Here is a 42,488-nt window from a genome sequence, read left to right as displayed (position 1 = left end):
GGGACATTGTGGCGTCGCCGCCACAGTGCGACAGCCTCGGTCGGAAATTCAGCGAAGTACTCTTGCCTGCGGGCGTTTCGCGGCATAGCTTGCGCGCCCTCGATACAACCCCAGCCAGGGAGACGTTGATGCTTTCCATCATGTTCAACGCCATCGCTCCCGTCGGCTGCGAATCGGACCTCGCCCGCTTCAGGCATTAGGTCCGGGCGCGGCCGCCGCCGAGGGCGCCGCCTGCTTCTTCCGCTTTTCTGACCATTCACGTTCGTCGGACGTTGCCGGTTCACCCGGCCGGTCGAACGACTTTTTCGGGGGCCATCGCCTTTTCGCGGGCGTGGCATCGAGCAATGACTTCTCGGAGATCCGAGCGAGGGAAAGACCCGCTCATCCGGACGATCCGGTTCGTCGCCGGCCGCTGGCGGCTGCAATGGCGCCTGGCCTCGGTGATGGCGGCCGGCATGATGCTGATCGCGGCGGCCGAGCTCGCTGTGCCGCTCTTCGCCGGGCACATGATCGACGCCTTGGCCGACGTCGCGCGGACGCGCGATGCTGCCGTGCTGGACGCCCTCAAGGCATTCCTCGCTATTGTCGGGCTCGGCGCGGCCCTCGTGGCGCTGCGCTACGGGCTGTTCAGGGGCATCATACGCTTCACCTTGCGCATGATGAGCGAGGTGGCGCACGAGACCTTCTGGCGCGTCCAGCGCTTTTCCACCGATTGGCATGCCAACAGCTTCGCCGGGGCCACGGTGCGCAAGCTCACGCGCGGCGTGTGGGCGTTCGACCTGCTGAACGACACTGTGCTGGTGGCGCTGTGGCCGTCTCTGGTCGTGCTCCTTGGCGCGACGATCCTGTTCGGTTGGCATTGGCCATCGATGGGATTGGCCGTCGGCATCGGCAGCGTCCTCTATGTGCTGGTGACGGTGAAGCTGTCGCTCGACTACGTCACGCCCGCGACGCGCCGCTCCAACGCCTGGGATAGCCTCCTGGGCGGCGCGCTGGCCGATGCGGTGAGCTGCAACCCCGTGGTCAAGGCGTTCGGCGCAGAAGCCCGCGAGGACGCGCGCCTTGGCCGCGTCCTGGCGCGCTGGCGCTCCCGCACTTGGGTGACCTGGAACAGGCACACCCTCACCGGCATCCTGCAGCAGGCCATCCTGATGGTGCTGCGCGTCGTCGTGATCGGGCTCGCCCTGTTGTTCTGGTGGCAGGGTGCGGCGACGCTGGGTGACGTCACCTTCGTGCTCACGGCCTATGGCGTGATCAACGGCTACCTGCGCGACATCGGCCACCACGTGCACAACGTGCAGAGGTCGACCAGCGACCTGGAGGAGCTGGTCGACTTCCATGAGCAGCCGCTCGGTGTGGAAGACCGGCCCGGCGCGGGCGAGCTCGCGATCACGCGTGGCGACATCGAGTTTGACCAGGTGCGCTTTCGCTATCCGGCGCTCGACCGGCAGGTCTATGACGGGTTCTCCGTCCGCATTCCAGCCAGCCAGCGCGTCGGCCTGGTCGGACGGTCGGGCTCGGGCAAGACGACCTTCGTCAAGCTGGTGCAGCGGCTGTACGACCTCGATGGTGGACAGATCACGATCGACGGTCAGGACATCGCCAACGTCCGCCAAGAGAGCCTGCGCCGGCAGGTGGCGATCGTGCAGCAGGAGCCGGTGCTGTTCCATCGCTCGCTCGCCGACAACATCGCCTATGGCCGGCCCGACGCCACCATGGCCGAGATCGAGGCGGCGGCGCGGCTTGCCCATGCGGACGTGTTCGTCGAACGGCTGCCGCAGCGCTACGCCACCCTGGTCGGCGAGCGCGGCGTCAAGCTCTCGGGCGGCGAGCGCCAGCGGGTGGCGATCGCGCGCGCCTTCCTGGCCAATGCGCCGATCCTGATCCTGGACGAGGCAACCTCGAGCCTGGACAGCGAGTCGGAGGCGTTGATCCAGGACGCCATGCATACGCTGATGCAGGGCCGGACGACGCTCGTGATCGCCCACCGCCTGTCCACGGTGCGCGAGCTCGACGGTATCCTGGTTTTCAACCACGGTCGCGTCGTCGAGGACGGCAACCATGCCGCCCTGATGCGGATCAAGGGCGGCATCTACCGCCGCCTGGTCGAGCGTCAGGCCGAAGGCCACGCGGAGGACAGTGGCGACGATCTCGCGGCAGCGTAATCGGGCACTCACCGCGCAATAAAATATCACGGCGGACCATTGGACGATGGTCCGCCGTGGTATTATGAATAATGTATAAGCCGGTGGGGCCGGCAGCAACGAGGGAACAGTCCGTTTCCATGAGCGAAGCGCGCCTGGTGGTCGCCCCGATCGATAGTCGGGAGACATTCAAGGACAAGGCCTATGCGGCCTTGCGGAACGTCATCACGTCCTCAGGCATCTATCGTTCGCGTACGGACATCCGCCTCGATGAGCGCCAGCTCGCGCAGGATTTCGGGATCTCGCGCACGCCGGTACGCGAGGCGATGGCGCAGCTCGAGCGCGAGGGCTTCGTCCGCTCCGTCCCGCGCCGCGGCGTCTATGTCGTGCGCAAGACCAAGGGCGAGGTGATCGAGCTGATCCAGGCCTGGGCCGCGCTGGAAAGCATGGCGGCGCGCCTGATCACCGAGCACGCCAGCGACGAGGACATTGCCGGGTTGCGGCGAATGTTCACGACCTTCGAAGGCGACAAGCTGCACGCCAAGCTCGACGACTATTCCGAGGTCAACATCAACTTTCACCAAAGCATCATCGAGCTCAGCGGCAACAAGGCGCTGATCCGGCTGGCGGAGAACCTGTTCACCCACATGCGCATGATCCGCGGCGCCACGATCGGCGAAGATGACCGCGTCGACCGCTCGATCCGCGATCACATGAATATCATCCAGGCACTAGAGGCGCGCGACACCGAGCGCGCCGAGGACCTGGTGCGCCAGCATGCGCTCGGTCTCGCCGAGCATGTCGCAAAGCACGCCGATTATCTGGACTGAGAGAGGAATTCGGGAGGAACGCATGGCCGAAGCAGCACTCAAGGAAACAGTAGACGAGACCCAGGACCTGACGGACGGCTTCAGCCTCGTCATCGATGCCATGAAGCTGAACGGCATCGACACGATCTATGGTGTGCCGGGGATTCCCATCACCGACCTCGGCCGCCTGGCGCAGGCCGCCGGCATCCGCGTGCTGTCGTTCCGTCACGAGCAGAACGCGGGCTACGCCGCGGCGATCGCAGGCTTCCTGACCAAGAAGCCCGGCGTCTGCCTCACCGTCTCCGCGCCCGGCTTCCTCAACGGCCTGACGGCGCTCGCCCATGCCACCACCAACTGCTTCCCCATGATCCTGGTCTCGGGTTCGTCGGAGCGCGAGATCGTCGACCTGCAGCAGGGCGACTACGAGGAGATGGACCAGCTCGCCATCGCCAAGCCCTTGTGCAAGGCGGCCTATCGCGTGCTGCACGCGCAGGACATCGGCATCGGCCTCGCGCGCGCCATTCGCGCCGCGGTGTCCGGCCGTCCGGGTGGCGTCTATCTGGACTTGCCCGCCAAGCTCTTCGCCCAGGTCATCAATGCCGATGTCGGCGCCAAGTCGCTGGTCAAGGTGGTCGATGCCGCGCCGGCGCAGTTCCCGGGCCCGGCCGCGGTCAAGCGCGCCCTCGATGTGCTGAAGGCCGCCAAGCGGCCGCTGATCATCCTGGGCAAGGGGGCCGCCTACGCCCAAGCCGACGACGCGATCAAGGCGCTGGTGGAGAAGAGCGGCGTGCCCTTCCTGCCGATGAGCATGGCCAAGGGCCTGTTGTCGGACATGCATCCGCAGTGCGCCGGTGCGGCCCGCTCGACGGTGCTGAAGGACTCGGACGTCGTCATGCTGATCGGCGCCAGGCTCAACTGGCTGCTCTCACACGGCAAGGGCAGGACCTGGGGCGACGCGCCCAAGAAGTTCATCCACGTCGACATCGAGCCGCGCGAAATGGACAGCAACGTCGAAATCGCCGCCCCCGTGGTCGGCGATATTGGCTCCTGCGTCGAGGCCCTGCTCGACGGCATGGGTGGCAGCTGGCCGAAGGCGCCCGCCGACTGGACCGGCACGGTCACGGCCAAGCGCGACGAGAACATCGCCAAGATGGCGCCGCGCTTCATGAACAACAAATCGCCGATGGACTATCACGGCGCGCTGGGTGCGCTGCGCACCATCATCAAGGAGCGGCCGGACACGATCCTGGTCAACGAGGGCGCCAACACCCTCGATCTCGCCCGCGGCGCGATCGACATGTACAAGCCGCGCAAGCGGCTCGATGTCGGCACCTGGGGCGTCATGGGTGTCGGCATGGGCTCGGCCATCGCCGCCGCCGTCGAGACCGGCCATCCCGTGCTGGCGGTCGAAGGCGACAGCGCTTTCGGTTTCTGCGGCATGGAGATCGAGACGATCTGCCGATACAAGCTGCCGGTCTGCGTCGTGGTCTTCAACAACGACGGCATCTATCGCGGCGACGGTGTGAACACCGGCGGCGGCTCGGACCCGGCGACGACGGCTTTCGTGAAGGGCGCGCGCTACGACAAGATGGCCGAGGCCTTCGGCGGCGTCGGCGTGAACGCCACCACGCCCGACGACCTGCGGCGCGCGGTCAACGAGGCGCTCGACTCAGGCAAGCCGACATTGATCAACGCCGTCATCGACCCGGCAGCCGGCGCCGAGAGCGGCCGCATCGGCAACCTCAATCCGCAAAGCAAGCTGCGCAAGAAGTAGGTCTTCGCGGCATCAACGACATTCAAGCGACCGGAGAAAGACATGGCTAAGAAGAAGGACAAGAAGGCGAAGAGCAAGGACAAGGCTTCCAAGAAAGCCAAGGCGGCCAAGAAGCCGGTGCTCAAGGTCGTCGCCAAGAAGGCGAACGGCAACGGCCTGCCGAAGGTTTCGAAGAAGGCCTGGGGCGAGGACGGCAAGGCGCTCGACGGCGTGAAGATCCTCGACTTCACCCACGTCCAGTCCGGACCGACCTGCACGCAGCTGCTGGCCTGGTTCGGCGCCGACGTGATCAAGGTCGAGCGGCCGGGCACGGGCGACATCACGCGCGGCCAGCTCGTCGACGTGCCGGGCGCCGACAGCCTCTATTTCACCATGCTCAACCACAACAAGCGCTCCATCACGCTCGATTCCAAGAGCAAGGAGGGCATGAAGGTTCTGGAGCGCCTGGTGAAGACCTGTGACGTGCTGGTCGAGAACTTCGCACCGGGCGCGCTCGACCGCATGGGGCTGACCTGGGAGCACATCCATGCGCTGAACCCGCGCATGATCGTGGCCTCGGTGAAGGGCTTCGGCCCCGGACCCTATGAGGACTGCAAGGTCTACGAGAACGTGGCGCAGTGCGCCGGCGGCGCGGCCTCGACCACGGGCTTCCATGACGGCATCCCGCTGGTCACCGGCGCGCAGATCGGCGATTCCGGCACCGGCCTGCACCTGGCGCTGGGCATCGTGAGCGCCCTCTACCAGCGCAAGCGCACCGGCCGCGGCCAGCGCGTGCTGGCTTCGATGCAGGATGGCGTGCTGAATCTCTGCCGCGTCAAGCTGCGCGACCAGCAGCGCCTCGCCCACGGCCCGCTCAAGGAATACACGCAGTACGGCCAGGGCATCCCGTTCGGCGATGCTGTGCCGCGCGCCGGCAACGACTCCGGCGGCGGCCAGCCGGGCGTCATCCTGAAGTGCAAGGGCTGGGAGACCGATCCCAACGCCTACATCTACTTCATCACCCAGGCGCCGGTCTGGGAGAAGATCTGCGACCTGATCGGCCAGCCCGACTGGAAGACCCATCCGGACTACGCCAAGCCGCCGGCCCGCCTGCCCCGTCTGAAGGAGATCTTCGAGCGCATCGAGCAGTGGACCATGACCAAGAGCAAGTTCGACGTCATGAACGAGTGCAACGCGCTCGACATTCCCGTCGGTCCGATCCTGTCGATGAAGGAGCTGGCCGAGGAGCCGTCGCTGCGCCACACCGGCACCATCGTCGAGGTCGACCATCCGAAACGCGGCAAGTACCTGTCGGTCGGCAATCCGATCAAGCTCTCCGACTCGATCTCCGAAGTGAAGCGTTCGCCTCTCCTGGGCGAACACACCGACGAGATCCTGACCAAGGTGCTGAAGTTCACGCCGCGCGAGATCGCCGAGATCAAGGCATCGGGCGCGACGGGCGAGGCACCGAAGGCCCAAGCGGCGGAGTAGAACATCATGCGCATCGTGGTCCATGGCCAGCAGGCCTTCGGCAAGGCCGTGCTGGAAGCGCTGCTGAAGCGCGGCGAAAACATCGTCGGCGTTTATGTGGCGCCGGAGAAGCCCGGCCAGAAGGCCGATCCGCTGAAGGAGGCGGCGCTGGCGGCCAAGCTGCCGGTGTTCCAACCCGCCTCCTACCGCAAGCCCGAGGTATGGGAAGAGTTCAAGGCGCTGAAGCCCGACCTGCAGGTCATGGCTTTCGTGACCCTGTTCGTGCCCGAGGAGTTCTTGAACATCCCGACGCACGGCTCGATCCAGTACCACCCGTCGCTGCTGCCGGCCTACCGCGGCGCCAGCGCGATCAACTGGCCGATCATCCTGGGTGAGAAGGAAACCGGCCTCTCGATCTTCTGGCCCGACAACGGTCTCGATACCGGTGACGTGCTGCTGCAGAAGACGACGCCGATCAGTCCGAAGGACACGCTGGGCACGGTCTACTTCGACCGCCTGTTCCCGATGGGCGTCGACGCCATGCTGGAATCGGTCGACCTGGTGAAGGCGGGCAAAGCGCCGCGCATCAAGCAGGACGAGTCGAAGGCCACCTACGAAGGCCGTGCCACGGCCGATATCGCCCGCATCGACTGGGGCAAATCGTGGCGCCAGATCGATCCGCTGATCCGCGGCTGCAATCCCGCGCCCGGCGCCTGGACGACGATCGACGGCAAGAACCTGCAGATCTTCGACATCCAGCCCCTGCCGGCACGCGATCCCAAGGGGATCGGCGGCAAGTATGGCGAGATCGTCGACGTCTCGGCTGACGGCTTCACCGTCGTCGTGCCTGACGGCCGCATCAAGGTCCTGCGCGTGAAGCCTGCCGACGGCCCGAAAGTCGCGGCCGGCGAATGGGCGGCGGCCGCCAAGCTCGCTGTTGGCGCGCGACTGGTCTGAGCTTGGAGCAAACGAACTTCCTCACCCTGGGGAGCGCCCGCAGGGCGCGTCTCGAAGGGTGGGCAACAAAAAGACTGGCTCCACCCTTCGAGACGCCACGCTTCGCGTGGCTCCTCAGGGTGAGGTTGTTTTCGTAATCGAGAGGAAACGTCCGATGCCTGCGTCTCAGCACACCAATCCAAAGACCGACATCCAGATCGCCCAGGAAGCCATCAAACGGCCGATCATGGAGCTGGCCAAAGAGAAACTGGGCATCGCGCCGGAGAACCTCGATCCCTACGGCCACTATAAGGCCAAGGTCTCGATGGACTACGTCAAGTCGCTGAAGGACAAGCCCAACGGCAAGCTGATCCTGGTATCGGCGATCTCGCCGACGCCGGCCGGCGAAGGCAAGACCACGACCACGGTGGGCCTGACCGACGCGCTGAACCATATCGGCAAGAAGGCCATGCTCTGCCTGCGCGAGCCGTCGCTCGGACCGTCCTTCGGCATGAAGGGCGGCGCGGCCGGCGGCGGCTACGCCCAGGTCGTGCCCATGGAGGACATCAACCTTCACTTCACCGGCGACTTCCACGCCATCGGCGCCGCACACAACCTGCTGTCGGCGCTGATCGACAATCACATCTACTGGGGCAACGCCCTCGGCATCGACGGCCGCCGCGTCGCCTGGCGTCGCGCCATCGACATGAACGACCGCAGCCTGCGCCAGATGGTGTCGTCGCTGGGCGGAGTCGCCAACGGCTTCCCGCGCGAGGACGGTTTCGACATCACCGTGGCTTCCGAGGTCATGGCGATCTTCTGCCTGGCCAAGGACCTCGAGGACCTGAAGACGCGGCTGGGCAACATCATCGTGGCCTACACGCGCGACCGTAAGCCGGTGCGCGCCGCCGACCTCAAGGCGCATGGGCCGATGGCGGTGCTGCTGAAGGATGCGCTTGCGCCCAACCTGGTGCAGACGCTCGAGGGCACGCCCGCCTTCATCCATGGCGGCCCGTTCGCCAACATCGCCCACGGCTGCAACTCGGTGCTCGCCACGACGACGGCGCTGAAGCTCGCCGACTACGTGGTCACCGAAGCAGGCTTCGGCGCCGATCTGGGCGGTGAGAAGTTCATCGACATCAAGTGCCGCAAGACCGGGCTCAAGCCCGATGCGGTGGTGCTGGTGGCGACCATCCGCGCGCTCAAGATGCATGGTGGCGTGAAGAAGGAAGACCTCAAGACCGAGAACCTGAAGGCGCTCGAAGTGGGCATGTCCAACCTGCAGCGCCATGTCGAGAATGTCCAAAAATTCGGGCTGGTGCCGGTGGTGTCGATCAACCGCTTCAGCGCCGACACCGACGCCGAGATCGCCCTGGTGAAGTCGGCCTGCGCCAAGCTCGGCGTCGAGGCGGTGATGGCCGATCACTGGGCCGAGGGTGGCAAGGGCGCCGCCGATGTGGCCCGTGCCGTGGTCAAGGCGGTCGACAGTGGCAAGAGCAACATGAAGCTGCTCTATCCCGACGACATGCCGCTGGTCGAAAAGATCCGCACCATTGCCAAGGAGATCTATCGCGCCCGCGACATTGCCATCGCCAAGCCGGTGCAGGACCAGCTCGCCTCGTTCGAGGCCATGGGCTTCGGCAAAGTGCCGGTGTGCATCGCCAAGACGCAGTACAGCTTCTCGACCAACCCCGATTCCAAGGCGGCGCCGAACGACCATGTGGTGACGGTGCGCGAAGTTCGCCTGTCGGCTGGGGCGGAGTTCGTGGTGGCGGTGTGCGGCGACATCATGACCATGCCCGGCCTGCCCAAGGTCCCGGCTGCCAACAGCATCGATATCGGCCCTGACGGCAAGATTGTCGGCCTGTTCTAAGGACCTCCTCCCCACGCGCAGCACTCATGCTCCTCTCCCCCGCTAGGGGGAGAGGTTGGGAGAGGGGGTTGCACGAGCTGTCGCAGCCCCCTCTCCTATCCTCTCCCCCTAGCGGGGGAGAGGAACGTGAGTCGTGTCCGCAAGGTTTCGCCTTTCCGGAATTCGCTTTAGGGTCTCTCCAGCAAGAAAGAGGAGACCCCGATGAACGTGATGGCCAAGCGGGACGCGCCGGTGCGTCCCGACCTCAACAATCCCGAGCTCAACAACCTCGCCATGTCGAAGGAGGCCCAGCCCCTGTTCGACGCGGTGATGAAGCATATCGAGGAGAACGTCGCGCCGATCTCGGACAAGTTCTTCGAGCTGGGCGAAGGCCGCAAGGATAACTGGAGCTGGGCGCCCGGGCAGCTCGAGCTGCTCGAGGGCGCCAAGAACAAGGCCAAGAAGTCTGGCCTGTGGAACTTCTTCCTGCCCGGCTCGGAGATCGGCCGCGGCCTCACCAACCTCGACTACGCCTACATCGCCGCCGAGCTCGGCAAGCAGCCGCTCGCGTCGGAGTCTCTGAACTGCTCGGCGCCGGACACCGGCAACATGGAAGTGCTGGAGAAGGTCGGCACGCCGGAGCAGAAGGAGAAGTGGCTGAAGCCGCTGCTCAACGGCGAGATCCGCTCGGCCTATGCGATGACCGAGCCGAACGTCGCCTCGTCGGATGCCAAGAACGTCGCCACCCGCGCCGAGCTCGACGGCGACGACTGGGTCATCAACGGCGAGAAGTACTACATCTCCGGTGCCGGCGATCCGCGCTGCAAGATCATGATCACCATGGTCAAGACCAGCCCCGACGCCTCACCGCAGTTCCAGCAGTCGCAGATCCTGGTGCCCATCGACACGCCCGGCGTGAAGATCCTGGGGCCGATGTGCGTCTTCGGCCACGATCACGCGCCGCGTGGCCACATGCATATCAAGTTCGAGAATGTCCGGGTGCCCAAGGAAAACATCCTGCTGGGCGAAGGCCGCGGCTTCGAGATCTCGCAAGTCCGCCTCGGACCGGGCCGTATCCACCACTGCATGCGCTCGATCGGCGCCGCCGAGAAGGCGCTCGACCTGATGGTCAAGCGCGGCTCGACGCGCCAGGCGTTCGGCAAGAACCTGATCGCGCTCGGCAAGAACCTCGAGACCGTGTCGCGCGCCCGCATCGAGATCGAGGCCATGCGGCTGATGGTTCTGAAGGCCGCCAGGGCGATGGACGTGCTGGGCAACCGCGAGGCCCGCGTGTGGGTCAGCATGGTGAAGGCCATGGTGCCGGAGCGGGTGTGCCAGATCATCGACCAGGCCATCCAGATCCACGGCGCCACCGGCATCTCGCAATGGACGCCGCTGGCCGAGATGTACGCCCAGCAGCGCACCCTGCGCTTGGCCGACGGCCCGGACGAGGTCCATCACATGGTGGTGGGCCGGGCCGAGCTCAGCCGGCACTGATCTCTTGCCGGAGCGCGGACCTCCAGGTCCGCTCATCTTATCGTTGAAGCGATTACTTGAGCGGACCTGGAGGTCCGCGCTCCGGCATGACTATGCCTTCTCGTCGGCCAGGATGCGCTCGTAGGCCGGCAGGGTCAGGAACTCCTCGAAGACCGGCTGCTCGACCAGGTCGATCATGAGCTGGGCCGCATCCTCGTAGCGGCCCTTGGCGTAGGCGTCCTCGCCCATCGCCGCCTTCACCTTGTCGTTCTCCTCGCGCACGATCTCGCGCACGAACTCCTTCGTGACCGGCCGGCCGTCCTGCAGGGTCTGGCCATGGCGCACCCACTGCCAGACCTGCGCGCGGCTGATCTCGGCGGTGGCGGCATCCTCCATCAAGTTGAACAGCGGCACGCAGCCGATGCCGCGCAGCCACGCCTCGACGTAGCCGATACCGACGGCCACGTTCTGGCGCAGGCCGGCCTCGGTCTTGGTACCCTCGGGCGCGACGATCAGGTCGGCCGCGCTGACGTGCACGTCCTGCCGCTTGCGGGCGATCTGGTTGGCGCCCTTCATCACCGCGTCGAACTCCGCCTTGGCGATCTCCACCAGGCCGGGATGGGCGACCCAGGTGCCGTCGTGACCATCGCTCGCTTCGCGCTTCTTGTCGGCGCGCACGCGCTCCATCGCCGCCTCATTGGCCGCAGGATCGTTCTTGATCGGGATCTGAGCGGCCATGCCGCCCATGGCATGGACCTCGCGGCGATGGCAGGTCTTGATCAGGAGCTGGCTGTAGCAGCGCAGGAAATGCGCCGTCATGGTGACCTGGGCGCGATCAGGCAGAACCGACCACTCCTGCTCGCGGAACTTCTTGATGAAGCTGAAGATGTAGTCCCAGCGGCCGCAATTGAGGCCGGCCGAGTGATCGCGCAGCTCCCACAGGATCTCGTCCATCTCAAAGGTCGCGAGGATGGTCTCGATCAGCACCGTGGCCTTGATCGTCTTCTGCGGGATGCCGAGCGCATCCTGGGCATGGACGAACACGTCGTTCCACAGCCGCGCCTCGAGATGGCTCTCCATCTTGGGCAGATAGAAGTACGGGCCGGTGCCCTGCGCCACGAGCTCCGCCGCGTTGTGGAAGAAGTACAGGCCGAAATCGAACAGCGAGCCCGACATCGGCACGCCGTCGACGGTCATGTGCTTTTCCGGCAGGTGCCAGCCGCGCGGCCGCACGAAGAGCACGGCGGTCTTCTCATTCAGCCGGTATTCGCGTCCCGACTGCGGATCGACATAGTCGATCTCGCGATGCACGGCGCTCGCCAGGTTGAACTGCCCGTCGACCATGTTGGTCCAAGTAGGCGTGCTGGCATCCTCGAAATCGGCCATGAAGACGTTGGCGCCGCAGTTCAGGGCATTGATGATCATCTTGCGATCGACCGGCCCGGTGATCTCGACGCGGCGGTCGAGGATGTCCTGCGGCAGGGGTGCCACGGTCCAGTCACTCTCCCGGATCTGCGCCGTCTCGAGTAGGAAATCCGGCTTCTCCCCGGCATCCAGCCGCTGCTGGCGTTCGGCCCGGGCGGCCAGCAGTTCCTCCCGGCGTGGATTGAAGCGGCGCTGCAGGTCGGCGACGAAGGCCACTGCCTCCTTGGTGAGCACTTTCTCGAAATCGGGGTTGATGACGCCGTCGATCGAAACGCCTTCGGGAAGATCCAACGCCACTATATGCACTCCCTCAAAATCGCTAATTTGCTCGCAGGGGAGCGCGATATAGGGCCTTGAGAGCACTTGGGGCAAGGCGCTACGACAACGCATGGATGCTGCTTTCGTCGTTGAATGGCTCAATCTGGTGCTGCGCTGGGCCCACATGATCGTGGGCATCGCCTGGATCGGCGCTTCCTTCTATTTCATCTGGTTGGACAACCATCTTCATCCGCCGCTCGATCCGGCCGACGCCGCCAAGGGCATCGGCGGTGAGGTCTGGGCGGTCCATGGCGGCGGCTTCTACACCGCCAAGAAGTTCACGCTGGCGCCAGAGAAGCTTCCGCCCGAGCTGCACTGGTTCAAGTGGGAGGCCTACACCACCCTGATCACGGGCTTCTTCCTGCTGTGCCTGGTCTACTACTACGGCGCGGAAGTGGCGCTGATCGACCCGTCGGTGATGCCGCTCACCAAAGTCGAGGCGATCGCCATCGGCCTCGGCTTCCTGGTGCTGGGCTGGCTGGTCTATGACGGGCTCTGCCGCTCGGCCTTCGGCGAGGACGATGCCCTCCTGGGCGGCCTGCTCATCATCTATTGCGCCGTGTCGGCCTGGGCGCTCTGCCACCTGTTCTCCGGTCGCGGCGCCTACCTCCATTTCGGCGCGATGCTCGGCACCATCATGGTGCTGAACGTCTACTTCGTGATCATCCCCGGCCAGCGCGAGCTGGTGAAGGCCAAGGAAGAAGGCCGCACACCCGATCCGAAGTACGGGCTGATGGGCCGCCAGCGCTCGGTCCACAACACCTATTTCACGCTGCCTGTGCTGTTCACCATGATCAGCAACCACTACGCCGGGCTGTACGGGCATCCGTGGAACTGGGTCCTGCTGCTCCTGATCTCGGCATCTGGCGCCCTCGTGCGGGTGTGGTTCGTGCAGCGCCACAAGGGCAACCAGAACCCTCTGGTGCTGGCGGCAGGACTGGTCATGCTGGCGATCACCGCCATCGTCTCCCTGCCCCGACCCGAGGCCGACATCGGCCCACCCGCGTCCTTTGCCGAGGTCCAGCCGATCTTCAAGGAACGCTGCCAATCCTGCCACGCCACCAAGCCCACGCAGGAAGGCTTCGCCGCGCCGCCCAAGGGCGTCCTCCTCGAAACGCCCGAGGAAATCCGGGCCCGGGCGGCGATGATCAACCAGCAGGTCTGGGTGACCCGGGTCATGCCGCCTGGCAACCTGACCCATATTACCGATGCCGAGCGACGCCTGATTGCGCGCTGGTTCAAGGGCGGCGCACAATAGCGCCATGATGGCCCGCCCGGGACAGATGCCATGGCGCCGCTTGCTGACGGCGGCGCTGGCGGCGATCGCGATCTTTCTCTACTGGACGCATGTCAGCGAACGCGGCCAGCGCGATGTCGTGCGCAGTGCCGCCGCCACCGAAACGGCGCAGCTCGAGGGGCGCGGCTTCGGGCCAACCATTGGCTTCGCCGACCAGCGCCGGCTCGACGAGCATTTCGAGAAGCACGGTGCCGAGTTCGGCCGCATCACCAAGCAGGACTATCTGCGCCAGGCCCAGCTCCTGCGCGATACCAAGGTCGGCGGACCGGTGCTCGAAGCCGTTCGACGCGACGGCGTCGTCACACGCTACGACCAGCAGACAGGTGCCTTCATCGCCTTCAATCCCAACGGCGTCATCCGTACCTTCTTCAAGCCCAACGACGGCGAGCGCTACTGGCGGCGCCAGGCGGAGCGTGGGGAATGAAACCACCGCCACCGCCCGGCCCGCCCGACGTGGCCGACCTGCGCGAGCTTGTCGACCAGTGGGCCGAATTCACCACCGACCTGGCCAAGGGTTACAGCTTCGACCTCGACAACTGGCTGAACGACGTCGACGTGCGCGAGCTGATCCTCGAGGCGCTGCCGATGTTCAGCAGCGAGGAGCTGGGCGAGCACGCGCTCAAGCTCGAGCAGGCCGACAAGGCGTTCCTGGCGGCGACCCGCGACTTCAAGAAGTGCGTCTGGGGCAAGGGCACGGCCCGGAAGGAGAAATGGACGCCGCAGAGGAACTGGTGGTACTTCCGCACGCCACTCAGCTCCAACGGCCAGCTCGAGGACGAACTGGCGACTATTCGCTGAACAGAGCCTGATGAACCAGCCGAAAATCCTTGTCGAGACGGCGCCGCCCGTCACCACGATCATCATCAATCGACCGCAGGCGAAGAACGCCCTCGACAATGAGGCGGCCCACGCCCTGGCCGCGGCACTGAAAGCCTTCGAGGCCGACACCGAGGCACGCGTTGCCGTGCTGACGGGAACGGGCGGCGCCTTCTGCGCCGGAGCCGACCTCAAGGAGCTGGGCTCGGGCACCGACTACTTTCCATGGGCCGGCAGCGATGACGGCCCCTTGCGCGCGCCGCTTGCCAAGCCGGTCATCGCCGCCATCGAGGGCCATGCCTGCGCCGGCGGGCTGGGCGTGGCGTTGTTCTGCGACATCCGCATCGTCGATGACACGGCGACCTTCGGCGTGTTCTCGCGTCGCTGGGGCGTGCCGATGAGCGACGGCACGACCGTGCGCCTACCGCGCATCGTCGGCCAGGGCCGCGCGCTCGACATGCTGCTGACCGGTCGCGCCGTCGGCGCCGACGAGGCGATCGCCATCGGGCTCGCCACCCGCAAGGTGGCGCGGGGCACGACGCGGATGGAGGCCGAAGCGCTCGCCCGCCAGATCGCGGGCTTCCCGCCGATTGCCATGACTTCGGACCGGCAATCGGCCTATGAGAGCTTCGATCGCGACCAGGCTTCCGCGGTGCGGCGGGAAATGGAGTTGTCGCTGGCGGCGCGGCGGCAGGAATCGCAGAAAGGCGCAGCGCGCTTCGCCGAAGGTGAAGGTCGCCACGGCAAATTCGAGAGGCAGTGAATGCGGGCGTTGGTTTGCGAAGCTTATGGGCCGATCGATAGTCTCAAGATTGCCGACGTGCCGGTGCCGGAGCCCAAGGCAGGCGAGGTGTTGCTGCGAGTCGGCGCGGCCGGCGTGAGCTTCGCCGCCATGCTGGGTGTCCAAGGCAAGCACCAGAACAAGCCGCCCCTGCCCTACGTTCCCGGCAACGAGATGGCCGGCCATATCGTCACGCTGGGTCCAGGCGTCACCGACCTCTCGGTCGGCCAACGTGTCGCCACTGGCGTGAGCCAGGGCGCCTTTGCCGAATACGCCGTGGCGACGGCGGCGAATGTCGTGCCGATCCCGGAGACCATGCCCTACGCGCAGGCAACCAATTTCCCGACGCTGTACCCGACGGCCTACGGCGCGCTGAAATGGAAGGCCGACATGCAGCCAGGCGAAGTATTGCTGGTGCATGGCGCAGGCGGCGGCTCGGGCCTGACAGCGATCGAGGTCGGCAAGGCGATGGGCGCCGTCGTCATCGCCTCGGCCGGCGGCGCCGACAAGCTCGCCGCCGCGAAGGAAGCCGGCGCCGATCATTTGATCGACTATCGTTCGGAAGATCTTCGCAGCCGCGTGCTGGAGCTGACCGGTGGTCGCGGCGCCGACGTCATCTACGATCCCGTCGGCGGATCGGCTTTCGACGTCTCGCTGCGCTGCGTCGCGCCGGAGGGCCGCTTGATCCCGATGGGTTTCGCCAGCGGCACCATTCCGCAAATTCCGGCCAACATCCTGCTGGTCAAGAATGTGACGGTGATCGGCTTCTACTACGGCTACTACACGGGCTGGGGCGGCCGCGGCGAGCCAACCGAGAAGGACATGGCTTCGTTGGCGAAGCGCCGGGCCATGGTTACGGCGGCGCAGACCGAGCTGATGCGCTGGTTCACCGAGGACAAGCTCAGGGCCACGGTCGCCGGCACTTTCGACCTCGCCGACTGGGTCCAGGGCTTCAAGCTGATCGAGGAGCGCACGGTTGTGGGCAAGGCCGTTCTTGTCCCCTAACGGGAGGCTTGTCTGTCAGTGGCCTTCCGGCATAGTTCGCAGGCATGCCGGTACAGTGGACCGTATCTCACCCGACGCGCCTGGTGATCGCGGTCGCCAAGGGTAGCCTCCGCCTTCTGGATATCGAGCACTACCTCGATGGCGTCATGACGGCGAATGCCTTGGCGTATCGCAAGATCTTCGACATGACGCTGGCGACGCCCAACCTCAGCGATGACGACTTGATGGCGCTGGGCGCGCGTATCCGCGCCTACATACCGCTGGGCAAGATCGGCCCATTGGCCATCGTCGCCACGACCCAGAAGAGCTACGAGCAGGCCCGCATGTTCGTCGCTCTTGCCGAGGCCGACCGGCCGATCAAGATCTTCCGCGAGCTCCACCTGGCGCGGCAGTGGCTGGACTCGCAGCCGGATAGCCCTCCGAAGCCCGGCGGTTGATCTCAGGTTCGACGCAGTACACTGCCGAAAATCGCAGCGCTGAAGCCCAGCAGGGCGACGCCCGAAGCCGTCTGCACCGCCGACCGGAAACGCCGGGCGCCGAGCCGTGATTGCACCGCGGCGGCGGAAAGGGCGTAACCGAAATGGACAGCGCCAACGACAACGATGAGCGTGGCGAACAGGGCCACAAATTGCGACAGCAGCGGCTGGTCGTGATGCAGGAAGTTGGGAAAGAGCGCGGCCAGAAAGAACACCGAGCCGAGGTTCGTCGCGCTGACGAAGAACGCCTGGAGATAGCGCCGAACCGGGCCGGCAGACTCCGCCGGTTGGCCATCGACGACCGCGCCGCCACGCGACCGCCAGGCATTGCGCAACGCTTTAATGCCAAGATAGGCGAGATAGGCTGCCCCGATGGCCTGTAGCCCATCGTAGGCGGCCGGGACGCTCATCAGCACCGCGCTGACCCCGAGCGCCGCCGCCACGGCCACCAGGAAGAGCAAGGAGATGTTGCCGAGGATGGTCGGCACGATGCGCGGCAGCCCGAAGCTCAGGGTGTGATTGACGACCAGGATGACCTTGGGGCCGGGCGACACAGAGGCCAGCGCGATCACGCCGGCAAACACGATGAGCTCGTTCAAGCGGACAACACCTTCGGGAACATTTCGCATTCAAGCCTGTCGCCGGGTTTGAGCCCGTGCCCTTCCAGCGGCGGCGAGATCTGGCCGACGCGCGCGGCGTAACGCGCATCGTCGCCACACCAGCGCGTGGCCCAGGCGCGGCGCCGGCGCGAGGTCGAAAGGTTGCCTGACGCGCCGTGCAGCGTGAGCGCATGGAAGGCGATGACGTCGCCTGGTTCCATGTCCCAGGCGAGGAATTCGTGTTGCTCGCGCTCGGCGTCGAGGTCGGGCAGCGGCTCGAAGCGCGGATCGGCGACCGCCAGGTCGACACCGCCCTGCCGGAAGAACTTCGGCTGGAACCATCGGCCCCAGCGGTGCGAACCCTTCACGTATTCGACGCAGGTCGCGCGATCGACCGGATCGAGTGGCAGCCAAAGGGAGACAATCTGCTCGCCGTCGATCGGATAGTACGGCTGGTCGTGATGCCAGGGCGTGCGCTCGCGCGTGCCCGGCTCCTTCACCAGAAGGTGATCGTGATAGTAGACGACCTCGCGCGAGCCCATGAGGCGCGCCGCGATCTCGCGCGCCGGCGAGCGATAGACGAAGTCGCGGGCGGCCGGATGGCGTTGCCAGAGCTGGAAGTCGACGAAGAACAGGCCCGGCGCGCCTTGCGGCGTGTTGCGCCGGACCATGGGGCCGGGGCTCGCCATGTCGGCATCGATCGCCTCGCGCAGGCGCTCGATCCAGTCGAGCGGGAAAGCACCGCGCAGGCAGACAGCGCCGCGGCGCGGTAGCGCACGACCTCCTCGTCGGTCGGCAAGCCCACCATCAGATATGCCCGAAGCTGCCGCCGCGGCCCTTGCCGTCGGCGAAGCGCGCGGCGCCGGAACGAGCCTCGGCCTGCAGGGCCGGCACGCCGCGCCGCGCTTCGTTGACCAGCGACGGGCCGACCTCCAGCGCCCATTGCTCGTAGGACGACAGGCGATCGGAGCGCATGCAGGTCTGGGGGAAGCGGGCGAGCTGCTGTGCAAGCGCGATCGCCTCGGGCAAGGCCTGGCCTTCCGGCACCAGGCGATTGGCCAGGCCCCAATCGAACGCCTCGCGCGCACCGACCTCGCGACCGGTCAGGATCATGTCGAGGGCGCGGCTGTGGCCGATCAGGCGCGGCAGGCGCACTGTGCCGCCGTCGACCAGCGGCACGCCCCAGCGCCGGCAGAAGACTCCGAACTTCGCGCTGTCGGAGGCTACGCGCATGTCGCACCACAGCGCCAACTCGAGGCCGCCCGCCACGGCATAGCCCTCGACCGCAGCGATCACCGGCTTGGAGAGCAAATGCCGCGTCGGACCCATCGGCCCCGGACCTTCGACATTGCGCAGCGCGCTTGCTGACGCCTCGTCCGGATTGCGGCCCGCCGCCACCTTGAGATCGTAGCCGGCACAGAAGGTGCCGCCGCGGCCAGTCAGGATCGCCACCGACTGGCTCGCATCGGCATCGAAGGCGAGGAAGGCGTCGCGCAACAGCACCGCGGTCTCCGGATCGACGGCATTGCGCGCTTCCTTGAAGCGGTCGATGGCGACGATCGTGATCGCCCCTTGCTTGTCGACAGCGACCTTGGCCATGCGCGCCTCCCGCTGTTAGCGCCCCTGCATCATGCGCAGCGGCGTGTAGACCAGGACCGTTTCGCCCGTCTGTTTCTTCACGGCGTTCGTGGTGCGCACCAACGCGCGCATCGGATCCTTGGAAGTCGGCCGGATCTCGGTGAGCTCGATCTCGACATGGATCGTGTCGCCGACATAAGTCGGCCCCTTAATGTCGAAGCCCATCGACAGGAAGGCGAGCCCCGTGCCCTGCAGGGTCGTCGGGATCACCAGCCCCTCGGCCATGGAATAGACCAGGGCGCCTGGCACGGGATGGCCGCCGCGCATCGGCGCGTGCTCCTTCACGTACTCCTTGTTGGTGAACAACTCCTCGGAAAAGCCGCAAAGAGTGACGAAATTCAGCAGATCAGCTTCGAATAAGGTCCGACCATAGGTGACGAAGCAGTCGCCGATCTTGAGCTCGCGCCAGTTCCAGCCCTCGCCGAGCTGCTTCATGGTCGTGGCCGTCAATGGGCGTGGGCGTCGGGCTTGGCGCCCTCGGCCAGCACATAGAGCCTGCTGCAATAGGGGCACTCCACCCGCCCCTCTTCGCCCAGGTTGAGGTAAACTTTAGGATGGCCCAGGGCACCGCCCCCGCCATCGCAGGCGACACGGTCAGTATCAACAGTGATGACTTCAAACGGCTCGGTCACAATCTCACTCCTTTCGCGGCTGGCGATGATAGCGGCCATGGCGGCCCTGGTCATGCTTTCCGCCTGCGCCCCCACCGTTCGGCCCACAATTTCGGGCAACGGACAGTCGGGAAACGGATCGGCCCATGCACCTACCCTCACGTCCGACCGTTATGTCGCAGCCGACGGCACGTCGCTACCGGTCGCCGTCTGGCCGGCCGCCGCCGACAAGTCCGAGGGAGGCAAGCCGAAGGCGGTGATTCTGGGACTGCACGGCTTCGGCGACTATCGCAAGGCGTGGGACGAGCCGGCCGAGATCTGGGCCAAGGATGGCATCACCACCTATTCCTACGACCAGCGCGGCTTCGGCGGCAGTCCGACGCGCGGCCGGTGGCCCGGCACCGAGGCCCTGGTCGACGATGCCAAGACGATGGTTTCGCTGCTGCGCGCCCGGTATCCCGGCGTGCCGATCTATCTCGCCGGCGAAAGCATGGGCGGCGCGGTGGCGCTGGTCGCGGAGGACCAGGGCGCGCAAATCGACGGGCTGATCCTGCTCGCCACGGCGCTACGCTCGCGCGATACCTTCGGCCCGGTGGCGACCGCCGGCCTGTGGTTCTTTGCCCACACCATCCCGTGGCTTCCTTCGGGCCCGACCTCGATCGACTACAAGCCGACCGACAATCCCAAGACGTTGGAGAAGCTGCGCAACGATCCGCAGATGCTGCGCCAGGCACGGCTCGACATGGGCTACGGCTTGGTCGACTTGATGGATGCCGCGCGCGAGTCGGCGACGCGCGTGCATGTGCCCTATCTGATGCTGCACGGCCTCGGCGATCGCATCATTCCGCAGCAGCCGGTGAAGGCGGCCATCGAAGTCATGCCGCGCCGACCCGATTCCAAGCTCGCCTTCTACAAGGAGGGCTACCACCTGCTGCTGCGCGACAAGGAGGGCAAGACGGTGGCGGCCGACGTTGCCGTCTGGATCGCCAATCATGACGCCGCGCTGCCCTCGGGCGCCGAAGCGGAGCGCTCTCAGCCCGAACTGGCAGCGTTGTGGGGCTCCAAGCGCCGCTAGGCGCCGGCGCAGCGCACCACGACCGTGCCCCTGCCGCGCACGGCGCTGGCATCGCCTCGGGTCGGCATGTTGTCCATGTTGAGGACGGTGTAGTTGCCCTTGCACATGGCCAGCGCGCGGTTCTGGCAACCACCCGGCATGCCGCAAGTGATCTGGATCGCCTGCTTGCCGTCAGTCCAGGTGACCATCGTGGCATTGGTGTCGGAGCTGGGATCTGGGCCGGGCACTGTCTTGGGATCGGTGCAAGCGACGGCAAGAACAGCCATGCCGAGGACAACAATCGACCGAGCCGTCACGCGCAAGACCATGTTCTCTCCCCCCTTATTTGCCGGTGGCCGACCGGGCACATGACAGTACCTCGCACCAGGGCGCTCGTATAGGGTCGACGTTTTGGAGAACTCGATGCGATTGGCTTGTGTCGCTTCTTTGATCCTGAATCGCGGCATCAAGCGCCAGGGCACAGCCGACCAACGAGCAGCTGGCGGCGCGCTGCGCCGAGCTCGGCGCCATCTTTGACAGGTACGGCACGCGGCGAAGCGAAGGCTCCGGTGGTCCCGACATGATCCGGCTGGGCGCCGGCATCGATTGCCAGAAGGGGCGCTATGCCCAGGGCATCAAGGCGCTCGAGGACCTGCTCAGTCGCAACCGCCTCTCCTATCCGCCGGCGCAGTACTGATCACTCAGCTCCCGACCACGCCCATGCTTTCGATCTCGACCACCAGGCCGGGCACGGCGAGCGCGCTCACCGCCACCAGGGTCGAGGTCACGACCGATCCCTTGAGCGCCTTGCCCAGCGCCTTCGACACCGCGCCCATGTCGCGGATTTCGGTGACGAAGATGGTCATCTGGGTGAGATCGCTGAGCTTGCAGCCGGCCTTCTTCAGCGCCGCCTCGATCTTGGCGACCGTGATCGTGGTCTGCTCGGCGGCGTCCTTGCCCTGCACCCGGCCCTTGAATCGAGCGAGGTCGTGCCCGATACGAAGACCAGTGGACCGCTGCGGATCGCGCGGACATAGAAGGGGACGACTTCCGTTCCGTCGGGAAAGAGTTTCTTCGCCATGGTTTGCTCGCCTATCGTGGGCGCGCAATCTAGGCGGCCAGCCGGTGCCGCGTAAAGGAGACCCATGTCGCTCGACCGCTATCGCACCGCCATCGTCACCGGCGCCAGCCGCGGCATCGGCGCCGCGATCGTCCGGCAACTGCGCATCGGCGGGTTGGATGTCTGGGCCGTCGCGCGTTCGGCCGACGATCTCAGCGAGCTGGCACGCGAAACCGGCTGCCGGCCGTTGGCGCTCGACATCAGTCATCGCGATGCCGTGCTGAGCGCCATGAGCGGCCTCGACGCCGACATCCTGGTCAACAACGCGTCCGCCTTGGTGCGCGGCGGCTTGTCGTGGGAGACCGCACCCGATGCGATCGATCAGCTCATGGCCGTCAACATCAAGGGCACGCTGAACTGCCTGGCCGCCACGGTGCCCGGCATGAAGGCGCGCGGCCGCGGCCATATCGTCAATCTGGGTTCTATCGCAGCGGTGTCACCCATTCCCGGCATGCCGGTCTATGCCATGACCAAGGCCGCGATCCGCAGCCTCGGCCAGACGCTTCGGATCGACCTGCACGGCACGGGCGTGCGCGTGAGCGAGATCTCGCCGGGCCGGGTCGAGACCGGCGCCCATCTCGCCCTGGTGGAGGACCGCGAAGAAGGCCGCCGCCGCTTCTATGACGCCTTCGACTGCCTGCAGCCCGACGATATCGCCGAGGCCGTCATGTTCGTGCTGGGCGCGCCGCAGCGCATGGACGTGAGCTACATGGAGATCGTGCCCACCGACCAATCCTATGGCGGCTCGCAGTTTCATCCGCGAGCGCGCTGAGCCCGACCGTTTAGGAGTCGGCGGTGAAACCTATCTCTTTCACGATAGGGCCCCAACGGTCGTAGCTCTGCTTCAGGAGCGCGGCCAGCTGATCGGGCGTCGACGACGTCGCCTCCAGGCCCATGACCGCGAGGCCGTCGATCACATCCTTCTGCTCGAGCGCGGTCCGCAACGCCGTGTTGGCGCGCTGCACCACCGGCGTGGGCGTGCCGCCTGGCGCGAAGAAGCCGAACCATTCGGAGAACACCAGGTCCTTGTAGCCCTGCTCGGCGAAGGTCGGCACTTTGGGCGCGAAGCGGCTGCGCTGGGCGCCCGATACGCCGAGGAAACGCGCCTTGCCGGCGTTGACCTGCTGGATGAACTCGCCGACCGGCCCGGACACGGCCTGGATCTGGCCCGCCACCATATCCTGCACGGCGGGCGCCGAGCCGCGATAGGCGACATGCTTCAGCTCGACGCCGCCCGCCTTGCCGAGCAGCACGCCGATGAAGTGCGGCACCGCGCCGGCGCCCGGCGAGCCGTAGTTGGCCTTCTCGGGATTGGCCTTGCACCAGGCGAGGAAGCCCGGGATGTCCTTGATGCTGTCCGGCACGGCCGGGCCGACGCAGAAGCCGAAATCGAAGGTGCAGCCCAGGGTCACCGCGGTGACGTCCGTGAAGGCGTTGTAGGCAAGGTTCTTGTAGATGTGCGGGTAGATCATCAGCATCGAGGCCGGCGTCTGCAGGAGGACGCTGCCGTCGGTCGGCGCTCCCTTCATGGACTGCACGGCGATCTGGCCGCCGGCGCCCGGCTTGTTCTCGACCAGCGCGCTCTTGGTGAAGGCAGTGCCGCGCAGGTTCTCGGCGACGCGCCGGCAGAGCGTGTCGGACGTGCCGCCCGGCGGGAAGCCGGTGACGATCTTGACGGCGTCGAGCGGCTGGACGGGCTGCGCCTCGCTGCGTCCCGGCAGGCCGAGCGCAGCGAGCAGGGCGCCGGCACTGGAAGCGCCGACGAGGCGGCGGCGGTTGATAGTCATGAACGTTGCCCCCGATGGATCGTATCGGCGCGAACTTTCGCCCAATTGCCCCCACTCCGACAAGAAGGGACCGACAAGAAGGTCAAGGGTGCCAGGCGATGTTGTCCAAAAGTCGGCGGCTGATGGCGTAGTGCCAAAACGGACCGGGATGGCCATCGAACCCGATGATATCGTCCTGGACGACGGAGTCGAATTCGCTGCGCACGGCGCCGATGACCTGGACCTTCGGACTGACCTTGCGGCGCACCGGGTTATCGGGCGAGCCGGCGAAGTGCAGCAGGTAGACCTTGGCCGGCGACCGGGCGGCGATCTGGTTGACCAGGGCTGCCGTCACGTCGGTCATCTCCTGTTGCGACGGATCGGGACGGCGGCAGTAGTCGCCGAGCATGGCGCAGCGCTGGTCGATATAGCCGATCGCCAGGCCGCCGCCAGAGGCCAGCGTCGCCTTGGGCAGCTGGAACGGCGGGATTGGCTGGTTGATGCGCTCCAGCCAACGCTCGATCTCGAGCAGGCGCGACGGCGCCTCGACGTGGCGCACGTCGAAGTAGTCGGCATAGCCCAGGATGACGATGTCGTCGGGGCCGATCTCCTTCAGGCGTTCAAAGGTGAGCCAGGCCTGCGTCAGCGAATAGCCGCCCAGCGCCACCAGGCGCACGTTCCAGTCGGGCAGTGCCTCGTAGAGTCGGGCGGCGAAGGTGAGCTCGTCGGGCACGCCGTTGCCGAACACCCAGCTGTCGCCGAAGACATAGACGGTGGGCTTGCCCGGCCGCGGCGCGCCGACCCAGCGCGTGCCGTCGGGGTTGATCGTCACCTTGTTGCGGAAGTACTCCCACTCGCCGGTGGAGCCGTTCCGGCGGGCATAGGAATGGGTATAGACGCCGGGCGCGGCGCTGTAGCCCAGCAGCGGATCGGCGCGGAAGAAGGGCGATGGCGAGCTCTGCTCCAGTACCATCTCGGGCTCGCTCAAGCCCAGCAGCCGGCTGAACCGCCGCGCCAGGTTGACGACGGACAGGTAGCTCGGATCGTCGGTCTCGAACTTCTGCTGGTCGGTGGCGCGGTAGTAGACCAGCATCATCCACGACGCGGCGCCTTCGAGGACCACCAGCGCGATCAGCACGGTGACTGCGGAATAGAGGACAGCCCGGAACCGCGAGCGCGTTCTCATCGATCGTCGGGATCCGCCATGGCCATGCGAAACTTTACGGAACCGGCGGTTGCCGGTCCACGGTGCCGGGCGGCCACGCATTGCGCCGCCGCGGCCCCTCCGGTATGTTCCGCGCGCCGGACCCGTAGCTCAGCTGGATAGAGCGCTGCCCTCCGAAGGCAGAGGTCGTGAGTTCGAATCTCGCCGGGTCCGCCATTCATCGAGGCTTGTGGCCGTCCGCGAATGCTTCGTGAGCACCCCGCGTAGAAACGAGAGCCAATCGCGGCATGAACATCATCCGGAAGTTCCTGAAGCGTGAAGCGCCACCAAACGACTCGTCCCAAGAGCACCGCATCGATGTGCGGCCGCTTGCGCCCATCGCTACCCCGAAGGGACACGTTTCCGACATAGCCGCCGTGATGGCGTCGCCCGAATACGCGGAGGTACTCGCATACTTCTCGCTCTACCCCGGTCGCTCGTTGATGAGCGATCATTCGCGCAGTGTACTGTACAGCCTCGCGCGCCTGATGCGGCCGCAACTCATTGCGGAGATCGGCACCCTCCATGCCGGCACGACCGAGGTCTTTGCCCGTGCGCTGTGGCAGAACGGCGGCGGCGTCGTGCACACGGCCGATCCGTACGGCGGCGAGCGATGCCCGGCGATCATCGCGCAATGGCCGGAAGAGCTGCAACGTCATGCGCAGTTCCACGCGAAGAGCTCGATGGATTTCTTCTCCAGGATGGTCCTGGAAAGCAAGACCTTCGACCTGCTGTTGATCGACGGCAATCACGACTACGAGTACGCGCTTTTCGATTTGCAGATGGCGGCGCGCCTCGTGAGGCCCGGCGGCATCGTGGTCATGGACAATGCGGAGCAGTCGGGACCATTCAAGGCCGCGCGGCTGTTCCTTGCCGCCAATCCGGCCTGGCGCGAAATCGGCAGCGCCATGGCGGACTACCATCCGTTCAAGCCTTTCGAACGAGAGCGCGCCTCGTTGCCCGATACTTCGTTCGTGCTCTTGCACGCGCCCGACCATCTGTCGATCGGCGACGGCCCTCACTCCTGGGGCCAGGCATGGATCGATACACCTCAGTTGAATGGCCTGCGGTTTGAAGTCGTCCAACCGTGCAAGGGAGTCCTGCTGTACCAGATCTATCTCCGAGGTTTTGCCAACGCGAATCGGTGGGTCAAGGAAGAGCGGATCGAGGGCAGCGTGCGGATCGACCTGGCCGGCGAAGCTTCGATCGATCATCTCCTGGGGCGCAGACTGTCCGTCGTGTCGCCACCGGAGTTTGACGATCAGCTCTTCACGCTTGAGCTCGACCTTTCATGGCAGGCGGATTCCGGTTCGCCGCCGCTCGCCTTGGCAAGATTGCCAGTGCCGATCTGAGCGCCCAACGCGATAGTACCGCGGCTATCACGCGAAACCTGCAGAGAGCCCCCTGGCCGCCAGCAGCGCTGTCTTGGCGACGAAGGCCTGGGCCCGGGTGTCGCCTGAGCACCTGGTCTGCACAACGACGGGTGCCCCATCGCCACGTCGGCGAACATAGATCGCGGGGTCCTGCAGCTGCTCGGGCGCGTCGGTCCAGGCCATGGCCCGTATCTCGAAGCTGTAGCGATCCGAGCGAGTGCCGTAGCCAGTCGTGAAGTGAGGCGACAGCTTGGTATGCAACGTCAGATCGCCGGCGCGGTAGGTTGGCGTCCAGGCGCCGGCCACACGCTCGGCGACGTAATCGGCCCCAATGTCTCCGTGCGGCAGCGTCGGCAGCATCTCGCTCGGTGGCGGCACGATGAAGCCGAGCCCTGACGTTCGAAGCGGCACGACGTCGTGCAGCGGCACCCAGATCGAGAACGGGATGTCGGGCGAGACCACCTTGCAATCCTGGTGGGCGCCGATGGGCAGTTCCTTGTCGATCGCATGCCGCGCCGCACACGATGCCAAAAGCAATACGACGTCGGTCGAGCCGCAGACCGTCTCGACCACTTTCCAAGCCCACGAACGCAACAGCAGGGCGATCACAGCCGCCGCCGGTGTATCATCCCGATCGCGCACGATCCAGGGCCGATGCCAGCTGCCTTCTTCGCGCTCGCCCGTCGCCCATTCCGTGCTTGGTCCTTCGTCGCCGGTGGGATCTGGCGCAACACGCTTGCCGAGTCTCCTGGCAAATCGCTCAAAGGACCGGCGGCATGACCGCAGTTCCTTTGGCGGTAGTGCCCCGCGCAGCATCACGACGCCGGACTTGTTGAGGGCATCGATGATCGTCGGGAATGGCGTATGGCCGGTGAAGGACAGTCCGTGACGATCCTCGAGGATCGCCGGATGGCCTTTGATCAACTCACGACAAGACAGCATACAGCGACAGTAGGTTATCGGCCTTCGCCTCGGCAAGCCGCGCGTGGCAGCCACCGGGCTTGGGCATCGGTACGCAACAGAGTACCATCCGGGGGTCGAACAGCCTGCAGGTACCGTGTGTCCGCCGACACTACCGTTACCACTAGGAATCGCTGGGCCCTGGCCGTCATTGTGAATCTGGCCGCGGCCGTCGTTGCCGTTCTCTGCTTCGCTGCCTGGCAGCAAATCCAGGCGCCCCAAAGACCGACCGATATCCACGGGCGCTTCTACCAGTTGGCGGACGATGTCGGTTACATCCCGCGGGCCAACACTCGAATGACGCGTTCCGAGGTCGAGCGCCTCACCTTCGCACATGACGTCATCTACACCACTGGACCCGACCACTTTCGCGTCACCCCAGGGGCAGCTACAAGCCCGGACCGATGCGTCCTGGTGTTTGGCGACTCGTTCTCGTTTGGGGATGGTGTCGCCGACGATGAAACCTTCGCAGCACAGATCGTGAGGCAGAGTCAGGGTCGGGTAGCGGCATACAACTTCGCGGTATCGGGATGGGGGCCACAGCAATTCTTGGCGGGCCTGCAGTCTGGCCGTTTTCAGCGGTCGATTCAGTGCACGCCGACGGATGCAGTTTTCCTGATGATCCCCTCTCTGATCTGGCGCTCCGCCGGCGTCACGAATCCATGGGACACAAACGGGCCGCGCTATCGGCTCGGCGCCGACGGTCGCCCAGTGCGAGATGGCAGGCTTGGCGATCCCGATCCCTACAACTGGCGGCGATGGTTCGGCTTGCCGCCGGTCGGGAAACAAGAGGCCTTGCAGCTCGCGACCGCCGTGATTGGCGAGGCCATGGCCGAGTTGAAGAGACTCTACTCTGGCATTAGAACGCATTTCATCCTCTACCGAGTTGCCTCATGGAGCGATGTCGACCTCACCGTCGACGACTTGGTGAGCTTTGAATTCGAGCTGAATAAAGTGGGTGTGATGCCGCTGCCGCTTGAGGCTGTCATCCCACGCTACCGTTTTGCGATGGATGACTACATTTTGAGCCCCACCGACCATCACCCAAATGCACGAGCCCATCGGTTGATCGCTGAATTCCTCCTTCGACAGATCAAGGCGGCGGACTAAGGCACTCCCCTGCAAGCCCGTGCCTGGTCCCGCAGCCGGCCATAGTCCGGCATCATCACGCCGCGCACCATGCCGTCACGAGGCAGCGTCGATAGCTCGTCGGCGGCGCGCCGCTGCTGTTCGATCGAATACTCGACCTCGCGCGGGCAGGCGTTAGAAACTGCCGTCGCGCAGCCGGCGGTCGACGTCGTCAGAAGTACGAGGGCCATGAGCGTCCGCATCGGTGATGCTCCGTTGAGTTGAAATGGTCTTGCCGAGCTGGTCGACGCGCTCGGCATTCCCGCCGGCGGATCGGCCTTCGAGGTAGATCCCGCCGGCGATCGCAAGTGCTGCCGCGAGCACGCCGGCGATCAGCCAGAGCCGGTGCGTCATGTCGACAGCACCTCGCCCCGCCGTCGCTTCTGGAGGTAGCGCCAAAGCATGTAGATGCCGGCCGCCAGGGCGACCACCGACAGCGCCGTCCCCCCGAGCGCCATCACACTCTTCAGCGACGCGCCGGTCGTGGCGATCGAGTTCAGCACCGGCGTGAGCTGATCGGCCACCGAGCCGACGCCGGCGGCGACCGTCACGCCACCGGCGATGACAGTCCTGCTGCTGGCGGCAGACGTCGGTGGGGCCACGACCTGCGGCATGTCCTTCTCGGTCGAGGTTTCAGGGGTCAGGTAGAATGCCGTTTCGGCAGCGCGGCGGCGCGTCAGGCCGGGCATCTCTTGCAGCCGGCCATTTACCATCGCCTTGTTCCACATGCCGAAGGCGCGTGCGGCGCCCGGGTAATCGCCCTGGCGGTGCAGTCGGAGCACCGTCGACCCTTTGAAGCCGGTGATACCGACATTGAAGGCAAGCGAGACCATGGCGTCGAACTCACACTGGGTCGCCTCGCAGGCGCCGAGAGCGTCGTCGACCGCTCTCCCGTAGCCGACCAGATCGGCCTCCAAGAGATTGTCGGCGTGCGCCCTGGTGATCCTGTCGCCAGGCTGGACGCCGTCGGTATGGCCATAGCCGATCGTCCACTTGCCCGCCGGACAGAGATAGGCCGTCAGCGACAGGCCCTCGAACTGCTGGATGAGGGCGCGGCCCTCCGCACTGACTTCGCGTGTCATCATCGACCTCCTGTTGGCGTTAGCTGCCACAGCTGCAGCTGCAGCTCTTTTCCGGGATCAGCACGGCGGCGCGCGCGTTGTCGGGCAGCGTCAAGCTCTTTACCGTCGACAGCGACGTGATTTGCTCCGTGCCGACGTAGCGGTCATTGCCGAGAGTGGTTGGTACGTTGCCCATGGGATGCTCCCTGTCAGATGCGAATCAGGTAGTTGAGGATCATGGTCGGCTGGACGACGTTGCCCGTACCGGTCAGCGTGTTGCCGCCGTTCGACGTGATCGGATTTGTCGCGATGGTGCCAGCAACCGAGCTGCCAATGGCGGCCACTGTGGCGTCTGCGCCGCCCTGAACGTTGATGCCGACCGACGTAACGCTGCCCGCGAATGTGCCGCCGACACTGCCGCTGCTCACGGTCACGGGACCGCTGACGGAAAGTGGGGCCGTCTGTGCGCCGCCAGCGCCGCCGAGCGTCGTGCTGGCCATGGTGTTGAGGCGCGCGGCGCTCGATCCGCCCATGTCGTCCTTGCCGGCCACGACGCGGCCGCGCAGATCGGGCAACCTGAAGTCGGTCCCGGCCTCGCCACCGGTGTTGTAGGTCGTGCCGAGCAGGGCAAAGAGCCCGGCGTAGGTCGTCCGGCTGACGACCTGGCCAAAGCAGAACAGCGCTCCCGCCGGCGCCGCCGAGCCAGCGAAGGGCACGACCTCGCCCGTCCGGTTCCGCAAGTCCAGCAGCCGATAGGTGGCGCTGGTGGCGTGGTAGGCGACGCGCCAGATCTCGTCGACGTCGATCAGGCCTGGAGGCGCGGCCCGCCATGCTCCAGCGGCATGATAGTAGATCGGGATCGGGTTCAGGCTGTTGACGTTGAGCGTCGCGCCCACACCGTTGGCGACGTTGAACTGCACCAGGTGCGCCATCCCGTCGACCAGGGCGCCCGGCGCGACGCCATAGGTGAGCGTGTAGGCCGTCGCTGACCCACCTGTGGTCTTGGGAGCGCCCCAGTTCCGTCGGCGCTTCAGGGCGCCCATGATGGCGCGCAGCACGTTGTTCACGCCACTCGGCGCCATGCCCTCGGGCGCGCCGTCCGGGGCCGCCGTGGTGTTGGAATTGTCATCCTCGTTCCAGTTGCTGGCGTCGATGTCCATGCCTAGGCTCCCGTCACGCGCAATTCACACATCGTCGCCACGTTCGTCGGCGTCTTGCTGGTCGGCTTCGCCCAGGAATCCAGCCATCAGAGCAGCCCTCCGGGCGGCGTTGCCTTGCGGTAGTCGATCATCAGGTAGCCCGAGGGATGACGAGCGACGGCCTCGGGCCGCATCTGCGCGACCTCTTGCGCCATCGGGCCGATGCGCGGCTGGTCATCGCCCTTGTAGCGATAGAGGTAGAGCGGCAGCCCTTCGTCGGTCTGGCCGACGCGGCCCTCGATATCCTTTGCGCGCGCGTCGGAGATTCCGAGCATCGGCAGGAACTGCGCGATGGTGCCGAGACCCGACATGATCGGGCCGGCGACGCTGCCGAAGCCTCCGCCGCCACCACCGCCACTGCCCCAGCCCATGGTCGTGCCGGAGCTGATGTTCTGCCCGCCCGGGAACATGCCGAGGGAGCGCTGCGCCATGCCGGTCAGGAAATCGGGCTGCGCGAAGAAGTTGGCCCGAGCAGCGTCAAGGCGCTGCTGATCGTTGGCCGTGTCGCTGGCACCGACGTTCTGGAGCATGCCGAGCCAGCTCTGCGCCTGCCCGGTCTTCTGCTGCAGGACGCCGGGCAGCGCCGAGGCCGCCTGCGACTGCAGACCACGCTCCACGCCATACACGTCGCCAGCAGTCTTCGCGGCAGCATCGGCCTGGGCCTGGGCGATGCCCGTCGTGTACCTGTTGAGCATGTTGTCGACATGCAGGCCGCCGCCGGTCCGGCTTGCCCCGGCGAAAGTCGCATTGAGCGCCGGAGCGATGATGTCGCGGAACTGCTCGTTCTGCGGCCGGTTCATGGCGTCGAGCTTGCGCGCCATGATGTCGTTGCTCTTGTCGAAGAAATCCCCGCGCGCGGCGCTGCGGAGGTAGCTGAGTGTCGGATCGTACTGGTCGTCCAGGCCGTTGAGCTGGTTGTTGCCCCACTGCCAAGTGGACATCCGCGCCGAATCCTGAGCCGCCGACGGATTGGCGACCTGGTACTGTGGCGCGGTCTGGTTGCCCCCGTACCAGCTGCGCAACTGATCGAGGAAGCCGAGCAGGTCGCCCTGGATGTACGGGTGCGGCTCGGATTTGCTCTGGGAGCTGGTGCTTTGTACCTGCAGCATCAATGTCTCCTATGTCGCGATGACGTAGTTGAGGATCAGCGTCGGCTGCGTGTTGTTGTGCGCGCCGCCGCCGCCGGCGTTCTGGATTGAGATGCCGGTGGTGGCGCCGTTGCTGCCAGCGACGTTGAGGTTGTTTCCGTCACCCCACGAGGCTCGCCCCGTGAAGATGGCCGTGGGATTGCCGGCGGGCGTCGTATGCGCGTGGCCAGGGTCGGTAACGCCGTGGTTGTGCGACGGCATCTCGCCACTGGCGAGCGTATGGGTTGCCGCGCCGCCGGCGCCACCGAGCGTCGTCCGGTTGGCGACGCCACCGGTGAGGCGGCCCGCATCGCTGCCACCCATGTCGTCTTTGCCAGCAGCCACGCGGCCGCGAAGGTCGGGCAGGTTGAACGTCGTCGAGCCGTTGCCCGGTCCGTAGGCCGTGCCGATCGCCAGGAAGAGATCGGCGTAGGTCGTGCGCGAAACAGCCTGGCCGTTGCAGAGCAGCCATCCATCGGGCGCCGCCGCGCCGGCATACGGCATGAGGCAGCCCGGCGGCACGCTCAGCAGAGAGTTGTAGTCGCGGATCAGCACGTTCACCCGCTCGGTGATCGAGCGCGTGTCAGCGGTCACGGGCAGCGCGGGCAGGCTCATCCTCCTACGCCTCCTTCGGAGGCTTCGGAGGACAAGTCCTGCGAAGCTGCGCAGCAGCGAAGCAGGATCATTGCCCACCCGCCGACCGGACATCGAGATCATCGATGCCCTGCATGTTCGACCAGGACGGAACCGTCGCCGAGCCCGCCGCCATCGTCGCCTTGACGCGGAAATAGCGGCCGCTGCCGTAAACTGGAGCGAGGCCGGCAGGCGTGAGGCCTACCGCGGAGCCGTAGACGACCGCCTGCTGCTGTTGCGTCTCGCGAGCGCCAAGCTGGATCTGCGGGCTGCCGCCATCGATCAGCGGCCGACAGCCGCGCACGACCGACCTAATGCCGTTGCCGGGATTGAATTCCCCCGTCTCCACGGTGGCGGCGAGCGTTGCGCCCGAAAACGACCCGCTCTTGTGCGCAATGTCGAATATGAACAGCAGCAGCGACAGCGAGCCGGACCAATAGGAGCTGTCCAGCGGGTACGGCAGCCCTTCCAAGGTGCCGTCACCGAAGGCGTCCAGCTGCTCGAGCGTGTAGCCCTGCTGGCTCACTCCGCCGAACACGATCTCGCAATCGACGGCCGCGCGCGTCCAGCGCTCGGTCCGCCAGTTGTAGATCAGAAGCCGATTCGGCTTGCCGTTGACGCTTGTGTTCGACGGATAGGCGAAGACATAAAGGCCTCGCACCGGGTCGATCGCCGACGAGGCGCGAAAGTGGTTGATCTCGTCGAATTCCGCCCAGAATGTCTTGTCGACCTTGCCGCGGCCGATCGGCGTGATCGTCTGCCCGGCCTTCACCATGTAGAAGCCGGACTTGTGCAGGAAGAACGCCATGTCGAGCAGGCCGGCAACGCTGGCGGGGATGCTGCAGCCGAGGTCGTTGGCGATCTTGTCGAGACGGAAGATCACCGGCGGCCCTTCATAGGTCATCCGGCGCACGCTGGTTTCCTGGAAGACCAGGCCGTACTCGCCGCCGACCAGGCCGGTGACGTTGCCGCCGTCAGGCAGGTCCTGGAAGTCGGCCTGCGTGGCAAGCGAGGTGCCCCAGTTCTCGGCGTTGTTGAAGCCCGACCACTGCACGCGCTGCGGCGTCGAGCCGATCTTGCCCATCAGCACGAAGTCGCGAACCGTGGTGATGAAGGTGCCGACCGGCGGACTGCCGCCCAGCGCCATCCAGTTCGTCCCGACGCCGAGATCGAACTTCTGCGGCGCGTCGATGCCGTTCACGGCGATGGCGAGGCTGCCGAACTGTGCGAAGCGCCAAGCGCCATCGCCGGCCAACGTGTAGACGCCTCCAACGGTGCGGCTGACGTCGCTCCAGGCCGCATTCGAAAGCAAGTAGAGCTTGGTCCCGTCGCCGGCGAACATCTTCACGGGGCCACCGGTGCCGCGGAACCAGGCGGCACCCTGCGCACGGGCGCCGAGGGCGTTCGACGACACGGCCACCGGCGCATTCAATGGCACGTAGCCCTCTTCCGCCGACACGACGTTCAGCGCCTCACGCGCCCACTGGCTGAGCGCCGGCATGTCGGGGCGCCATTCGGCGAAGGGGATCACCGTCATGGCGTCATCCCCGCGCGGACGCGAATGACCGGCACCGACGACGCCGAGATCCGCTGAGTGCGTGCATTCAGGCCGGCCACGCTGGCGTTGTAGAGCTGCAGGTAGCGGGCGGCCTCGGCCTCGCCCTGGGTGAAGATCGCGGCTTCGACCAGGCAGCCTTGGAGATAGACGTCGGGATAGTTCGTCAGGATGTCGTTGACGGTCGAGCCCGACGGCGTCGAGAGCTTGCGGTAGTACCGCAGCGTCGCGGTGCCGCTCGACGGCGCGTCGAGGAAGCGAAAATTCGTGCCCGAGATCGCGATCAGCTTCGTGCCGCCCAGACTTTGCGTGCCGTAGCCGTCCAGCGTGCGCTGGCTCACCTGCTGCAGCGGTCCTTCGGGGCTGTTGCTCTTGGCACTGATCAGCTCGAGGAAGCCCGGTGGCTGGGCGACCGTGCCCGCGGACAGGGCGAACGCCGTGTCGGCAGTCTCCATTTCGGGAATGCGCAGCGGGTCGGAGCGCATCGGATTGCCCGGCTCGTCGACCGCGTGGCCGTAGTACATCCGGCGCTCGCAGTTCAGCAGGAAGTCGTCAAAGCGGCCGGCCAGCAGCACGTCGCCGGTGCGCGCCAGCCAGGCCAGCATGCCTTCCTTCAGGCCGCCATATGTCGTGATCTGCGCCGGCATTAGATCGTCCCCTCGTCAGTACGCAGCCAGCGCCAGTCCGCATCGTTCAGAAGCGCATCGACCTTGTCCTGGTGGTCGAGGTTCCAGTAGTCGACGCCAAGCTCGTTGCGCCACTTGGCAATCACGATCAGCGGGATGCGCGCTACCAGGCGCACGTCACGAGCCGCGTTGTACGGATCGCAGTAGGTACGGGCCTCGCGGTTCAGGTCGAGCAGGCCTGCGACGTGCTGGCTCGCCTTCTGCGCCCAGTTGCCCTCGCCATCTTCGAGCCACCAGTGAGCAAGGCCGGTGACCGGATCGAACCCAAGAAGGCGCTGAGTCACTGCACGCCCTCCCCGACCGCCGGCGTCGTGATCTCGGCCTGGTCGCGATCGGCCAGGAAGCGGGCAAGGTCGGCGGGCGCCTTGAGATGGGTCCGCCGCAAAACCTTAGAGGTTGAAACGTTAGGTGCCGTCCAGCCGGCTACAACATTTCCCTCGGCGTCGAGCGGCAGGTAGACGTGGTCCACCGTGATGACGATGCCCACCATCACGGGTCCCGTCATCGCGGTGGACGCTTTGCGCTTGTTGGACGGCACAGTCATGGCAGCGTGTCCGCTCACGTCAGGTCCGCGACGATGCCGTTGCCGGCCTCGTTGCGGCTTTCGAGGGTGACCTCGCCGATGATGTGGAACTTGCGGGCGTCGCCGGTCTTGGCGAGTTCCTCCTTCTTCCACTTGCGCAGCCACAGCAGGCGCCACAGCGAGGGATCGATGACCTCGATCTCGCGGCCGCGCACGAAGCGGCTGGCCATGGCATTGAAGGTGCCGAAATCCGAGACGTAGCGATCGACGGCGCCGATCACGGTCGCGGCCTTGCCCTTCGGCTCCTGGTACTGGGTGGCGATGCCGGTGAAGGCCGAGAAGGCCTGCTTCTGGGTAGCGCCCATCAGCAGGATGGTGGGCTTGCCGCCGGCGGTCCACGCCGCGCGGATAACGGTCTTCAGCAATGTCTCGGTCGAAGCCCGCTGCGTGCCATCGGTCGGCGCCACGGTGTTGCCCGCGGAGAAGCCGCCCGAGGCGCCGCCAGCGCCGCGCGAGACGTTGGTGGTGATCCAGCTCTCGAAACCGCCAAGCTTGCGCGTCACCGCGCCCGACTGGGCGATGGACGCCTGATTCTGGCAGGCGATGGCCTCGAGATCCATCTTGGCGCGCCGGCCGGCCAGGGCGGTCTGGTAACTGATCTCGCTGTCGCGGCCGGCCTTCTTCACCGCCTCCTGCGTGTTGGAGATGGTGAAGGGCTTCTTCAGGATCTGCGTGCGGTTGCCCACGCGCGCCGTCGGCGCGATGGCCGCCGCGGTCGTATCGTCGCCTTCGAGGTTGGAGTTGTTCGTGTCGGCGTTGCCGAGCGCGTCCAACTGCCATTCCTCGTAGGTGGCATCGGCATCACCCGAGCCGATCGTGCTAATGAACGGCGTCTCGTCCTTGTTCAGGATGGTGATGATGTTGTGCAGCGATTCGCGGTTGCCCACGGCGCTGTTGGTGATGAAGGTGTTGGTGGGTGCCGGCATGCGCCGCGCTCCTCCTTCGGGTTGGAATGGTGCGGTCTCCTAGAGGCCGCTCAATCGGATGAGCTCGGCCGCATCGGCGATCGAGGTTCCTCCGCTCTGCCTGAACCGCTCGCCGGCTTGTCGAATCGCCTCGCCGGTCCGGTTGTCGGGCGTTGAGCCCGGTCCGGGAGCGATGCGCGTCGGTGTCGTCTTCGCGGGATTCCTCCCTCCTCCGCCGCTGTCGCGGCTACGGAGGGCAAGTTGTGCCTTTTCGAAGCGCATGGCGCTCAGGGCCAGCTCGATGATGGGCGCCTCGTAGATGGCGGCGATGCGGTTGGCCGGGATGCCCTTGGCAAACAGGAAGCGGCTCAGCGCGTCGTAGGTCTGCCGGGCCCTCTCGGGACCAAAGAACTCGGGAAGGCGTTCGGCGAGCTTGGCGTGCTCGCCCTGCCGGGCCGCCATCAGCTCCTGCTCTGCCCTCTCCTGTGCGGCCGCGATGTCGGCCTTGCTCCGCCGATCAGCCTCGGCCAGTAGAGCCTCCTCTTCCTGGCGCTGGCCGATCAGCCGCTGCACTTCTGCCGGATCCTTCTCTGCCAGCGCCTTCCAGTCGATGCCGGCCCACTTGTCAGCGAAGGCCTTCTTGAAGGCGGGTCCGTTCTGATGCCACCAGGCAGCCGCCTGCTCGACCATGCCGGTCGCAGCCCGCGCCGCCTGCGCCGCCTCCTGGCGCGCCCGCGCCGCCTCCTGGGATTTCTGATGACCATGGGCAGCGCGCTGCCGCTCGTACTTGCCCAGCACGGCACGAACACGCTCCGGCACCTCAGCCCACAGCGGCCTGTCCTCGGCGCTCCAGAAGTCGGGCGGCCCATCGGAAGATTCCGCTTCGGGGCCGGCGATGGGCACGTCCTCTTCGGTCCGGTCGATCTGGTCGTCGGTTGGCAATGCCTCGGATGCGCTCGGCTCGACGGGAGTGGCCGGATCGTCAGCCGCGCCGGCCATCAAGGCCACGGCTTCCGGAATGTCGACGGTCTCCAGCGAGAGGCTGGTTTCAGTCTCTGCGGCCATAGAGGCTCTCCTTCAAGAGATCGCGCCGCTCCTTGAGGCGCGCATTCGCCTCGTGCTCCTCGACCAGGGCGGCAAGCCCGGCCTTGAGCTCGGTGGCAACGCGGGCGCGGTTGTAGGCAATCTCGCGCGTCGTCATGTCGTCGGGATCGCTGGTCAGGACCCGGCGCATCTCGGCATTGACGAAGTCGTCGAACAGCCAGCCGGCATCGGCCAGCAGCTCGCGGGCGCGTTGAATGCGATCAGCTGATTGCGCCGAAGCGCGCTCGGTATCGTGGCAAAGGAAGGGGCCGTTCGAGGCCATCGTGCCGATCCCTCATGGTGAGTGTCGGCAGGGATAGGCCACAATTTCCGGCGAAGAAGTCAACGACAATGTTCGCGGAAAGCGCGAGTGTTCTGAATGCCTAAGCAGAAACCGCGAGAACTCGCGCTTCGGGACGAAGATAAACCCCGAGAGTCAGGGCATCGTAGCGATTGAAGAAGGTCTCAAAGAGGAAGCGATGTTGGTCACCATTGTCATCAGTCAAAATCAGTTCGGTCCCACCGAGCGGGCCTCCGCTCTGGCTGCCGCAATAGCCAACGACCGCTTCGAAAAGCGCGACTTCGGACATGCGCGCAAATCGCGCAGCAAAAGCCGGTGACTGGATGAAATGCCGGCAAGGTTTGGCAGGGTCGTAGTTCGAGCCTCTCCGTGTGATGTGCGGGTGTCCGGTGATCAGCCCGACGATCGGCCGCTCACCACCTGCAAACTCTATGAAGCGATAGAGCGTTGTCGACAAAGTATTCCCGAAGGTGCCATGTAGCTGTTGGATAGAGGCAATCGTGAGTTCGAGGCTGCGAGCTTCCGCCACAAAGCGCTCACGCAAGAAGAGCAAGCGTGCTGCTGCAAAATTTGCTTCGGCCTCGACTTGCTCGTGGCAGTCGGGCGAGACGGTATGGGCGTTGTCGCCCAACATCATGTCTTCATGCCAAGGAATAAGGCTATGACCAATCTCGTGCGCTTCATTCCAACGGTGTTTCTTGGTCGGCAAAGCCGCGTCAAGGAGGATGCGCTTGCGATCTGGCAGGTAAAGCGCTTTGAGTGAGAACTTGCGGATCGCATCAATGATGAGCGTTGGCCGATGGTACAATTGAATGGTTGCGACCCTGATCCTGCTGATGGCCTCGCGCGCTAGACTGGGATCGTCGGCCGCGTAGAAAGCGCGATCGAGCTTTAGCAACTGACGAACATCGTCTAGCCGCAAGGGGGGCTCGGGACTACCGAGCCCCCGCAAAACGCGTTCGACGCGTTGGTCGATGTCCTGGGCGGTCTTAGGGGAAAGAAGGTAGTTCTTTGCCATGGACCGCCTCGTCTTTACTTCTGCTCGCTCAGCACGGCGACGAATGCTTCAAGAGCTGCACTTTCTTCCGGCGTGAGTGCTGACACAGATTCGGAGCGGGCCGCGAAGCGCACCGCCTCCTCTAGTAGATGCGAGTCTCTAGGCACAGTTAGCCCTGCCACTTGCTGCAGCTTGGTCTGCGGAACCCGGAAATAGTTCGCGAGCTGATAAACCGTTCGCAACTTCGGTTTGTGGCGAGTATCGTCCTCTATCTCGACGAGTTCACCGATCTCAATGTCAGCGTCTTCGGCGAGCTTCTCGAGTGTCAAGCCACGACGTCGCCGCATCAGGTGGACGAAACGTCCAAAGGCGATGTTCGACTCTTCCGCAGCTTCTGTGACGGGCGATGCCGCGCCATCAAAGACTGGATCGACCGCGAACAGGCCAGCACCAATCTCAGCGTCAGCTTCGCGCTGCGCCATCCTGAGGCACCACTCCTTCGTAATCTCGATCTTCATGGCTGATTTCCTTTTGCGATGAAGGCCTCCGCTTGCTCGGGTGTCATCTCGAAGTAGCGCAGACCCTCGTAGTTAGGATCGACGCCCAAATCCGTCATTCCGCAGGTGTTGGCATAAAAGCTATTGGCCTGCGGGAGTGAATGTAGGCCTATTCGTCCCTTGAACTCCTCTTCCTGACTGAGAGCGATCGCGGCCCGGATGAGAACGCTTCCGATGCCGCGAAAGCGCGGCGGACTGACCAGCTCCGGTCGATTCCAAGGCGCGTTCGCGACGAACTCTACATAGACCAGATGCTGGCCTTTTTGGCTCTCAATACGACAACGCTTCGTTGTCGTATCGACGATCATCATTCCTTGTGTGACGTTCTCGCAGACCACGCTGAATCCCGGATGAGCAAGCACGCCCTGCAAGACTTGGACCTTCCGGCGCCAGTTCCATTGGCGGCTTTGAGGCCATAGCCGACGCTCTACTCCCGCTCGGTGCAGGCGCTGGATCGCGTTGAACAATTCCGGCAGCCATTCGGCTTCCCAATCGGCAAGCTGGCGTTCTGTAACGGCATCCCACAGTTCCGCAGCCGCTGCTTCGCCACGCTGAACATCGAAAAGGTAAACCGGGCTGACAGTGACGGTCATAGCATCATCACTTCGGCCTTCTCTTTGGTCCTGTCGTCCTCGAAGAACAGCTTGTCACCCTTCTCCAGGCGCGCCTCGACGACCTGATAGAGGCGAAGCGCCTGGCGCAGCAGAGCCGTCTTGCTCAGGTCTTTCTTGGCACACAGCTCCTCTAGGACCCGCATCTCAGCGTCCGTGAGATTGAGGGTCATTGTCCTCTTCGTCATGGCACCTCCATTTGACTTCTATATAGGATAAATATGTATTTTGTCAATGAAAAGAAGCCAATTCTAGATCCTTGAATAGCTAAAAACTAGCTATTATATACTGAAGGACCGAAGCCATTTTCGGCCGAAGCGCTAAACGGAGTGAAAAGATGGAAGACCATGTCCGCCAGATGATCGATGACGGTGTCGAACTCGTCGTCGAGGAAGTCGTCGACCTCGAAGAGTACGCCAAGCTCGGCAAGCGGCCGCCGCTCGCCAAGGGCTACCGTATCAAGGTGAACGGCCAGCCCTACGTCGTGAACGAGCCGACGCCGACCGGTGCCGCCATCCTCACCCTCGCGGGCCTCGTGCCCCCGCAGGACTACACCCTGCGCATCAAGCTTGCGGGCCATCGCCCCGAGAAGATCGGCTTGCACGAGAAGGTCGATCTGCGCCGCCCCGGCGTCGAGAAGTTCAAGGCGCTGCCGCGCGATCAGACGGAGGGCCAGTAATGGCCCTCCGCCGCGACTTCGAGCTCCTACCGCCGGACCACCTGTTCCTCCAGAACTACGGTCTGCCGTGGGAGGCGGTCCAAGACGGTTCGCCGTGGGTTCTGATGCACGAATTTCCGACGCATCCGGGCTACAACCACAAGGTTGTCACCACGGCGGTCCGCCTCGAGACCGGCTATCCGTTGACGCAGCTCGACATGGTCTATTTCTATCCGGCGCTCGTGCGTATCGATGGCAAGCCCATCGGTGCCACCAGCGCCAACCAGATCATTGCGGGCCGATCCTATCAGCGCTGGTCGAGGCACCGCACGACCCAGAACCCGTGGAAGCCGGGCGAGGACGACCTCGGCTCCCACGTCGCCCTCATTGAAGATTGGCTGGCTCGGGAATTCGGCGAATGACCAGATCGACGACGCTCGCATTGGCGGGCATGCATCATTGCGCACTCCGCGCGAATCTATCCCGGCGACGGCAACGAAGCTGTCGCTTTCCTCGCCTGCGGCCGTCGTGACGGCGAGCGCAAGCTCCGTCTCACGGTCCAGGACGTCTTCTACGTGCCGCATGACGCTTGTACCGTTCGAACGCCCGATCAGGTGACGTGGCCAACCGATGCCATAGCGCCGCTGCTGGACCGCGCGGCCGCGCTCGGTCTCACCCTCATCAAGGTGCACAGCCATCCCGGCGGATACAGCAGGTTCTCCGCGCTCGATGACGCCGCCGACGCCAAGCTTTTTCCGCTCGTCCACGGCTGGGTCGAGGCCGACGTGCCGCATGGGAGTGCAATCATGTTGCCGTGCGGCCGCATGTTCGGCCGGATTTATGACAGCGATGACACGGTCAGGCCCATCGAACTGATTTCGGTCGCGGGCGACGACTTGCACTTCTGGTTTGCGGACGAGGCCGGCGACAGCGTTCCCGCCTTCGTGGCCTCCCACGCTCAGGCCTTCGATGTCGGCACGATCCGGCGCCTGCAGCGCCTTACCGCCGGCGCCGTCGGTGCGTCCGGCACCGGATCGCCGACCGTCGAGCAGCTCGCCCGACTCGGCGCCGGCGAAATCGTCTCGGTCGACGATGATCGTATGGAGGCGCGGAACGTCAACCGCGTTATCAACTCGACCATGGAGGACGTGCGCCAGGCGCGCTTCAAGGTCGATGTGCTCGCCGACGCCGTCGAGCGTATGGGGCTCGGAACGAAGGTCAGGCGCTTCACGCGCAGCCTTTGGGACCTCGAGGTTGTCCGCGCGATCGCCGAGTGTGATGTCCTCTTCGGCTGCATGGATACCGTTGACGGCCGCTTCCTGCTCAACACCATCGCGACCTACTACAACATCCCATACTTCGACATCGGCGTGCGCCTGGATGCCGTGCCCGACGGACCGCGCAAGGGAAAGATTCGCGAGGTCTGCGGCACGATCAACTACATCCAACCGGGGCGATCGAGCCTCATGAGCCGCGGGCTCTTCACGATGCAGGAGATCGCCGCCGCCGGCCTCAGGCGCAAGGATCCCGCCGCGCACGCGCGGCAGGTAAAGGACGGTTACATCAAAGGTGTGCAGGGCCACCGGCCCGCCGTGATCAGCGTCAACATGCTCGGATCGTCCTTGGCCGCAAACGAGTTCCTGGCCCGGCTTCATCCGTTTCGCGAGGAGCCAAACGGCGACTTCGCTGCCGTCACCTTCAGCCTCTCGAGTATGGAGATCATCACCGATCCTGAGAGCGACCCTTGTCCGATCCTCAAGAAGTGCGTCGGACGTGGCGACGTCGAACCGCTCGTCGGCTTGATGGACTTCGCTCGCAGGAGCGCCGCATGAACTGGATTGTCCGACTCTTCGCGTCGCTGCTCGACACCTGCCGCACCAAGACAAAGCGAGTCTGGGCGGCCATCCAGCCGTCCATCCAAATCGAGCCGGTGAGCGAGGCGCTGCCCCGCCACCTCGGCCGCCGCAAGCTCTACGTGGTCAGCGAGGATGGTTACGATGAGCAGGCCGCGATGATCTGCCCGTGCGGTTGCAAGCAGGTTCTCCACATGAACCTCCTCACCGACGAGCGACCCTGCTGGACAGTTCGCCAGGAAGAGGACGGTACGCCCACGCTCCATCCGTCGGTGTGGCGCAAGAAGGGATGCGGTTCGCACTTCTGGCTGAGGCGAGGACGAGTCATCTGGTGCTGATGTCCGACAACCTTCCCTCCCGAGCTTTGGCTTCTAAAACCGAGCTGTGATAAGTGTGGCAATATGCAGAAGATCAACGCAGAGCTGCACCTCACCGCGTCGGATTTGGTCGGCCACCTCAATTGCCGCTACCTAACTATGCTCGATCGGCGTGTCGCGGACGGCCTTGCTACGCGACCTGTGATCTGGGACCCGCTTCTCGACATTCTGTCTGAGCGAGGCAAACGCCATGAGGCGGAATACGTCAAACGCCTTGAGGGGCAGGGACTGCCGATCGTTACCATTGACGGAATTACGGTCGACCAGTTCGCGGTCGACGCGACCATTGCT

51 protein-coding genes and 1 tRNA gene (1 of these 52 only partly in view) are annotated in these 42,488 nt (G+C 65.3%); 24 read left to right on the top strand and 28 right to left on the bottom strand.

Annotation, left to right across the window (positions count from 1 at the left end):
* The 8 genes from RSO01_RS48450 to RSO01_RS19610 form a co-directional block, all read left to right on the top strand.
* The coding region (locus RSO01_RS48450) for a hypothetical protein (protein ID WP_218037396.1) at nt 1-200 on the top strand (200 nt) is incomplete at its 5' end.
* 144 nt (nt 201-344) lie between these two features.
* Nucleotides 345-2,165, top strand: coding sequence for an ABC transporter ATP-binding protein (locus RSO01_RS19640; RefSeq protein ID WP_218037395.1), 1,821 nt, complete (start codon nt 345-347; stop codon nt 2,163-2,165).
* Nucleotides 2,166-2,284: 119 nt separating this feature from the next.
* The gene (locus RSO01_RS19635; RefSeq protein ID WP_218037394.1) at nt 2,285-2,974 is read left to right on the top strand and encodes a GntR family transcriptional regulator; all 690 of its coding nucleotides are present in this window, start codon (nt 2,285-2,287) and stop codon (nt 2,972-2,974) included.
* A gap of 22 nt (nt 2,975-2,996) precedes the next feature.
* Nucleotides 2,997-4,727 carry an oxalyl-CoA decarboxylase gene (oxc, locus tag RSO01_RS19630; protein WP_147151010.1) on the top strand — a complete coding sequence of 577 codons (1,731 nt, stop codon included), beginning with the start codon at nt 2,997-2,999 and terminating at the stop codon, nt 4,725-4,727.
* A gap of 42 nt (nt 4,728-4,769) precedes the next feature.
* Nucleotides 4,770-6,197, top strand: a complete 1,428-nt coding sequence (gene frc / locus RSO01_RS19625; protein WP_147151009.1) for a formyl-CoA transferase — start codon at nt 4,770-4,772, stop codon at nt 6,195-6,197.
* Between the two features lie 6 nt (nt 6,198-6,203).
* Entirely contained in the window at nt 6,204-7,133 is a 930-nt protein-coding gene (locus RSO01_RS19620; protein WP_147151007.1) for a methionyl-tRNA formyltransferase, read from the top strand.
* Nucleotides 7,134-7,287: 154 nt separating this feature from the next.
* Nucleotides 7,288-8,985, top strand: coding sequence for a formate--tetrahydrofolate ligase (locus RSO01_RS19615; protein ID WP_147151005.1), 1,698 nt, complete (start codon nt 7,288-7,290; stop codon nt 8,983-8,985).
* 201 nt (nt 8,986-9,186) lie between these two features.
* On the top strand, nt 9,187-10,461 hold the full coding sequence (locus tag RSO01_RS19610; RefSeq protein ID WP_246158582.1) for an acyl-CoA dehydrogenase family protein: 1,275 nt from the start codon (nt 9,187-9,189) through the stop codon (nt 10,459-10,461).
* 90 nt (nt 10,462-10,551) lie between these two features.
* On the opposite strand, the gene aceB is transcribed toward RSO01_RS19610, so the two are convergent.
* Complete coding sequence (gene aceB / locus RSO01_RS19605) at nt 10,552-12,162, bottom strand: malate synthase A (RefSeq protein WP_246158580.1); 1,611 nt, start codon at nt 12,160-12,162, stop codon at nt 10,552-10,554.
* 91 nt (nt 12,163-12,253) lie between these two features.
* Here aceB and RSO01_RS19600 point away from each other — a divergent pair, with 91 nt between their 5' ends.
* Genes RSO01_RS19600 through RSO01_RS19575 form a run of 6 tightly spaced genes read left to right on the top strand, consistent with a single transcriptional unit; the run spans nt 12,254 to nt 16,519 of the window.
* Entirely contained in the window at nt 12,254-13,441 is a 1,188-nt protein-coding gene (locus RSO01_RS19600) for a urate hydroxylase PuuD (RefSeq protein ID WP_147151000.1), read from the top strand.
* A 4-nt stretch (nt 13,442-13,445) separates the two neighbouring features.
* On the top strand, nt 13,446-13,904 hold the full coding sequence (locus RSO01_RS19595) for a hypothetical protein (protein WP_147150998.1): 459 nt from the start codon (nt 13,446-13,448) through the stop codon (nt 13,902-13,904).
* A complete protein-coding gene (locus RSO01_RS19590) occupies nt 13,901-14,278 on the top strand; it encodes a hypothetical protein (protein ID WP_147150996.1) in 378 nt (125 codons plus the stop codon). Before RSO01_RS19595 ends, RSO01_RS19590 begins: the two co-directional genes overlap by 4 nt.
* A 10-nt stretch (nt 14,279-14,288) precedes the next feature.
* Nucleotides 14,289-15,059, top strand: coding sequence for a crotonase/enoyl-CoA hydratase family protein (locus RSO01_RS19585; protein WP_147150994.1), 771 nt, complete (start codon nt 14,289-14,291; stop codon nt 15,057-15,059).
* The gene (locus tag RSO01_RS19580) at nt 15,060-16,082 is read left to right on the top strand and encodes an NADPH:quinone oxidoreductase family protein (protein WP_147150992.1); all 1,023 of its coding nucleotides are present in this window, start codon (nt 15,060-15,062) and stop codon (nt 16,080-16,082) included. It begins immediately after the preceding gene.
* Between the two features lie 44 nt (nt 16,083-16,126).
* The gene (locus tag RSO01_RS19575) at nt 16,127-16,519 is read left to right on the top strand and encodes a hypothetical protein (protein WP_147150990.1); all 393 of its coding nucleotides are present in this window, start codon (nt 16,127-16,129) and stop codon (nt 16,517-16,519) included.
* Nucleotides 16,520-16,521: 2 nt separating this feature from the next.
* Here the strand turns inward: RSO01_RS19575 and RSO01_RS19570 are convergent, their stop codons facing one another.
* Genes RSO01_RS19570 through RSO01_RS19550 form a run of 5 tightly spaced genes read right to left on the bottom strand, consistent with a single transcriptional unit; the run spans nt 16,522 to nt 19,466 of the window.
* Complete coding sequence (locus RSO01_RS19570; protein WP_170303203.1) at nt 16,522-17,157, bottom strand: LysE family translocator; 636 nt, start codon at nt 17,155-17,157, stop codon at nt 16,522-16,524.
* A complete protein-coding gene (locus RSO01_RS19565; RefSeq protein ID WP_147151020.1) occupies nt 17,154-17,972 on the bottom strand; it encodes a phytanoyl-CoA dioxygenase family protein in 819 nt (272 codons plus the stop codon). The genes RSO01_RS19570 and RSO01_RS19565 overlap by 4 nt, the downstream gene beginning before the upstream one ends.
* Nucleotides 17,965-18,756: a crotonase/enoyl-CoA hydratase family protein gene (locus tag RSO01_RS19560; protein WP_147150987.1), complete on the bottom strand. Its 792-nt coding sequence runs from the start codon at nt 18,754-18,756 to the stop codon at nt 17,965-17,967. The genes RSO01_RS19565 and RSO01_RS19560 overlap by 8 nt, the downstream gene beginning before the upstream one ends.
* A 15-nt stretch (nt 18,757-18,771) precedes the next feature.
* Entirely contained in the window at nt 18,772-19,230 is a 459-nt protein-coding gene (locus RSO01_RS19555) for a MaoC family dehydratase (protein ID WP_147150985.1), read from the bottom strand.
* A gap of 11 nt (nt 19,231-19,241) precedes the next feature.
* Nucleotides 19,242-19,466, bottom strand: coding sequence for a zinc-finger domain-containing protein (locus RSO01_RS19550; protein ID WP_218037393.1), 225 nt, complete (start codon nt 19,464-19,466; stop codon nt 19,242-19,244).
* Between RSO01_RS19550 and RSO01_RS19545 the strand changes: the two genes are divergently transcribed.
* Entirely contained in the window at nt 19,465-20,481 is a 1,017-nt protein-coding gene (locus tag RSO01_RS19545; RefSeq protein ID WP_170303202.1) for an alpha/beta hydrolase, read from the top strand. The genes RSO01_RS19550 and RSO01_RS19545 overlap by 2 nt on opposite strands.
* On the opposite strand, the gene RSO01_RS19540 is transcribed toward RSO01_RS19545, so the two are convergent.
* The gene (locus RSO01_RS19540) at nt 20,478-20,747 is read right to left on the bottom strand and encodes a hypothetical protein (RefSeq protein WP_170303201.1); all 270 of its coding nucleotides are present in this window, start codon (nt 20,745-20,747) and stop codon (nt 20,478-20,480) included. The genes RSO01_RS19545 and RSO01_RS19540 overlap by 4 nt on opposite strands.
* Before the next feature lie 414 nt (nt 20,748-21,161).
* Nucleotides 21,162-21,425, bottom strand: a complete 264-nt coding sequence (locus RSO01_RS47390; protein ID WP_170303200.1) for a Rid family hydrolase — start codon at nt 21,423-21,425, stop codon at nt 21,162-21,164.
* Between the two features lie 180 nt (nt 21,426-21,605).
* Here RSO01_RS47390 and RSO01_RS19530 point away from each other — a divergent pair, with 180 nt between their 5' ends.
* Nucleotides 21,606-22,352 (top strand): SDR family oxidoreductase, encoded by a 747-nt coding sequence (locus tag RSO01_RS19530; protein WP_147150975.1) that lies wholly within the window; start codon nt 21,606-21,608, stop codon nt 22,350-22,352.
* A gap of 10 nt (nt 22,353-22,362) precedes the next feature.
* Here the strand turns inward: RSO01_RS19530 and RSO01_RS19525 are convergent, their stop codons facing one another.
* Both RSO01_RS19525 and RSO01_RS19520 read right to left on the bottom strand, forming a co-directional pair.
* Nucleotides 22,363-23,367: a Bug family tripartite tricarboxylate transporter substrate binding protein gene (locus RSO01_RS19525; protein WP_147150973.1), complete on the bottom strand. Its 1,005-nt coding sequence runs from the start codon at nt 23,365-23,367 to the stop codon at nt 22,363-22,365.
* An 82-nt stretch (nt 23,368-23,449) separates the two neighbouring features.
* Nucleotides 23,450-24,532, bottom strand: coding sequence for an SGNH/GDSL hydrolase family protein (locus RSO01_RS19520; RefSeq protein ID WP_147150971.1), 1,083 nt, complete (start codon nt 24,530-24,532; stop codon nt 23,450-23,452).
* A 118-nt stretch (nt 24,533-24,650) separates the two neighbouring features.
* Here RSO01_RS19520 and RSO01_RS19515 point away from each other — a divergent pair.
* Together RSO01_RS19515 and RSO01_RS19510 are read left to right on the top strand one after the other, a co-directional pair.
* A tRNA-Arg gene (locus tag RSO01_RS19515) sits at nt 24,651-24,727 on the top strand.
* A 71-nt stretch (nt 24,728-24,798) separates the two neighbouring features.
* Nucleotides 24,799-25,902, top strand: coding sequence for a class I SAM-dependent methyltransferase (locus RSO01_RS19510; RefSeq protein WP_147150969.1), 1,104 nt, complete (start codon nt 24,799-24,801; stop codon nt 25,900-25,902).
* 27 nt (nt 25,903-25,929) lie between these two features.
* Here the strand turns inward: RSO01_RS19510 and RSO01_RS19505 are convergent, their stop codons facing one another.
* Nucleotides 25,930-26,865 carry a phytanoyl-CoA dioxygenase family protein gene (locus RSO01_RS19505; RefSeq protein ID WP_147150967.1) on the bottom strand — a complete coding sequence of 312 codons (936 nt, stop codon included), beginning with the start codon at nt 26,863-26,865 and terminating at the stop codon, nt 25,930-25,932.
* Between the two features lie 117 nt (nt 26,866-26,982).
* On the opposite strand from RSO01_RS19505, the gene RSO01_RS19500 reads away from it, so the two are divergent.
* Complete coding sequence (locus RSO01_RS19500) at nt 26,983-27,993, top strand: SGNH/GDSL hydrolase family protein (protein ID WP_147150965.1); 1,011 nt, start codon at nt 26,983-26,985, stop codon at nt 27,991-27,993.
* Nucleotides 27,994-28,146: 153 nt separating this feature from the next.
* Here the strand turns inward: RSO01_RS19500 and RSO01_RS19490 are convergent, their stop codons facing one another.
* The 17 genes from RSO01_RS19490 to RSO01_RS19415 all read right to left on the bottom strand — a co-directional run bounded on the left by RSO01_RS19490 (nt 28,147) and on the right by RSO01_RS19415 (nt 39,482).
* Complete coding sequence (locus tag RSO01_RS19490) at nt 28,147-28,365, bottom strand: hypothetical protein (RefSeq protein ID WP_147150961.1); 219 nt, start codon at nt 28,363-28,365, stop codon at nt 28,147-28,149.
* Complete coding sequence (locus RSO01_RS19485; protein WP_218037392.1) at nt 28,362-29,093, bottom strand: lysozyme; 732 nt, start codon at nt 29,091-29,093, stop codon at nt 28,362-28,364. Before RSO01_RS19485 ends, RSO01_RS19490 begins: the two co-directional genes overlap by 4 nt.
* 19 nt (nt 29,094-29,112) lie before the next feature.
* A complete protein-coding gene (locus tag RSO01_RS47385) occupies nt 29,113-29,268 on the bottom strand; it encodes a hypothetical protein (protein WP_170303199.1) in 156 nt (51 codons plus the stop codon).
* Between the two features lie 13 nt (nt 29,269-29,281).
* Nucleotides 29,282-30,232 (bottom strand): tail fiber protein, encoded by a 951-nt coding sequence (locus tag RSO01_RS19480; RefSeq protein WP_218037391.1) that lies wholly within the window; start codon nt 30,230-30,232, stop codon nt 29,282-29,284.
* Between the two features lie 86 nt (nt 30,233-30,318).
* A complete protein-coding gene (locus tag RSO01_RS19475; protein ID WP_147150958.1) occupies nt 30,319-31,380 on the bottom strand; it encodes a tail fiber domain-containing protein in 1,062 nt (353 codons plus the stop codon).
* A gap of 9 nt (nt 31,381-31,389) precedes the next feature.
* Nucleotides 31,390-32,013, bottom strand: coding sequence for a phage tail protein (locus RSO01_RS19470; RefSeq protein ID WP_246158578.1), 624 nt, complete (start codon nt 32,011-32,013; stop codon nt 31,390-31,392).
* 67 nt (nt 32,014-32,080) lie between these two features.
* Nucleotides 32,081-33,568 (bottom strand): hypothetical protein, encoded by a 1,488-nt coding sequence (locus RSO01_RS19465; protein ID WP_147150954.1) that lies wholly within the window; start codon nt 33,566-33,568, stop codon nt 32,081-32,083.
* The gene (locus RSO01_RS19460; protein ID WP_147150952.1) at nt 33,565-34,233 is read right to left on the bottom strand and encodes a phage adaptor protein; all 669 of its coding nucleotides are present in this window, start codon (nt 34,231-34,233) and stop codon (nt 33,565-33,567) included. Before RSO01_RS19460 ends, RSO01_RS19465 begins: the two co-directional genes overlap by 4 nt.
* Nucleotides 34,233-34,556 (bottom strand): hypothetical protein, encoded by a 324-nt coding sequence (locus tag RSO01_RS19455; protein WP_147150951.1) that lies wholly within the window; start codon nt 34,554-34,556, stop codon nt 34,233-34,235. The genes RSO01_RS19460 and RSO01_RS19455 overlap by 1 nt, the downstream gene beginning before the upstream one ends.
* Nucleotides 34,553-34,816 (bottom strand): hypothetical protein, encoded by a 264-nt coding sequence (locus RSO01_RS19450; RefSeq protein ID WP_147150950.1) that lies wholly within the window; start codon nt 34,814-34,816, stop codon nt 34,553-34,555. Before RSO01_RS19450 ends, RSO01_RS19455 begins: the two co-directional genes overlap by 4 nt.
* Nucleotides 34,817-34,830: 14 nt before the next feature.
* A complete protein-coding gene (locus tag RSO01_RS19445) occupies nt 34,831-35,781 on the bottom strand; it encodes a DUF5309 domain-containing protein (RefSeq protein WP_147150948.1) in 951 nt (316 codons plus the stop codon).
* Between the two features lie 39 nt (nt 35,782-35,820).
* Nucleotides 35,821-36,825 carry a hypothetical protein gene (locus RSO01_RS19440; RefSeq protein WP_147150946.1) on the bottom strand — a complete coding sequence of 335 codons (1,005 nt, stop codon included), beginning with the start codon at nt 36,823-36,825 and terminating at the stop codon, nt 35,821-35,823.
* A complete protein-coding gene (locus tag RSO01_RS19435) occupies nt 36,809-37,126 on the bottom strand; it encodes a hypothetical protein (protein WP_147150945.1) in 318 nt (105 codons plus the stop codon). Before RSO01_RS19435 ends, RSO01_RS19440 begins: the two co-directional genes overlap by 17 nt.
* A gap of 100 nt (nt 37,127-37,226) precedes the next feature.
* The gene (locus RSO01_RS19430) at nt 37,227-38,162 is read right to left on the bottom strand and encodes an ImmA/IrrE family metallo-endopeptidase (RefSeq protein ID WP_147150943.1); all 936 of its coding nucleotides are present in this window, start codon (nt 38,160-38,162) and stop codon (nt 37,227-37,229) included.
* Nucleotides 38,163-38,176: 14 nt separating this feature from the next.
* On the bottom strand, nt 38,177-38,659 hold the full coding sequence (locus RSO01_RS19425; protein ID WP_147150941.1) for a helix-turn-helix domain-containing protein: 483 nt from the start codon (nt 38,657-38,659) through the stop codon (nt 38,177-38,179).
* Nucleotides 38,656-39,291: a GNAT family N-acetyltransferase gene (locus RSO01_RS19420; protein WP_147150939.1), complete on the bottom strand. Its 636-nt coding sequence runs from the start codon at nt 39,289-39,291 to the stop codon at nt 38,656-38,658. The genes RSO01_RS19425 and RSO01_RS19420 overlap by 4 nt, the downstream gene beginning before the upstream one ends.
* Nucleotides 39,288-39,482: a ribbon-helix-helix protein, CopG family gene (locus tag RSO01_RS19415; RefSeq protein ID WP_373867930.1), complete on the bottom strand. Its 195-nt coding sequence runs from the start codon at nt 39,480-39,482 to the stop codon at nt 39,288-39,290. Before RSO01_RS19415 ends, RSO01_RS19420 begins: the two co-directional genes overlap by 4 nt.
* A 164-nt stretch (nt 39,483-39,646) precedes the next feature.
* Here RSO01_RS19415 and RSO01_RS19410 point away from each other — a divergent pair, with 164 nt between their 5' ends.
* The 5 genes from RSO01_RS19410 to RSO01_RS19390 form a co-directional block, all read left to right on the top strand.
* A complete protein-coding gene (locus tag RSO01_RS19410; protein WP_147150935.1) occupies nt 39,647-39,988 on the top strand; it encodes a multiubiquitin domain-containing protein in 342 nt (113 codons plus the stop codon).
* Entirely contained in the window at nt 39,988-40,389 is a 402-nt protein-coding gene (locus tag RSO01_RS19405) for an E2/UBC family protein (protein WP_147150934.1), read from the top strand. The genes RSO01_RS19410 and RSO01_RS19405 overlap by 1 nt, the downstream gene beginning before the upstream one ends.
* A 33-nt stretch (nt 40,390-40,422) precedes the next feature.
* Nucleotides 40,423-41,799 carry a ThiF family adenylyltransferase gene (locus RSO01_RS19400; RefSeq protein ID WP_308933092.1) on the top strand — a complete coding sequence of 459 codons (1,377 nt, stop codon included), beginning with the start codon at nt 40,423-40,425 and terminating at the stop codon, nt 41,797-41,799.
* Nucleotides 41,796-42,158: a ubiquitination-like system serine protease family protein gene (locus RSO01_RS19395; RefSeq protein ID WP_147150932.1), complete on the top strand. Its 363-nt coding sequence runs from the start codon at nt 41,796-41,798 to the stop codon at nt 42,156-42,158. The genes RSO01_RS19400 and RSO01_RS19395 overlap by 4 nt, the downstream gene beginning before the upstream one ends.
* Before the next feature lie 63 nt (nt 42,159-42,221).
* A protein-coding gene (locus RSO01_RS19390; RefSeq protein ID WP_147150930.1) for a TM0106 family RecB-like putative nuclease crosses the window boundary here: on the top strand, nt 42,222-42,488 show its 5' end (the start). 3,159 nt of this gene lie beyond the right edge of the window; only the first 267 of its 3,426 coding nucleotides appear in the window; the start codon lies at nt 42,222-42,224; its stop codon lies beyond the right edge, outside the window.

Origin of the sequence: Reyranella soli (genome assembly GCF_007992495.1) — a bacterium.
GTDB lineage: Bacteria > Pseudomonadota > Alphaproteobacteria > Reyranellales > Reyranellaceae > Reyranella > Reyranella soli.
The sequence above is the reverse complement of the archived record's forward strand: the minus strand, read 5'-3'. Positions and strand labels throughout refer to the sequence as shown.

What these genes read in the sequence shown, in the direction of transcription:
- RSO01_RS19640 (WP_218037395.1), top strand. Translation starts at nt 345, where the DNA reads ATGACTTCTCGGAGATCCGAGCGAGGGAAAGACCCGCTCATCCGGACG.
- RSO01_RS19635 (WP_218037394.1), top strand. Translation starts at nt 2,285, where the DNA reads ATGAGCGAAGCGCGCCTGGTGGTCGCCCCGATCGATAGTCGGGAGACA.
- oxc (WP_147151010.1), top strand. Translation starts at nt 2,997, where the DNA reads ATGGCCGAAGCAGCACTCAAGGAAACAGTAGACGAGACCCAGGACCTG.
- frc (WP_147151009.1), top strand. Translation starts at nt 4,770, where the DNA reads ATGGCTAAGAAGAAGGACAAGAAGGCGAAGAGCAAGGACAAGGCTTCC.
- RSO01_RS19620 (WP_147151007.1), top strand. Translation starts at nt 6,204, where the DNA reads ATGCGCATCGTGGTCCATGGCCAGCAGGCCTTCGGCAAGGCCGTGCTG.
- RSO01_RS19615 (WP_147151005.1), top strand. Translation starts at nt 7,288, where the DNA reads ATGCCTGCGTCTCAGCACACCAATCCAAAGACCGACATCCAGATCGCC.
- RSO01_RS19610 (WP_246158582.1), top strand. Translation starts at nt 9,187, where the DNA reads ATGAACGTGATGGCCAAGCGGGACGCGCCGGTGCGTCCCGACCTCAAC.
- RSO01_RS19600 (WP_147151000.1), top strand. Translation starts at nt 12,254, where the DNA reads ATGGATGCTGCTTTCGTCGTTGAATGGCTCAATCTGGTGCTGCGCTGG.
- RSO01_RS19595 (WP_147150998.1), top strand. Translation starts at nt 13,446, where the DNA reads ATGATGGCCCGCCCGGGACAGATGCCATGGCGCCGCTTGCTGACGGCG.
- RSO01_RS19590 (WP_147150996.1), top strand. Translation starts at nt 13,901, where the DNA reads ATGAAACCACCGCCACCGCCCGGCCCGCCCGACGTGGCCGACCTGCGC.
- RSO01_RS19585 (WP_147150994.1), top strand. Translation starts at nt 14,289, where the DNA reads ATGAACCAGCCGAAAATCCTTGTCGAGACGGCGCCGCCCGTCACCACG.
- RSO01_RS19580 (WP_147150992.1), top strand. Translation starts at nt 15,060, where the DNA reads ATGCGGGCGTTGGTTTGCGAAGCTTATGGGCCGATCGATAGTCTCAAG.
- RSO01_RS19575 (WP_147150990.1), top strand. Translation starts at nt 16,127, where the DNA reads ATGCCGGTACAGTGGACCGTATCTCACCCGACGCGCCTGGTGATCGCG.
- RSO01_RS19560 (WP_147150987.1), bottom strand. Translation starts at nt 18,756, where the DNA reads ATGGCCAAGGTCGCTGTCGACAAGCAAGGGGCGATCACGATCGTCGCC.
- RSO01_RS19555 (WP_147150985.1), bottom strand. Translation starts at nt 19,230, where the DNA reads ATGAAGCAGCTCGGCGAGGGCTGGAACTGGCGCGAGCTCAAGATCGGC.
- RSO01_RS19545 (WP_170303202.1), top strand. Translation starts at nt 19,465, where the DNA reads ATGGCGGCCCTGGTCATGCTTTCCGCCTGCGCCCCCACCGTTCGGCCC.
- RSO01_RS19550 (WP_218037393.1), bottom strand. Translation starts at nt 19,466, where the DNA reads ATGGCCGCTATCATCGCCAGCCGCGAAAGGAGTGAGATTGTGACCGAG.
- RSO01_RS19540 (WP_170303201.1), bottom strand. Translation starts at nt 20,747, where the DNA reads ATGGCTGTTCTTGCCGTCGCTTGCACCGATCCCAAGACAGTGCCCGGC.
- RSO01_RS19530 (WP_147150975.1), top strand. Translation starts at nt 21,606, where the DNA reads ATGTCGCTCGACCGCTATCGCACCGCCATCGTCACCGGCGCCAGCCGC.
- RSO01_RS19525 (WP_147150973.1), bottom strand. Translation starts at nt 23,367, where the DNA reads ATGACTATCAACCGCCGCCGCCTCGTCGGCGCTTCCAGTGCCGGCGCC.
- RSO01_RS19520 (WP_147150971.1), bottom strand. Translation starts at nt 24,532, where the DNA reads ATGAGAACGCGCTCGCGGTTCCGGGCTGTCCTCTATTCCGCAGTCACC.
- RSO01_RS19510 (WP_147150969.1), top strand. Translation starts at nt 24,799, where the DNA reads ATGAACATCATCCGGAAGTTCCTGAAGCGTGAAGCGCCACCAAACGAC.
- RSO01_RS19505 (WP_147150967.1), bottom strand. Translation starts at nt 26,865, where the DNA reads ATGCTGTCTTGTCGTGAGTTGATCAAAGGCCATCCGGCGATCCTCGAG.
- RSO01_RS19490 (WP_147150961.1), bottom strand. Translation starts at nt 28,365, where the DNA reads ATGACGCACCGGCTCTGGCTGATCGCCGGCGTGCTCGCGGCAGCACTT.
- RSO01_RS19485 (WP_218037392.1), bottom strand. Translation starts at nt 29,093, where the DNA reads ATGACACGCGAAGTCAGTGCGGAGGGCCGCGCCCTCATCCAGCAGTTC.
- RSO01_RS47385 (WP_170303199.1), bottom strand. Translation starts at nt 29,268, where the DNA reads ATGGGCAACGTACCAACCACTCTCGGCAATGACCGCTACGTCGGCACG.
- RSO01_RS19480 (WP_218037391.1), bottom strand. Translation starts at nt 30,232, where the DNA reads ATGGACATCGACGCCAGCAACTGGAACGAGGATGACAATTCCAACACC.
- RSO01_RS19475 (WP_147150958.1), bottom strand. Translation starts at nt 31,380, where the DNA reads ATGCTGCAGGTACAAAGCACCAGCTCCCAGAGCAAATCCGAGCCGCAC.
- RSO01_RS19470 (WP_246158578.1), bottom strand. Translation starts at nt 32,013, where the DNA reads ATGAGCCTGCCCGCGCTGCCCGTGACCGCTGACACGCGCTCGATCACC.
- RSO01_RS19465 (WP_147150954.1), bottom strand. Translation starts at nt 33,568, where the DNA reads ATGACGGTGATCCCCTTCGCCGAATGGCGCCCCGACATGCCGGCGCTC.
- RSO01_RS19460 (WP_147150952.1), bottom strand. Translation starts at nt 34,233, where the DNA reads ATGCCGGCGCAGATCACGACATATGGCGGCCTGAAGGAAGGCATGCTG.
- RSO01_RS19450 (WP_147150950.1), bottom strand. Translation starts at nt 34,816, where the DNA reads ATGACTGTGCCGTCCAACAAGCGCAAAGCGTCCACCGCGATGACGGGA.
- RSO01_RS19445 (WP_147150948.1), bottom strand. Translation starts at nt 35,781, where the DNA reads ATGCCGGCACCCACCAACACCTTCATCACCAACAGCGCCGTGGGCAAC.
- RSO01_RS19440 (WP_147150946.1), bottom strand. Translation starts at nt 36,825, where the DNA reads ATGGCCGCAGAGACTGAAACCAGCCTCTCGCTGGAGACCGTCGACATT.
- RSO01_RS19435 (WP_147150945.1), bottom strand. Translation starts at nt 37,126, where the DNA reads ATGGCCTCGAACGGCCCCTTCCTTTGCCACGATACCGAGCGCGCTTCG.
- RSO01_RS19430 (WP_147150943.1), bottom strand. Translation starts at nt 38,162, where the DNA reads ATGGCAAAGAACTACCTTCTTTCCCCTAAGACCGCCCAGGACATCGAC.
- RSO01_RS19425 (WP_147150941.1), bottom strand. Translation starts at nt 38,659, where the DNA reads ATGAAGATCGAGATTACGAAGGAGTGGTGCCTCAGGATGGCGCAGCGC.
- RSO01_RS19420 (WP_147150939.1), bottom strand. Translation starts at nt 39,291, where the DNA reads ATGACCGTCACTGTCAGCCCGGTTTACCTTTTCGATGTTCAGCGTGGC.
- RSO01_RS19415 (WP_373867930.1), bottom strand. Translation starts at nt 39,482, where the DNA reads ATGACCCTCAATCTCACGGACGCTGAGATGCGGGTCCTAGAGGAGCTG.
- RSO01_RS19410 (WP_147150935.1), top strand. Translation starts at nt 39,647, where the DNA reads ATGGAAGACCATGTCCGCCAGATGATCGATGACGGTGTCGAACTCGTC.
- RSO01_RS19405 (WP_147150934.1), top strand. Translation starts at nt 39,988, where the DNA reads ATGGCCCTCCGCCGCGACTTCGAGCTCCTACCGCCGGACCACCTGTTC.
- RSO01_RS19395 (WP_147150932.1), top strand. Translation starts at nt 41,796, where the DNA reads ATGAACTGGATTGTCCGACTCTTCGCGTCGCTGCTCGACACCTGCCGC.